A 57,671-nucleotide genomic window follows, 5' to 3' on the forward strand; every position below is an offset into this window, starting at 1 on the left:
AACCGATCCAGTAGGACCGGCCGGGGATGTCAACATATCTGGCGTTGACTTTTGGCACGCTGTTGAGTTCTCAAGGAACGGACACTTCCTTCAGGCGGCCTTCCGACCGGCCCTCCGGGCGCTTCGTTCTTTCGTGTTCTCAGCTTATCAGATGTTTTCCGCTCCGTTTTCCGGAGTTTCATTCATTCCGATTTGCTTTGGCCTTTCGGCGCTCCCGAACTCTATCAGAGTTTCTCGGCCTGTTTTCCCCGCCCCATTCGAACGAATTCGAATTCGGAGCGAAGCCGCACGACCGTGGGGCAACCCGGAGAACATTACGCACCGGGCTGCCCCAGGTCAAATCAGGTCGGTCAGACCTCGACGACGACCGGGAGGATCATCGGGCGGCGCCGGTAGTTGTCGGCGACCCACTTGCCGACGGTCCGGCGGACCAGCTGCTGAACCTGGCGGACCTCCAGGACGCCTTCCCCGGCGGAGCGGGTGAGGGCTTCCTCCAGCTTGCCGGCGATGGACGCGAATGCCGCGTCGTCGATGCCGGAGCCGCGGGCCTGGAAGGTCGGGCCGCTGACCATCTTGCCGTTGGTGGAGTCGACCACCACGAAGACGGAGATGAAGCCCTCTTCGCCGAGGATCCGGCGGTCCTTGAGCGAGGCCTCGGTGATGTCGCCGACCGAGGAGCCGTCCACGTAGACGTAGCCGGCCTGGACCTTGCCGGCGATCCGGGCGACGCCCTTCTCCAGGTCGACGCAGACGCCGTCCTCGGCGATGACCACGCGGTTGCGCGGGACGCCAGTGGCGATGCCGAGGTCGGCGGCGGCGCGCAGGTGGCGCCATTCGCCGTGGACCGGCATCAGGTTCTTCGGCTTGCAGATGTTGAAGAAGTACAGGAGCTCGCCGGCCGAGGCGTGGCCGGAGACGTGCACCTTGGCGTTGCCCTTGTGGACGACCTTGGCGCCCCAGCGGGTGAGGCCGTTGATGACCCGGTAGACGGCGTTCTCGTTGCCGGGGATCAGCGAGGAGGCGAGGACGACGGTGTCGCCCTCGACGATGCGGATCTGGTGGTCGCGGTTGGCCATCCGGGACAGCGCGGCCATCGGCTCGCCCTGGGAGCCGGTGCAGATCAGCACCACCTCCTTGTCGGGGAGGTCGTCGAGGGTCTTGACGTCGACGATCAGGTTGCCGGGGACCTTCAGGTAGCCGAGGTCGCGCGCGATGCCCATGTTGCGGACCATCGAGCGGCCGACGAAGGCGACCTTGCGCTTGTACTCGTGCGCGGCGTCCAGGACCTGCTGGATGCGGTGCACGTGGCTGGCGAACGACGCGACGATGATCCGGCGATCGGCGTTCGCGAAGACGTTGCGCAGCGCGGCGGAGATGTCGCGCTCGTGCGGGATGAAGCCGGGGACCTCGGCGTTGGTGGAGTCCACCAGCAGGAGGTCCATGCCCTCTTCGGCCAGCTTGGCGAAGGTCGGCAGGTCGGTGAGGCGGCCGTCCAGCGGGAGCTGGTCCATCTTGAAGTCACCGGTGGCAACGACCATGCCCGCGGGGGTGCGGACGGCGACGGCCAGGGCGTCGGGGATGGAGTGGTTGACCGCGATGAACTGGCAGTCGAAGGGGCCGATCCGCTCGCGGTCGCCCTCGGCGACCTCCAGGACGTAGGGGCGGATGCGGTGCTCGGCGAGCTTGGCCTCGATCAGGGCGAGGGTGAGCTTGGAGCCGATCAGCGGGATGTCCGGGTTCTCCCGGAGGAGGAAGGGGACGGCGCCGATGTGGTCCTCGTGGCCGTGGGTCAGGACGATGCCGTCGATCTTGTCGAGGCGGTCCCGGATGTAGCTGAAGTCGGGGAGGATCAGGTCGACGCCGGGCTGCTCGTCCTCGGGGAAGAGCACGCCGCAGTCGATGATCAGGATGCGGTCGCCGTACTCGAGGACCGTCATGTTGCGGCCGATCTCGCCGAGACCGCCCAGCGGGGTGATGCGGAGGGCGCCCTCCTTGAGTGCGGGGGGAGCGCCGAGTTCGGGGTGCGGGTGGCTCAAAAGACTCTCCTCACGACGCACGCCATATGCCCGGAGGGTTCTTCCCCCGGCGGCATATGGCGTGCGTCCATCGTGGTTACCTGACTGCCGATTTGCCGCGCGCCTTCGGTCCCGGTCCAGCGGCGGACCTGGTGGGGTCCGGCGAGCCGGGGACGCGCACGTCTGTTGTTGGTTACAGGTGTACCCCGCCGGCGGCGAGATCCTCCTTCAACCGGGCGATCTCCGCGTCCGTGGCGGAGACCAGGGGCAGCCGGAGCGGGCCGGCCGGGTGTCCCTGCAGGTTCAACGCCGCCTTGGAGAGAATCACTCCCTGGGTGCGGAAGATACCGGTATAGACCGGCAGCAGCGACTGGTGGATGGCGAGCGCCTTGGCGTGGTCGCCGGCGACGAACGCCTCGATCATGGCGCGCATCTCGGCGGCGACGACGTGGCCGACCACGCTGACCACGCCGACGGCTCCGACCGAAAGCAGCGGCAGGGTCAGGTTGTCGTCGCCGGAGTACCAGGCGAGGCCGGTGTCGGCGATGGCGCGGGCGGCCGCCGCGACGTCGCCCTTGGCGTCCTTGTTGGCGACGATCCGCGGGTGCTCGCCGAGGCGGACCAGGGTGTCGTGTTCGAGCGCGACGGCGGCGCGGCCGGGAATGTCGTACAGCATCACCGGCAGCTCGGTGGCGTCGGCGATCGCGACGGTGTGCCGGTACAGGCCCTCCTGCGGCGGCTTGCTGTAGTACGGGGTGACCGCGAGCAGGCCGTGGGCGCCGGCGGCCTGCGCCTGGCGGGCGAGTTCGACGCTGTGGTGGGTGTTGTTGGTGCCGACGCCGGTGATGACGTGGGCGCGGTCTCCGACCGCCTCGACCACGGCCCGGACCAGCTGGGCCTTCTCCGCGTCGGTGGTGGTGGGCGACTCGCCGGTGGTGCCGTTGAGCACCAGGCCGTCGTTGCCGGAGTCCACCAGGTGGGCGGCGAGGCGCTGGGCGCCGTCGAGGTCGAGCTCGCCGTCGGCGGTGAAGGGGGTGACCATCGCGGTCAGGACCCGGCCGAAGGGCGTCTGCGGTGTGGAGGTCGGAGCCATGGGTCCAAAGCTACTCGTAGGGCGGTGGTCGACAGCCACGCAGGTCCAGGGTTTGGACAGTCCTGGGGGTCGCGGGCCGGGCCCGACATGGGATTCCGGTGCTGCGCGCTCGGGGGTTCACGCAGCACCGGAATCCGTGCCCCGAGCGTATGGAGCGGCCGAGAACGCCGCAATCCGGGCATCTGGGACAAGTCCGTCCATCTGCCCGTCCGCGCAGGTCAGCGGCCGGTTCGCGGGCCGCCTGCGCAGGCCGCACGGGTGAGCACGGCCGGGCCGGGGTCCGACGGTCCGTCAGACCCCGGCCACGGGGTCGGACGTCAGACCTTGCGCCAGCCGGGGACCCAGGCGCCGTCCTCGACGGTGTAGTCGCCGAACAGCGAGGGCGCCTCCTTGACCATCAGCTCGCCGATCTTGCCGAACAGCAGCCGGATCTCCTCCTCGGCGCCCGGCGCGGTGCGGTTCTCGATGACGTGGCGCAGGGTGCGCACGTTCGCCGTCCAGACCAGGCCGGTGGCCAGGCCCTCGGGGGCGAAGCGGCGCATGAAGGAGGTCTTCTCCTTCTTCTCGTGGAACTTGACGCCCTCCTCGTCCAGCCCGAAGTGGTCGGCCATCCAGTGCTGGAACTCCTCGATCTGCTGCATCAGGCCGGTGGCGCGGCCCATCAGCTCCTCGTCCTGCTGCGCCCACTCGGGGAACCAGAACGGGATGTCGTCGAGGCGGACGAAGCGCAGCGACTCCTGGGAGACCGCGACGCCGGCCCGGTGGCGGACCAGCTCGTGGGTGACCACCCGGCTGACGTTGTGCAGCACGAAGGTGAAGGAGACGTGCTCCAGCACCGAGCCGTGGGCGCTGGCCAGGATGTTCTTCAGGTAGACGTCCTGGTCTGTGCGGACCTTGGTGACGTTCGGGTTGAGGCCCGGCTTCCACGAGCGGTAGCAGATCCGGCCGGCGAACTCGGCGAGGTTCTGGGCGTCGTCCAGGTCGCCGCGGTCGACCCGCTCCAGCCAGCTCTCGCCGCCGACGTCCTGCAGGTAGGCCGCGACCTCGTCGTAGTCGAGCTCGGGGCGGGCGATCAGGTGGACCTGGGGTTCGACTGCGCGCATGGGTGATGTCCTGGCTGTTCGGGGGCGGTACAGGTCAGTTTACGGCGGTGGCCGTGGAGTGCCGGTCGTGCAGCTTGATGGCGTGCTGCATGGCCTTGCGGGCGCGCGGTACGTCACCGGCGTCGGCGTAGGCGACGGCGAGCCGGAAGAAGTTCCGCCAGTCGGTGGGGGCGGCCTCGGCCTCGCGCTTGCGGCGGGCGAACACGGCATCGGCGGAGACCCGGTCGATCCGGCCGCCGCCGGTGCGCTTGAGCTCGTCCACGGGCAGGCCGCCCTCGGCCTCCAGCTCACGGGCGAGCCGCTCGCTGGCCCGGCCGAAGCGGACGGTCTGGCGGAGGAACCAGACCCCGATCACCGGGATGACGAAGGCGCACACGCCAATGCCGATGCCGAGCGGCTTGCCGGTGGCGACGAGCTGGACGCCCTCCCCCACGCAGACCACGCTGACCAGCAGCAGGACGCCGGAGAGGATGAAGAAGCCGGTACGAGAGGTCATGTCACAGGTCCAGGAAGTGTTCCAGGCCGAAGGTCAGGCCCGGGTGGTCGGCGATCTTCCGCACGCCGAGCAGGATGCCGGGCATGAAGCTGCTGTGGTGCATGGAGTCGTGCCGGATGGTCAGCGTCTCGCCGGTGTCGCCGAACATCACCTGCTGGTGGGCGAGCAGGCCGCGCAGCCGCACCGCGTGCACCGGGACGCCGTCCACGTCGGCACCGCGGGCGCCGGGCAGGCTGTGCGTGGTCGGGTCCTGCTGCGGGGGCAGGCCGGCCTCGGCGCGGGCGGCGGCGATCAGCTGCGCGGTGCGGGTGGCGGTGCCGGACGGGGCGTCGGCCTTGCGGTCGTGGTGGAGCTCGACCACCTCGACGGACTCGAAGTACTTGGCCGCCAGCTGGGAGAACTTCATGCCGAGGATCGCGCCGATGGAGAAGTTCGGGGCGATCAGCAGGCCGAGCTCCGGGGCGTCGGCGAGCAGGCCGCGGACGGTCTCCAGGCGCTCCTCGGTCCAGCCGGTGGTGCCGGTGACCACGTGGATGCCGTTGCGCAGGCAGTAGTCGAGGTTGCCCATCACCGAGTCGGGGTGGGTGAGTTCGACCGCGACGTCGACCCCGGCGTCGCCGAGTTCGGTGAGCTTCGAGCCACGGCCGAGGGCGGCCACCAGCTCCATGCCTTCGGCGGCCTCCACGGCCTTGACGGCCTCCGAGCCGATCCGGCCCTTGGCGCCGATCACGGCGACGCGCAGCGTCATGTCAGTTGTCCTTCCGGGCGAGCGGGCAAGCGGGCGAGCAGGCGAATCAGGCGAGCAGGTCGGCCAGCTTGGCGGCCCGCCGGTCGTTGATCGGGCCGATCAGCGCGAGCGAGGGCCGGTGCGCCCCCAGCACATCACGGGCGACGGCGTGCACGTCGTCCAGGGTGACCTCGGCCATCTTGCGCAGCATCTCGTCCACCGACAGGTGGTGGCCGTAGGAGAGTTCGGCCTTGCCGATGCGGTTCATCAGCGAGCCGGTGTCCTCCATGCCGAGCACGGTGGAGCCGGAGATCTGGCCGATCGCGCGGCGCAGTTCCTCCTCGGTGATGCCTTCCTCGACCACCCGGGCGAGTTCCTCGCGGCAGATCTTCAGCACTTCCTCGACCCGCTTGGGCTGGCAGCCGGCGTAGATGCCGAACAGGCCGGTGTCGGCGTACGAGGACGAGTAGGAGTACACGGAGTACGCCAGGCCGCGCTTCTCCCGGACCTCCTGGAACAGCCGGGAGCTCATGCCGCCGCCGAGGGCGGCGTTGAGCACGCCCAGCGCCCAGCGGCGCTCGTCGTGCCGCGGGATGCCGGGGACGCCGAGCACCAGGTGGGCCTGCTCGGTGGGGCGGTTGAGGACGGCGGCCTTGCCGGAGGTGCGGACCGGCTTGACGCCGCGCCGGACCTCCGCGGGGTGGCCCTTGGACTTGGCCAGCACCTGCGCGAACGCCTTCTCCACCAGCTTGACCACCTTGGCGTGGTCGAGGTTGCCGGCCGCCGCGACCACCAGGTTCTCCGGCTTGTAGCGGCGGTGGTAGAAGCCCGCGATCTGGTCCCGGCTCAGCCCGGACACGGTCTCCTGAGTGCCGAGGATCGGGCGGCCGAGCGGGCCGGTCCCGAAGATCACCTTGGCGAACAGGTCGTGCACCACGTCGCCCGGGTCGTCCTCCGCCATCGCCATCTCTTCCAGGATGACGCCGCGCTCGGACTCCACGTCCTCGGGCCGGATCAGCGAGCCGGTGAGCATGTCGCACACCACGTCGATGGCCAGCGGCAGGTCGGTGTCGAGCACCCGCGCGTAGTAGCAGGTGTTCTCCTTGGCGGTGAACGCGTTCATCTCGCCGCCGACCGCGTCCAGCGCGGCGGAGATCTCCAGCGCGTCGCGCCGGGCGGTGCCCTTGAAGAGCAGGTGCTCCAGGTAGTGCGTGGCGCCGTTCAGCACCGGGGTCTCGTCCCGGGAGCCGACGCCGACCCAGATGCCGAAGGTGGCGCTGCGCACCGTCGGGAGGGTCTCGGTGACGACCCGCAGGCCGCCGGGGAGCACGGTGCGGCGGACAGTGCCCGCGCCGCCTTCGGTGCCCTTGAGCAGGGTCCGGGTGGTGCCGGGGCGCTGCTTCGCCGCCGAGGCCTGGGCCACGGGTGTTCCTTCCAGCTACTGCTTCACGAGGAGAGCTTCACGAACTGCACGAACTGCATGAACTGCAGGTACTTCACGAACAGGGCGCGGCCCGCACGCGCCGGATGGGGCGTGCGGGCCGCAGGGTGTTACCGGGGTGTCACTCGGAGGCGGCCTCGCCGCTCTCCTCGCCCTCGATGACGGGGATCAGCGACAGCTTGCCGCGCGGGTCGATCTCGGCGATCTCGACCTGCACCTTGGCGCCGACGCCGAGCACGTCCTCGACGTTCTCGACGCGCTTGCCACCGGCCAGCTTGCGGATCTGCGAGATGTGCAGCAGACCGTCCTTGCCCGGCATGAGCGAGACGAAGGCGCCGAACGTGGTGGTCTTCACCACGGTGCCCAGGTAGCGCTCGCCGACCTCCGGCATGGTCGGGTTGGCGATCTGGTTGATCGTCGAGCGGGCGGCCTCGGCGGCCGGGCCGTCGGCGGCACCGATGTAGATGGTGCCGTCGTCCTCGATGGTGATCTCGGCGCCGGTGTCCTCCTGGATCTGGTTGATCATCTTGCCCTTGGGGCCGATGACCTCACCGATCTTGTCCACCGGGATCTTGATGGTGATGATCCGCGGCGCGTTCGGGGACATCTCGTCGGGCGAGTCGATGGCCTCGTTCATCACGTCGAGGATGTGCAGGCGGGCGTCCCGGGCCTGCTTCAGCGCGGCGGCCAGCACGGAGGCCGGGATGCCGTCGAGCTTGGTGTCCAGCTGCAGGGCGGTGATGAAGTTGCGGGTACCGGCGACCTTGAAGTCCATGTCGCCGTACGCGTCCTCGGCACCGAGGATGTCGGTGAGCGTCACGTAGTGGGTCTCACCGTCGATCTCCTGCGAGATCAGGCCCATGGCGATACCGGCGACGGCGGCCTTCAGCGGCACACCGGCGTTCAGCAGCGACATGGTGGACGCGCAGACCGAGCCCATCGAGGTGGAGCCGTTGGAGCCCAGCGCCTCGGAGACCTGGCGGATCGCGTAGGGGAACTCCTCGCGGGTCGGCAGGACCGGGAGGATCGCGCGCTCGGCGAGGGCGCCGTGGCCGATCTCGCGGCGCTTCGGCGAACCGACGCGGCCGGTCTCGCCGACCGAGTACGGCGGGAAGTTGTAGTTGTGCATGTAGCGGCGACGGGTCTCCGGGGAGAGCGTGTCGAGCTGCTGCTCCATGCGCAGCATGTTCAGCGTGGTGACGCCCAGGATCTGGGTCTCGCCGCGCTCGAACAGGGCCGAGCCGTGCACCCGCGGGATGGCCTCGACCTCGGCGGCCAGGGTGCGGATGTCGGTGACGCCGCGGCCGTCGATGCGGACCTTGTCCTTGATGACGCGCTCGCGGACGATCTTCTTGGTGAGCGCGTTGTAGGCGCCGCTGATCTCCTTCTCGCGGCCCTCGAACTCCGGGAGCAGCTTGTCGGCGGCGACGGCCTTGATGCGGTCCAGCTCGTTCTGGCGCTCCTGCTTGCCCGCGATGGTCAGCGCCTTGGACAGCTCGTCCTTGACGGCGGCGGTCAGCGCGGCCAGCACGTCGTCCTGGTACTCCAGGAAGCGCGGGAACTCGCCGGTCGGCTTGGCGGCCTGCTTGGCCAGCTGGGCCTGCGCGGCGCACAGCACCTTGATGAACGGCTTCGCGGCCTCCAGGCCGGCGGCGACGATCTCCTCGGTGGGGGCGTCGGCGCCGCCCTCGACCAGCTTGATGGTCTTGTCGGTGGCCTCGGCCTCGACCATCATGATCGCGACGTCGCCGTCCGGCAGGACGCGACCGGCGACGACCATGTCGAAGACGGCCGACTCCAGCTCGGAGTGGGTCGGGAAGGCCACCCACTGGCCGTTGATCAGCGCGACGCGGACGCCGCCGATCGGGCCGGAGAACGGCAGGCCGGCCAGCTGGGTGGAGGCGGAGGCCGCGTTGATGGCCACCACGTCGTACAGGTGGTCGGGGTTCAGCGCCATGACGGTGACGACGACCTGGACCTCGTTGCGCAGGCCCTTGACGAAGGACGGGCGCAGCGGGCGGTCGATCAGGCGGCAGGTGAGGATCGCGTCCTCGGACGGCCGGCCCTCACGGCGGAAGAACGAGCCGGGGATGCGGCCGGCGGCGTACATCCGCTCCTCGACGTCCACCGTCAGCGGGAAGAAGTCGAAGTGCTCCTTGGGCTGCTTCGAGGCGCTGGTGGCCGACAGCACCATGGTGTCGTCGTCCAGGTAGGCCACGGCGGAGCCGGCGGCCTGACGGGCCAGGCGGCCGGTCTCGAAGCGGATGGTGCGGGTACCGAAGCTGCCGTTGTCGATGACGGCCTCGGCGTAGAAAACGTTCTCTTCCACCTGGAAGATCTCCTCTTTTGTACGTCTCCCCAGGAGCGCCGCTGCGCTTGCCTGCCGTGGCCCGGGCAGTTGGGCCGGTCTTCGATCGAAGCCACCGGGTCCGTCCCCGCGTGTCGGGGGTTCCGGCGGCCACTACCGAGGACCGGCGCCTTTCGGCGTGCGGCGGCGTCTGCGTGTGGACGCTCCTGCGGTGCGGGCGGCTTCCGTTTGAAGCCTTGTCGGCCCGCAAGGGCGGGCATGCCCTTTACCTTACAAATTCACACCCTATCGAGCGCGGCTTTACGGCGAGCTGTTCGCGGGGTGCGGTCGCGAGGTGGCGCGGAAAGCGCCGAAGGGCGGCTCCCCGGTGAGGGGAGCCGCCCCTACGAGCGGTGTCAGCGGGCGCCGCCGGCGGCACCGCGGCGGATGCCGAGGCGGTCCACCAGGGTACGGAAGCGCTCGATGTCCTTCTTGGCCAGGTACTGCAGCAGGCGGCGACGCTGGCCGACCAGGATCAGCAGGCCACGACGCGAGTGGTGGTCGTGCTTGTGGAACTTGAGGTGCCCGGTCAGGTCCGAGATGCGGCGGGAGAGCATGGCCACCTGAACCTCGGGAGAGCCGGTGTCGCCCTCCTTCTGGCCGAACTCGGCGATGATCTGCTTCTTGACGTCAGCGGCGAGGGCCACGGGCATCTCCTTAGGTGTGTGCCGAGTGGCCCTGGTCGAAAGCACAGGGCCTGACAGAACTCGGACGGATCAACGATACCAGCGCGGCTCAGCCGGTCGCGCCGCGCACCACGTTGTAGATGTTGAGCACGGCCAGCGCCAGCGGCACCAGGGCGATCAGCATCAGGCTGTCGACCATGTCCAGGATGCGGCCCCAGAACGGGGACACACCGGAACGCGGGACGATCAGCGCGATCGCGATCATGATCGCGGCGCCGGCCGCGATGGACGCGGACAGCCACACCGTGCGCAGTTCGCCGGTGTCGCTGCCGCCGAGGGCCGCGGCCGCCGCCAGGTGCATCGGGGTGTGCAGGGCCAGGCCGAGGATCAGCAGCGACAGGCCGGCCAGGCCGGCGATGGTGAGCGCGAACACCTGGGCGGTGTAGCGGAACAGCCGGGCGCGCAGCATGGTCGTGACGCCGATGGCCAGGGCCAGCAGTTCGGCCCAGCTGCGGTCGCTGAAGCCGAGCACGGTGCAGGCGCCGACGATGGTGGTGGCGGCGCCGCCGACCAGGCCGACCAGCACCTCGTGGCCGCGGCGGGCCTGGGCGGCGATCCGCTCGTACTGGACGGTCTCGGCGCTGGCGGTCTCCTCGCCGTAGGCGGTGCCGCGGGTGCGGGCCTGGCCGGGGGCGCTGAAGCCGACGGGCAGGCGGGCGAACCGGGCGGACAGCGCGGGCAGGAAGCCGACCGCGGCGACCGCGGCGACGCCGGTGACGGCTGCGATGTCGGTGATCGCGGTGCCGGACATCAGCACCGCGGCGAAGGTGGCCAGGGTGCCGGCGGCGGCGACGAAGGCGGCGGCGACGAACACCGAGTCCTTCTCCGGCAGCAGGCCGACCAGCAGGACGGAGACCACCAGCACGGTGACGCAGCCGACCAGGAACTGGAGCCGGCCGGGGCCGTCGCCGGCGCCCGGGACGTCGATGATGCCGGAGCCGGCCAGCATGGCGTGCGGCAGCGCGCCGAGGCCGAGCGCGAGCGCGGCGATGTGGTCGTCGTAGACCCGGGCGCGGACGGCGGCGTAGGTCACCAGCACGACGGCGGTGACGCCGGCCAGGATGCCCGGCAGGCCGAACATGTTGTGCCGCAGGTCGGAGAACCACAGCGCGAACGCCAGCAGGGTGAGCAGCACCGTGCCGGAGATCAGGCCGAAGGCCCGCATCAGGTCGGGGCTCCAGAACCTGCGGTCGGCCTCGACCGCCGAGGCGATGGCGTCGGCAACGTCGTCGTAGACGGCCGGCGGCAGCGACTCGGAGAACGGGCGAAGGCTCAACAGGTCACCGTCGCGGACCTGTTGGGCCGCCAGCGGAAGTCCGCTGTCGAGCACGGTGCCATCCCGCCGCACCAAATGGAACCCGGTCGGTGTTCCGTCCACCTGGGTCTGCCCGGAGAGCCGCAGCACTTCCGGGTAGATGTCGGCGAGCGGGACGTCCTCCGGCAGGGCGACGTCGATCCGGCTGTCCGGTGCCACCACGGTGACCCGGCAGAAACCGGTCGTAGCGTTTGTGCTCACCGGCCCTCTCCCCCTCGTTGGCTGTGTCGGCAAGTCTGCTGACCACTCGTCGACCGGTTCCGGAACTGTCACGGCCCGAACGAGAGTTGGCGCGGCGTCACCTTACCCCCTCGGCGCAAGGACGCACTGCGTCGGGGGCGTGGACGGGGCGCGGGCGGCGCGTGCGGGTGGAGGCGGTGCGCAGGCGTGCCGGGGGTTGTGTGTTGACGCCCGGTCAGAACCCTGCCGGTGGCCGACCCCGTGGACGAACGGCTTGCCCAGCGCAGTAGGATCGGCCCCTGCGCACGGCGTACGGGGGCGGCGATCGAAGACGCGACAGCCCCGCACGCCTGCGGTTCGGCGGAGCGGGGGCGGCGTCATCACACGGGGCGCCCTCACCGTACGTATCCAGATGCGTGAGGGCGGATTGTGAGCGAGCGATGGGGGTGCCCCCGACTCTGTGCCCGGGGAGGGCGCACCGTTGACGACGGGGAGTCGCGCGCTGCGGCTGTCGCTGGGGGCGGGGTGATGGCGTGAGTACGGTGACGGTCAAGCGTCCGCCGCGGGCGTTCCCGCCTCCGGTGTCGGAGGAGCCGGTCGAGCTGGTTCCGCCGCCGGAGTTGCCGCGGGGCGGTGGCGAGGACTGGATGATGTCGCTGCTGCCGCTGCTCGGCATGGGCGGTTCGGCGGCGTTCTTCTTCTCTCCGGGCGCACAGGGCCCGATGAAGATGATGGGTGTCCTGATGGTCGCGTCGACCGCCGCGATGGCGGTGGCGCAGATCGTCAAGGCGCGCAAGGGCGGTAGCGCGGCCACCTCGGACGAGCGCCGCGACTACCTGAAGTACCTGCAGCAGAAGCGCCGCGAGGTGCGTCGCACGGCCGAACGGCAGCGCGGGGCGCTGCTGTTCACCCACCCGGAGCCCGACCAGCTGTGGTCGATCGTGGCCGAGGGCCGCCGGCTGTGGGAGCGCCGGCCGACGGATCCGGACTTCGCACAGATCCGGGTGGGCCTGGGCCCGTTGCAGCTGTCGACGCCGCTGGTGGCGCCGCAGACCGCGCCGATGGACGAGTTGGAGCCGCTCGCCGCGGAGGCGATGGGCACCTTCATCAAGACCCACGGCACGCTGCAGGACCTGCCGCTGGCGGTCTCGCTGCGCGCCTTCTACCACATCACGGTGTGCGGCGACCCGGACTCGGTGTACGGCAACGTCCGGGCGATGGTGGCCCAGTTGGCGACCCTGCACTCCCCCGAGGACCTGATGATCGGGGTGGCCGCCGCGCCCGGCGCGGTGGAGGAGTGGGAGTGGGCGAAGTGGCTGCCGCACACCCAGCACCGCAAGGACAGCGACGGCGCCGGTTCGCGGCGTCTGATCGCCTCCGGGCTGGGCGAGCTGGAGGAGCTGCTGGCCAACGAGCTGGCCGGCCGAAAGGGCTTCTCCCGTGACAGCACGCCGAGTTCGGACCAGCCGCACCTGGTGGTCATCATGGACGGCGCCTCGGTGCCGGTCGACTCGGTGATCGCCGGTCCGGAGGGCGTCCAGGGCGTCACCGTGATCGAGGTCGTCCCGGGTGACCTGGACGAGCCGAACGGCCACCTGGTGATCACCGTCGGCAAGCACGAGCTGCTGCTGGAGGCCGCCTCCGGTGCCAGCTACCCGGGCAAGCCGGACACCCTCTCGGGGTGGCAGGCCGAGGCGCTGTCGCGGCAGTTGGCGCCGTTCCGGGCGTCCGCGGGCGGCGACGACAGCGACCCGTCGCTGGTCTCGATGGACTTCACCGAGATGATGCACACCGGCGACCCGGGTTCCTTCGACCCGGCCCGGCACTGGCGCCCCAAGCCGATCCGCGAGAAGCTGCGCGTCCCGCTGGGCGTCGGCAGCAACGGCGAGTACGTCTGGCTGGACATCAAGGAAGCCTCGCTGGAGGGCATGGGCCCGCACGGCATGTGCGTCGGCGCGACCGGTTCCGGCAAGTCCGAGGTGCTCCGCACCATCGTGCTGGCGCTGGCGGTCACCCACTCGTCCGAGGTGCTGAACCTGGTCCTCGCGGACTTCAAGGGTGGTGCGACCTTCGCCGGTATGGCGGAGATGCCGCACACCGCGGCCGTGATCACCAACCTCGAGGGCGAAGCCACCCTGATCGACCGCATGCGCGACGCGATCGAGGGCGAGATGAACCGCCGCCAGGAGCTGCTGCGCGCGGCGGGCAACTACGCGAACATCAACGAGTACGAGCGGGCCCGCACCGCGGGTGCGCCGCTCGACCCGCTGCCCTCGCTGCTGATGATCATCGATGAGTTCTCCGAACTGCTCACCGCGAAGCCGGACTTCATCGACCTGTTCATCCAGATCGGCCGTATCGGCCGTTCGCTCGGTATGCACATGCTGCTGGCCTCGCAGCGACTGGAGGAGGGCAAGCTCCGCGGTCTGGACACCTTCCTGTCCTACCGACTGGGTCTGCGCACCTTCTCGGCCGCCGAGTCGCGGGCCGCGATCGGTGTCCCGGACGCCTACCACCTGCCGCCGATCCCCGGCGTGGGCTACCTCAAGTTCGGCTCCGACGTGATGGAGCGCTTCCGGGCCGCGTACGTGTCCGGCAAGTACCGTCCGCCGGGCCAGCAGCGCGCGGTCGGCGGCCGGGTGGTCACCGCCCAGCCGGTGCTGTTCACCGCCGCCGAGGTCGAGATCATCGAGCCCGAGGTGGAGGAGATCCTTCCCGACCCGTCGGAGGAGGAGGAGAAGGACGACGCGCTGCTGGACACCATGCTCGACGTGTTCGTCCAGCGCATGATCGGCCAGGGCCCGCCGGCCCACCAGGTGTGGCTGCCCCCGCTGGAGGCGCCGCCGTCGGTGGACAGCCTGCTGGAGCCGCTGCAGGTCAGCCCGGAACGCGGTCTGACCCCGGCGTCCATCACCCAGGGCAACCTGATCGTCCCGGTCGGCATCGTCGACAAGCCGCGCGACCAGCGCCGCGACGTGATGTACCTGAACTACTCGGGCGCGGCCGGCCACGGCATGATCGTCGGCGGTCCGCAGTCCGGCAAGTCCACCATGGTGCGCACCATCGTGACGGGCTTCTCGGTCACCCACACCCCGGTCGAGACGCAGTTCTACCTGCTCGACTTCGGCGGTGGCGGCTTTGGCTCGCTGGCCGACCTGCCGCACGTCGGCGGCGTGGCGGGCCGACTGGACGTCGAGAAGGTCCGCCGCATGATCAGCGAGGTGCACGGGGTGCTCAACCGCCGTGAGGAGCTGTTCCGCGCCCAGGGCATCGACACCATCGCGACCTACCGCGCCCGCCGTGCCAACGGGCAGCTGCCGGACGAGAACTTCGGCGACGTGTTCCTGTTCATCGACGGCTGGCTGATCTTCAAGCAGGAGTTCGAGGTCCTGGAGCCGGTCATCGGCGACATCGCGCAGCGAGGTCTCGGTTACGGCGTCCACGTGGTGATCACCGCGGCCCGCTACGCCGAGATCCGCCCGGCACTGAAGGACCAGTTGCAGAACCGCGTCGAGCTGAAGCTCGGTGACTCCATGGAGTCCGAGATCAACCGCAAGGTCGCGGTGAACGTGCCGGCGATCCCGGGTCGTGGTCTGACCCACGAGCAGCTGCACTTCCTGTCCGGTCTGCCGCGCATCGACGGCGCCGGCACCACCGAGGACCTGGTGGACGGCGTCGCCGACATGGTCAGCCAGATCAACGCGGCCTGGACCGGCCCGCGCGCCCCGCAGGTACGCATGCTGCCGGCCGTGCTCGACGGCAACTCGCTGCCCAAGGGCTTCGAGCACCCCGAGCTGGGTGTCGCGTTCGGTGTCGACGAGGTCGAGCTGGCGCCGGTGTTCGTCAACTTCGAGACCGACCCGATGTTCGTCATCTTCGGTGAGAGCGAGTCCGGCAAGTCGGCGATGCTGCGCATGCTGATCAAGCAGATCACCGAGCGGTACACCCCGGACCAGGCCGGCATCGTGATCGGCGACTTCCGCCGCTCGCTGCTGGGCGTGGTTCCGCCGGAGTACCTGGTGGAGTACGCGGCTGCCGCGCCCGCCATGTCGGCGATCGTGGAGATGCTGCGCGGCGCCTGCTCGCGTCGTCTGCCCGGTCCGGACGTCACCCCGGAGCAGCTGCGCAACCGCAGCTGGTACCAGGGCAAGGACATGTTCGTGATCGTGGACGACTACGAGCTGGTCGCCACCCAGTCGGGCAACCCGATGGCGCCGCTGGCGGAGTTCCTGCCGTTCGCGCGCGACATCGGTCTGCGTCTGATCGTCGCCCGCAACGCGGGTGGCGCCGGCCGCTCGCTGTTCGAGCCGGTGATGCAGCGCATGCGCGAGCTGGGCGGCCAGGGCCTGATCCTCTCCGGTGACAAGGGCGAGGGCGCGCTGCTGGGCACCGTCAAGCCGCAGCCGCAGCCGCAGGGCCGTGGTGTGTTCGTCTCCCGCCGCATGCAGGCAGGTCAGACGGTGCAGACCGGTTGGCTGCCGACCCTGCAGTAGCCCTCGGGCGAGAATCACGCAGTGTGACCAACAGGGCCGGGTTCCGGAAGGGATCCGGCCCTTTGGCATCCCAGGGGCCGGACGGTGCCATAACGTTATGTTCTGATTTTTAGGCTCTTCCTTCGGTTCCCGTACCCGTGTGACCGGTCGGCCTGGGTTTTCGGGCCCCCAGCCGTGTCGGCGCCATGCCTTTGAATCGGAGTTGCGCAGATCACTTCACCTTCGATTCAAGCGCAGTTCACCAGAGTTGCCTGGCGGGAATCAAGCACCCAGCCGGCCACTCGGCTGTGTTCCGTAGGAAAAACCGGCTTATGACAACGGATTCCGCAGCTCATTGCGCGTTGACGATGCCAATTCGCCCAGGCAACCTGGCGCATCGGGAGCGATACAGGACCACACCCGCGAGAACGTGTTTCGGAGGCGATACCGCTCCCTTCCCCTCACCGCCGCACAGCCGATCGGATGCCCCCATGACCGACACGCTCCCCCCGAAGGCAGCAGCCCCCGCTCCGGGTGCCGCCGCCGGCGCGGACGCACCGAAGAAGCTCGCCCGATCGCTCGGCGTCGTGGGTGGCACGCTGCTCACGCTCTCCTGCGTGACCCCGGCTTCCTCGCTCTTCGTGCTCGTGCCCGAGCTCTTCAAGGGCCTCGGCACCTACACAATGATGGCCATCGTCATTGGCACGATCATCTGTGTCGCGGTGGCGTTCTGTTACTCGGAGCTCGGCACCCTGGTGCCCTCCGCGGGCGGCGAGTACGCCATGGTCGGCACCCTGGCGGGCAAGTTCGCGGGCTGGCTGGTCTTCATCCAGTCGCTGATCGTGGTGATGATCGTCCCCTCGATCATCGCGATGGGCACCGCCGAGTACCTCGAACCGATCATCCACGTCGACCCGATGATCGCCGGCGCCGTGGTGATGATCGCGGCCACCGTCGCCGGTCTGCTCGACCTGCGCGCCAACGCCTGGATCACCGGCATCTTCCTGGTGCTGGAGGTCATCGCCTGCGCCGTGGTGTCCTTCCTCGGCTTCACCCACACCGAGCGCGGCGCGGACACCATGCTGCACGGCACCATGGTCGACGCGGCGGGCGCCACCTCCGGCGTGGGCCTGGGCACGATCCTGGCCATGATGGGCACCGCGCTGTTCGTCACCCAGGGCTTCTCCACCGCCATCTACCTCTCCGAGGAGCTGGAGAACCCGCGCAAGAACGTCGCCCGCACCGTGCTGTGGACGCTGGGCCTGTCGGTCGCCATCATCGTCATCCCGGTCGCCGCCATCACCATGGGCGCCCCCGACCTGGCCGCGCTGACCGACGGCAACATCTCGCAGCTGGTGATCGGCTGGAGCAACAGCGGCGTCGGCACCTTCATCAGCCTCTGCATCGCGCTGGCCATCATCAACGCCGGCATCGTGATGGTCATCCAGAACTCCCGGGTGCTGTTCGCCTCCGGCCGCGACAAGGCCTGGCCGGAGCCGGTGAACAACGCCTTCGGCACCCTCAACAAGTTCAGCGCCCCGTGGGTCTCCACCCTCGCGGTCGGCATCCCCGGCGCGGTGCTCTGCTTCGTGCCGCAGTCGCTGCTGATCGAGATCACCGGTGTCGCCGTCGCTGCGCTGTACCTGCTGGTCGCCGTCGGCGCGCTGTTCTCCCGCCGCGGCGAGCACAAGCACGCCCCCGCCTGGCGCCAGCCGCTGTGGCCCGCGCTGCCGGTCCTGGTGATCGTGGCGCTCAGCTTCACCCTCTACATGCTGCGCGGCCCCGGCCTGTGGTGGACCCTGGGCATCACCGCCGCCGCCAGCCTCTACTGGGCGTTCTACCTGCGGCCCCGTTCGGAGACCCGCTGGGTGATCACCCTCCCCGAGGACGAGCGGGCCTGACCCCCTGCACCCCGCTCCCTCTTCGGCCCCGCCGGTTCCCCCCGACCGGCGGGGCCGACCCCTTTCCGGGGCCGGCCCGCACACCGGTCCGAACGGTCAGTGGCGGCGGCGCCGGCCCATGTCACGGGCGACGATCGCACCGCCGGCCAGGCCCGCCACCAGCAGGCCACCGGCCCCGAGCACGAAGGTGCCGGTCCGCCGGTCCCGGTCCGCCTGTGTCTCCTCCAGGCCCGCCGGCTGCGCGACCAGCGGAACGGTGTCCAGCTTGGTCGGGACGTCCGGGGTCGGGGACGAGCTCGGCGTGTCGGTGTACGAGACCGCCTTGACCGGGTCGACCACGCCCCAGCCGATCCACTTGTTGTGGCCGTGCTCGGTGCGCTGGGCGGTCTGCTCGATCACGGTGCGGATCTGCTTGGGGGTCCAGTCCTTGTGCTGCCCCTTGAGGATCGCGGCCAGGCCGGACACGTAGGGCGCGGAGAAGCTGGTGCCGTTGTCGGTGCACTGGCCGCCCCCGGGGACGGTGGAGAGCATGTCGACGCCGGGCGCTACCACCTTGACGAAGTCGCCGTACTGCGAGAACGTGGCCCGCTCGTTGTTGCGGTCGGACGCGCCCACGGCCAGCACGGTGTCGTACTTGGCCGGGTAGGTGGGGCCTTCGGCGCCGTCGTTGCCGGAGGACGCGACCACCACGATCCCGTTGCTTTCGGCCTGCTTCAGCACCGCCTCCAACTGACCGTCCTCGGCGAACGCCGGTACGTCGGCGGGCTTGCTCGGGTCCACCTCGACCCGAACGTCCTGCGAGATGTTGATGACATCGGCGTCCAGCTGCATCGCCTTCTTGATGGCGTCGATCAGCGTGGACACACTGCCGTGGCCCTCGGCATCGTTCTGCCGGATCGAGATGATCTTCGCGTCCTTCGCCAGGCCGACGAAGCCGACCCCGGTCCTCGGACTGGCTGCGATGATGCCCGCGACCTTGGTGCCGTGCCCGACCTTGTCGGACAGGGCGTTGCCCTCCGGCTTCTGCTGACCGGCCCTCACCTGCGCGTCGCCGAGCAGGTCCCCGCCGTCGATCACCTTGCCGGGCCCGCCCAGCTGCGGGTTGCCGACGTCCACACCGGTGTCGATCACGGCGACCTTGACGCCGTCCCCGGTGTGATGGGCCTTGCCGTCCTTGTCGACACCCCACAGCTCGTCCAGGAAGACCCGCTGGAGCGACCAGGGCACGGCCTCGACGTCCTTCTGGGCACAGTCACCGGCCGCCGCGATCGCCACCGGCTGTCGGAACCCGGCTTCCCCGGAGGCTGAGGGCGAGGGCTCGGCGTAGGCGGGTCCGGCGGCCGTACTGCCGACCACCCCGAGCACCAGCAGCACCGCGCCGGCCCGGCGCAACGATCCTGACGACACCTGAAGTCCACCCCTCATTGCTTCCACCCGTGTTCGGCGCGTGCCCCGTGCAACGCGCGAAGGGCGGGCGCCCAGTAGGACGCCCGCCCTTGAGAAGAGCGCTAACCACGCAGAGTCCCCGAGAGGGAGACTCAGCCCCAGAGGCTCTTGTTCGAGTTCTCGGTCTGCTGGTAGCTCTGCGCCGCGTTGTCCAGCGCGCTGGAGATCTGGCCGAGCACCTGCTGCAGGTCGGCGGCCTTGCGGTCCCACTCAGCCTGGCGGGCCTGGTAGCCCTCCTGGGCCGAACCCTCCCAGGAGGTGGCGATGCGCTGAACGCCCGCCTTCAGGTCGTCAAGCTGCGTCTGGATGCGCGAAGCGGTCTGACGCACCTCGGAGCTGGCGTTCTGCAGAGTCTGGAAATTGACGAGAATGGACATGGTTGTCTCCTTGTCGATGGATGCACGGCGCGCCCCCGTGAGGGCGCGATGTGGCGGTTACCGGCTCGGCGTCAGCCGATGCCACCGACGGCAGCACGCTGCTCTTCTTCGGTCATCGAGTACGCCTTGGTGGTCGCCTCGATCGCCTGACGGATCTCGTCGAGCACCTTGTTGAGCGCGTTGGCGTCGTCGTTGGTCCGCTGCTGCATCTGCTGGTACGCGGACGCAGCCTGGCCCTTCCAGCCCGAAGAGATCTCGGAGACCAGGTTGTTCAGGCGGCTGATCTCGCCCTGCACCTGCTGGTTGACCTCGCCGATACGGTTCGCGAAGGAGGTCATTTCCTCCGCGGTCATCGTGAACTGACCTGCCATGATCCACCGTCCCCCATGAGACAGATTTCATCCGGGCGCCCCTGTGGCGAACGCCCGCACGGGCACCACGTGGCGTGGTGCTCTGAAGCACTGTAACGGCCAAGTGCGCTCCGCCCAACACCGGGTGGCAGGTAGTTACCAGACCATGACACTGAACTCCCGCACCGGCATTGACGATTCGTCAGGCGTTCTGCGGCTGAAGTGCGGTGTTGGTGTTGAGCACCGGACCGGCCGGCACCAGCTTCGACCAGAAGTCGGGCACGAACTGCGGGGAGACGGACTTGAAGCCCAGCCGCGCCTGCGCCTCGTTGGTGCCCTTCTTGTCGCCGCCCTGCGGGTTCGCACTCGGGGTCGCCGCCGCGCCGTTGCCGCCGTCGTTGTTGACGGGCAGCGTGTAACGCAGGCCGGAGTCGGTGATCAGGTAGCCGGTGCCGGTGCCGCCGTCGGCGGTGGGCTTGCTGTTGCCGTCCAGCGAGCGGTACAGCAGACCGTGACCGGGCGTCACGTGCGCGCTGGCCGCGTCCGAGCTGACGTCCGCCGGGTAGGCGGTGCTGGCCCACACGGAGCGCTTGATCTTGTCGCCGTCGTAGCCGTCGAAGGTCGAGCAGACCACCGTGCGGGGATCGTTGGCGCCGACGTTGACCGCCGGGGACTTGCGAGCGGGGAGGTTCTTGGCGTCGTCGAGCATGGCCCGGGAGATCGTCGCCTGAAGCTTGCTGTAGTCGCCGGCACCGAGCTCCGCGATGGTCGGCGTCGCGTCGCCGTACGCCGCAGCCTGCGTGTTCGGGTCGAGGCGCATCAGGTCCGCCTGGAACTCGCTGATCTGGAACAGGTTGTTCGGGCCGACCGCGTAGTAGTTGCCCTCGAACTTCAGCACCCGGCCGACCTTCTTCTCCGAGTCCTGCGAGAGGGCCACGGTGGAAGGCTGGGATTGCTTGGCAATGACGTTGGGGAAGCGGAAGAACTTCACCGGCTCGCCGTAGTCCAGGGTTGCCAGCCATTCCTTGGTGACGCGCTGGGGCTTCATGCCCGGGCCGAACAGTGCCGTCTCCATGGCATCCTTGTCGGTTTTGCTGGTGTCCTCCCGGCCGATCGCGTGCTTCAAGCCGTTGCTGTCAACCAGGAACCTCGACCCTGGAGCACCCTGCTCGTCCGGTCCCTGGACGAACAGTGACTGGTTGTCCTTGAGCTTCCGCTCCCCCTGAAGGGTCTTGGCGTCCGCCCCGGCCGCGATGAACATCGACTGGGCCACCTGGGACGACAGGTTCTCCTTGCCCTGCTTGTCGCACACCGACCACAGCTTCGAAATGCCCGCGTCATCGACCTTGGGCAACTTGTCCGGCGCGTACGGGATTCCGATGGCGGGACCGCGCCGCGGGTACTTGTCCAGCACCTCGTCGGCGACCGTCTGCACGGTGGCGTTCTCGGCCAGCACCAGGCGGGCCGAGGACATGTTCAGCACCTGGTGCAGCATCGGCTGGCCGGACTTCTGGTCGGTCAGGATCACGTACCGGGTGGTGGAGGTCTTGCCCTGCAGGATGTACTTGCCGTTGTCCCAGTTCGGCGGCGCGCTGGGCTTGATGACGCCCCACATGCCGAAGCCGGCGACGATCACGGCCCCGATCACGAAGCTCGGCAGCACCGCGCGGATCGGACGCGGCGCGTCCTCGTCGTTGCCGCCGCCCCCCGGCTGCAGGAAGGCCCCGACCATCCGCTTGCGGGCGAAGGTATAGGCGTTCAGCTCGTCCCGGCGTGATGCCATGCTCGTCCCCGTCTCCCCTGTGTGACCCGACCTGCGGGTGTCAACGCGCTTGTGCTGTGCGTGAGTCTGCCACCCGGCGGGCGTCCGGAACGGTCAACCCTCTACGATGCGACAGCAGACGGTGAGTACGGTAACGGGTAGGCTCCGACGGTCCGCCATCCGGGCTGTCGACCCGGCCCGCGACCCGGCCCTGAGGGCCGCAGCCGCACGGGGATCTGACGGCACATCTGAAGCAGAGAGGGCAATTCGGGGGATGCCAAGCCAGTCCGCTCCAGCACGACGACGCTCCAGCACGAACGGCCGGAGGCCGGACGCCCAGGGCGGCCGGCGGGCGCGTACCGCTCCGGCCGCGGCGCCCACCGGCCCGGTCGGCCTGCGGCTGCTGCCCAGGCCCGGGCTGCTCGCCCGCCGCCTGGAGCTCAAGCAAATCGTCCAACTCGAGGTCGCCGTCGCCCTGGTGGCGGTCGGCTGGTCGATCAACAAGCTGATGGCCGCGGTTCTCGCGGTGCCCGCGGTGATCCTCGTCGTGGTGGCGCTGCTGCGCCTCGGCGGCCGCACCATGGGCGAGGCGGTGGGGGTCCGCTCGGCGTTCAACTCCCGTCGCAAGGAAGCGAAGTACAACGTTCCGCCGCCCGGCACCGACCCGGCGCTGGCGCCGATGATGGAGCTGGACCCGGCGCTGCGCACCTGCACCCACGCGATCGAGACCGACCTCGGTGACGGGCGGCCGCTGCGCCGCGAGACCGGCATGATCGGCGACGGCACCTTCTTCACCTCGGTGCTGCTGGTGCAGTCGAAGGACCAGCCGCTGCGTCCGGGCCGGACCCCCGAGTCCTCGCTGCCGCTGGACCTGATCTGTTCGGTCCTGCAGGTCGACGACATTCCGCTGGAGTCGGTGCAGCTGATCCAGCACACCCAGCCGGCGCCCGCGCCGCATCTGCCGGAGCACTCGCTGGCCGCGCGCGCCTACCAGCAGGCACCCGGAGGAGTGAACACTCCTGCGCTTCGGTTGACGTGGATCGCCATCAAGCTCGACCCGGAGCACGCCTCCACCGCCGTACTGGCCCGCGGCGGCGGCGAGGAGGGCGCCCGCAAGGCGCTCCAGCGGGTCACCGACCAGCTCGCCGGGCGGCTGAACAGCGCCGGCTTCACCGCGACCGTCCTGGACGAGCGCGAGCTGATCGCGGCGCTGGCCATCTCGGTGTGCGCCAACCCGGTCGCGGTGGCGGGCCGTCAGGGCTCCGGCGGCGGCGGGGTCGGCGTGCGCCGGGCCCAGGAGTCCGCCAAGTTCTGCCGGATCGACGACCGCTGGCACGCCACCTACTGGATCTCCAAGTGGCCGGAGCTGTCCCGTCCGGGCGCCGGCGGCGGCCGGGTCGCCGCCCCCGACCTGGTCAACCAGCTGACCAGCACCCCGGCGTTCGCCTCCACCTTCTCGATCACCGCGACCCGCGCGATGGGCGGCTCGGTGGCGCTCAGCGGGCACGTCCGGCTGACCGGGCGCAGCGAGAGCGAGGTCGCCCAGGTGGGCCGCCTGGTGGAGTCCCGCGCCCAGCACGCCGGCACCGCGCTGACCCGTCTCGACCAGGAGCACGGCCCGGGCCTGCTCGCCACGCTGCCTCTGGGAGGGACTTCCTGATGGCCTATCAGACCTACGGCGGCCAGGCCCCGCAGCCCGCCGAGCAGAGCCGGGTGCGGGTCCGTCCCGGCTACGGCCTGCGCGGCCCCCGCCGGGAGAAGCACGTGCTGACCCTCGAGGACCTGTCGGCGCTGGCCTTCCCGGTCGGCGACGACGGCGTGGTGATCGGCCTGGACCAGCAGCAACGGCCCGCCGTGATCGGCCTGTTCCGTCCGACGCAGTACGACGTGGTGCTGGTCGGTGGCATGTGGACGGCGCAGCTGATCGCGCTGCGCGCCGCCGCCACCGGTGCCCGCGTCGCGGTGGAGACCGGCCGTCCGCAGGCGTGGGCGCCGATGGCGCAGGCCGCGGGTGGCGGTCAGCCGTGCGTGACGATCCACCAGGTGGGCCGCCTGGGCGCGCAGGGCGCGTCGGTGGCGTCACCCGTCCTGGTGGTTCGTGACCTGGGTGCGCGGCCCTCGCGCAGCCGGCTGTCGGCGTCGCCGTGGCAGACCACGCTGACGGTGCTGCCGTACCTGGGCCCGAACGCGAGCCGGGTGCTGAACGCCGCCGACCTGGTCGGTCTGCAGCGGATCTCGCCGCAGGAATCGGAGCTGGTGGGCCGTCTGTTGTCGCTGTCGCCGGGCGATGTGAACACGTTGCCGACGATGCCCGACCACATCACCCTGTGGGCGACCCGGATGCGCCGTCAGTACGTGATGACCAATCCGGGCGAGGCCGAGACCCAGGTGCTGGGCGGCCCGCGCCGCATGGACTGAAGCGGTGCGGCCGGGAGGGCCGTGTCGCACGGGCCGGCCGGCCGGTGCGCCTGACGGGGGTGGTGTTTCCCGAGGGACGGACCGGTCGGCCGACCCGCTCCGATCTGCCGTCAGGTCGGCCTCCGCCTTCAGCGGACCGGTCCGCACGGCCTAGTCTTGTTGCCCGAAGGCAACCGCCGAAGCAATGTCGGCGAGAACGAGGGAGCCCCAGTGAGCAGCGATCGGGACGGCGTCTATGTCGGCGACAACGCGGCCGAGGACGACGATGAGTGGCCCGATACCCCGGACTACACCGCTCCGTCCTGGTACACCCAGAGCGCCGCTCCCGGCCCGGCCCAGCCGCCTGTCCAGCAGCAGCCGGTGCAGCAACAACCGCCGGTCCATCAGCAGCCGGTCCAGCAGCCGGTGCAGCCGGAGGTCCAGCAGCAGCCCGCGCCGCAGCCTCCGGTAGCGCCCGAGCAGCCGCAGCCCGTCCAGCAGCAGCCCGTCCAGCCGCAGCCCGTGCAGGCGCAGGTGCCGCCGGCCGAGCCGGTGGCCGTTCAGCAGCCGCCGGTCCAGCACCAGCAGCCGCCCGCGCCGGGCCCCGAGCAGCACTCCGGGCCGGCCACCGACGGGCAGGGTGTGCCCGTCGCGCCGCCGGTGGAGCTCGCGGCCGCCGCAGCGCCGGTGCAGGAGGCCGCGCAGCAGCCCGTCCAGCAGCAGCCGCCGTACCCGCAGCAGGGTCAGCAGCAATGGGCCGGGCAGCCGCCGGTGCAGCAGCAGCCGCCGGTGCAGCAGCAGCCGCCGGTGCAGCAGCAGCCGCCGCCGCAGCAGTGGCCCAACCAACCGCAGCAGCAGCAGCCTTACCCGCAGCAGGCCCAGCAGCAGCCCGTCCAGCAGCCGCCGTACCCGCAGCAGGGTCAGCAGCAGTGGGCCGGGCAGCCGCCGGTGGATCCGCGGGCGGGCGGCTGGCCGCAGGCCGGACAGCAGCAGCAGGCCGGGCCGGGCCCGGCGTACCAGCAGCACTCGGGTCCGAACGCCCCGCAGGCGCCGGCGCAGTTCCAGCAGCCCGGTCCGCAGCAGGCGGCGCACGGTGCGGCGCTGGGGTACACGGCGGCGGTGGAGCTCTCCTCGGACCGGCTGCTGCGCGGTCAGCCGAAGGTGCAGAAGCAGTCGCGGTTCCAGTTCGGCGGCAAGTCGGCGCAGGCCGGCAAGCAGCAGAAGCTGGAGCTGATCCGGCACCCGGTGATGACCTGCTACCGGATCGCGGTGATCAGCCTCAAGGGCGGTGTCGGCAAGACCACGACCACCACCTCGCTGGGCGCGACGCTGGCCAGTGAGCGGCAGGACAAGGTCATCGCGATCGACGCGAACCCGGACGCGGGCACCCTGGGCCGCCGCATCAAGCGGCAGACCGGGGCGACCATCCGTGACCTGGTGACGGCGATCCCGCACGTGCGCAGCTACATGGACATCCGTCAGTTCACCTCGCAGGACCCGAACTCGGGCCTGGAGATCGTCGCCAACGACGTGGACCCGGCGGTCTCCACCACCTTCGACGACTCGGACTACCGCCAGGTCATCCAGGTGCTCGGGCAGCACTACCCGATCATCCTGACCGACTCGGGCACCGGTCTGCTGTACTCGGCGATGCGCGGTGTGCTGGACCTGGCGGACCAGCTGATCGTGGTGGCCACGCCCAGCGTGGACGGTGCGTCCAGCGCCTCCACCACGCTGGACTGGCTGTCCGCGCACGGCTACGCGGACCTGGTGCAGCGGTCGATCACGGTGGTCTCCGGGGTGCGCGAGACCAGCAAGATGATCAAGATCGAGGACATCGTGGCGCACTTCCAGACCCGCTGCCGCGGTGTCGTGGTGGTGCCGTTCGACGAGAGCCTCGCGGCCGGCGCCGAAGTCAACCTGGCGATGATGCGGCCCAAGGTCCGGGACGCCTACTTCGAGCTGGCCGCGCTGGTCGGCGAGGACATCGCCCGGGCGCAGCAGCAGGGCGGCTGGCAGCAGCAGCAACAGCAGCAGCAGGGCGGCTGGCAGGGCCAGCAGCAGGGCGTCCCGCCGCAGCAGCAGCCGTACCCGCAGCAGTACCAGCAGGCGCCGCAGCAGGGCGGCTACCCGGCGCCCGGGCAGCCGTGGCAGCAGCAGCCGCCGCAGCAGCCGTACCCGCAGCAGCAGCCCGGCGGTTACCCGCCGCAGGGCCCGCCGGTGCCCGGTTACGGCTACCCGCCGCAGGAGGGCCCGCCGCCCGGCTACGGGTACCCGCCGCAGCACGGCTGAGCGCACGTCAAAAAGCCCCCCGCGAATCGCGGGGGGCTTTCGTGTGGCGGCCGGTCAGGGGCGCTCGGTGAGTTCCCGGGCGCGCTTGACGTCCTCGGCCATCCGCTCGAGCAGGGCGTCGATGGAGTCGAACTTCTCCATGCCGCGCAGCCAGGCGAGGAAGTCGACGGCGACGTGCTTGCCGTACAGGTCGAGGCCGACCCGGTCGATGGCGTACGCCTCGACGGTGCGGGTGGTGCCGTCGAAGGTCGGGTTGGTGCCGACCGAGATGGCGGCGGGCATGCACTCGCCGTCGGCGGTGAGCCAGCCCGCGTACACGCCGTCGGTGGGGATCGCCGAGTAGGGGACGGTGTCCACGTTGGCGGTGGGGTAGCCGAGTTCGCGGCCGCGCTGGGCGCCCCGGACGACCACGCCCTCGACCCGGTGCGGGCGGCCGAGGACCTCGGCGACGCCCGCCATGTCGCCGGCCGCGACCAGGCGGCGGCACAGGCTGGACGAGAACGGTTCGCCGTCGCCGGCGGCGCCGCGCACCTGCAGGTCGAGCACCTCGACCGCGAAGTCGTCGGCCCGGCCGAGCTCGGCGAGCAGTTCCACGTTGCCCGCCGCGCGGTGGCCGAAGCGGAAGTTGGGGCCCTCGACCACGGCCTTCGCGCGCAGCGCGTCGACCAGCACCGAGCGCACGAAGTACTCCGGCGACTCCTTGGAGAACTCGGCGGTGAACGGCAGCACCAGGACGGCGTCCACGCCGAGCTGCTCGATCAGCTCGGCCCGCCGGGGCTGCGGGGCGAGCAGCGGCGGGTGGCTGCCCGGGCGGACCACTTCGCTGGGGTGCGGGTCGAAGGTGACGACGACCGACCTCGCCCCCAGCTCCCCGGCCAGCTCGACCACTCGCTTGATGATCAACTGGTGTCCGCGGTGGACCCCGTCGAACGATCCGATGGTGACGACGCTGCGCCCCCAGTCCCCGGGGATCTCCTCCAGGCCGTGCCAGCGCTGCACCTGACCGCTCCTTGTTCCTACGGTGTGCACACCCGGTGCACTCGAAAGACCGAAACCGAACCCCTATAGCGTGCCATGCGACCGACCCTGCCCAGGTACCGGAAGGCCCCCGGTGTGACCGGTCAGACGGCCGCCGGGGCGGTCCACCTGCCGTTCCGCCTCCGCGGCGGCGTGCTGCGGGTCCCGGCCGGCGGCGGTGAGAGTCCGCATCCTGGTCAGCCGGGGCCCCGCGGGCGGTGGCGCGGCGTCCGCGGGCCAGTCGGCCAGCAGCCGGGCGAAACCGGCCCAGCGGCGCGCGCAGCGCACCAGGACGGCGTCCGCCCCGGGCCAGCGGTCGGCGATCCGGTGCAGCAACTCGCGCACCCGCGACGGCGGGTGGGCGGCGTGCCGGGCCGCCAGCGCCTCCAGGACGGCGCCCAGGACGGCAGGGTGCCGCTCGGCGGCCAGCAGGGCGTCCAGCAGGCCCGCACGGCCCTTCCCGGGGGCGGCCAGCACCGGCGCGAAGCGGGCCCGCTCCGGGGGGCCGGCGGCGAGCAGGGCGGGCAGCAGCGGGCGGGCGTCCCGTCCGGCGTCCAGCAGCCGGTCCAGGTGGTCGGCGATCTGCCCGGCCCGCTCGGGCTGTTCGCGGAGCAGTTCGGCGGCGAGCAGCACCCCGGCGCGCACCACCGCCGGGTCCGCCGCCCGGTCGAGCACCCGCAGCCCGTCGCCGTCCCGCGCCCCGGGCAGCCGCAGCCGCTCGCGGACGGCGGACAGCACCTGGGCCGGGTACTCCTCGACGAGTTCGCCCAGCACCTCCTCGGTCAGGAACGGGTCGCCCGCCCGGTACGCGGCCAGCGCCGCCGGCAGGTGTTCGGCGCGGGCCTGCGGGTCGCGCACCAGCAGCGCCAGGGCCGCGCCGTGCAGCGCCGGTTCCTCCTCCCGGGCCAGCAGGGCGCGGGCGGCCAGCCGCAGCAGCTGGGCGCCCGAGCCGCCCGCGTGCGGGGCGGTGCGCAGCGCGTGCACGGCGGCCGCGACGTGCCGTTCGGGGCGCGGGTCGTGGCTCCACCGGTCGACCGCCCGGCACAGCGCGGACGGCTCCCGTTCGGCGAGCCGCCCGAGCAGCGCGTCGGCGCGCGGGTGTGCGGCGGCGACCAGTGCCTCCGTCAACTCGTCGAGGGCCAGCGCCCGGTGCTCGAACAGCAGCGCGTCGGCGAGGTCGGCGGCGCCGGGCCCGGCGTGCTCGTACCAGCCGCAGAGCAGCGGCAGCACGGTGTGCGGCTCGGCGGCGAGCAGCTCCGCGACGCTCTCCCGCACCGCCTGCGCCTCGCCGTCCGGGTCGGCGGCCAGTCGCCCGAGCAGCGCGACCCGGTCGGCGGCGGGCAGCGGCAGGCCGGCCCAGAACGCCGGGCCGAAGCGCTCGTCCCATCCGGCCCGCTCGACCAGCAGTTCCAGCAGCTCCCGGTGCGCGCCCGGCTCGGGGCTGGCGGCGATGCCGTCGGTCAGCAGCCGGCCCGCCCACCAGTCCGGGTCGCCGCCGGGCTCGGCGCGCTCCAGCGTCAGCCGGATCCGGTGCAGCCACCCGTCCAGCGCCCCCGCGCCGCGCGCCGCGCCCACCCGGCGCAGCGCCCCCACCACCACCCCGACCCGGGCCCGGCCAACGGCGCCCTGACGGCCCGTCACGCCGACGGTCGCTGCGGGCGGCAGAATCTTCCGGTCCGTCAACTCATCGGCGATGAAGTCGACTTCACCCGCCGAGCCCTCCGCCAGCAGCAGCCGCAGCGCCGCGTCCAGATCCAGGTGCAGGCTCTGCAGCCACTCCCCCCACTCCTCGTGGCCGGCCCGGCGCCCGGCGCCCGCCGGGACCAGCAGGCGCTCCTCGTGAACGGCCCGCGCCCAGCCGCCCGCGGCCGGGAACAGCCGCTCGAACTCCTCGGCGGGCAGTGCCCCGTCGCCCGCGCCGAGCATCAGCCGGGCGGCCTCGTGCAGCCGGCCGGCGGCGACGGCGGCCAGCCGCCGCACCTGGCGGGCGTCCTCGCCGGGCGGGACGGGGCCGCCGCGCCGGTGGCGGCGCTGCCCGCCGGGGGTGAGCGCGACCCGGCGGGCGACGGTCAGGCAGGCCAGGTCGAGCCAGCCGTCGAAGAGTTCGGTGCGGGTGGCGACCGGCCCGAGCGCGCCCGCGCCGCGCAGATCGCCGGCCAGCCGCAGTGCCAGCGGGTGGCCGCGGTCGGCGGGGCCGAGGAAGGTCTCGGGCAGGCCGTAGCGCCGCCCGGCCCGGGCTGCCGCGTCGTCGGTGAGCGGGCCCAGCCAGAGTGCCCGGGCGGCGGCCCGCCAGGGGCCGAGCTGCTCCCAGGCGTCGGGCCGGCAGGCGACCAGGGCCCGGGCGTGGTGGGTGCGCAGCCACTCCAGACCGGCGGCCAGCCAGGGCACGGTGAGCGCCCGCGGCGCCTCCTCGGGCCCGTCCAGCACCACCAGCAGCGGGCGGCCGCCGCCGGCGCACCGTTCGGCGAGTTCCGCCGGGCCGACCTCGGGGACGCCCAACTGCCGTGCGGCCGCAGCGAGTCGGCGGTGCAGGGTGTCGCCGAGGGTGCGGTCGCCGGGGGCCAGGTCGGCGCCGCGCAGCCACAGCGTGGGCAGGGGTTCGGCGGCGCCGGCCCGGCGGACGGCGAGCGCGGCGAGTTCGGTGGTGCGGCCGCTGCCGGCGCCGCCGAGCAGCACGGTCAGGGTGTCCTGCGGTTCCTCGCCGCTCAGGCCGTCGGGCCGGTCGACCCGGTCGGCGGCGAGTTCGGTGATCCGGCCGGGCCCGGCGGTGGCGGCGTCCAGCTGGGCGGCCGTCAGGCGCAGTCCGCCGGCCAGGTTGAGGGCGCGGCCGAACGCGGGCACGCCGGAGGCGTTGCGGGCCAGCAGCAGCCCGAGCGGGCCGCCGCCGGGCGGGCCCTCGACGGACAGCGGGACGGCGGCCACCCCGGCCCCGGCGGCGGTGCGCACCCGGGGCGCGACGACGCCCAGCACGGCACCGGTGCCGGGGTCGAGCACGGGCGCGCCGGCCACCGGCGCCACCGCGAGGTCGAGCAGCAGCACGCCCGGTACCGTCCGGGTCTGCGCGCCGTCCCCGCAGCGGCCGTTCTCCCGGCCGAGCAGGGTGCCGCGGGCCAGCGCGGGCACGCCGTCCTCCCGGCGCTGGTGCGGCACCACGACGGGGCCGCCGACGTCTCCCCGCCCGATCGGCAGGGCGCGGCCGGGCACTCCGCCGACGGCCGTGGTCCGCAGCAGGGCCAGTCCGTGCTCCGGCAGCAGGTCGACGCTGTCCGGCCCGAGCACCCGGGACTGCCCGCCCGGGGTGTGCAGCACCAGCCGGGGCAGGCCTGCCACCGCCTCGTGCGCGGTCACCACCGTGCCCTGCCGGTCGGCGACGAACCCGAGGCCGCACAGCCGGCCCTGCACGTCCCGGATCCGCAGCAGCCCGTGCGCCGGGTCGCCCACGAAACCGGCGCTCGCGCCCTCGCCCATCCCGCCAGTCCTCCTGCCGCCGTGCCAGCACCTCGGCCGCTCCGGCGGCCGCCGGTCAGCTTGCCCCCCACCAGCCCCACAGCACCCCGCGCGCCCCGCTCACCACGCCCGTTCACCTCGCGCGCCCCCGGCGACACGCCGCACAACGCCCCGGCCGCCCCGCTCCCGCCGGACGAAACGCCCCGTTCCCGCCCGCCGAAAACCCGTGGGCCGGGCCGCTCCGCGTCTGTCACCATCCCGGCATGGATGTCCGCCTCGCCCCCTGGACCGACTCCCATTTCGCCCTGCTGGAGCGCATCAACACCCCGGAGATGCGCCGGCACGTGGGCGGCCCGGAGACCGGCGCACAGCTGCTGCACCGCCACCGCCGCTACCTCGAACTCCCCACCCTGGGCGGCGTCATGTTCGCGGTCCTCGCCGACGGCGAACCCGCCGGTTCGATCGCCTACCACCGGCGCGGCTGGCAGGGCGCGGAGATCTACGAGACGGGCTGGAACGTCCTGCCCGGGTTCCAGGGCCGCGGCATCGCCCTCGCCGCCGGCCGCCTGATGCTGGCCGCGCTGCGCGAGGTGACGGCGGCGGACCTCACCACCCCCGGCACCCTGCACGCCTTCCCCGCCACCGACAACGCCCCCTCGAACGCCCTGTGCGCCCGCCTCGGCTTCACCGACGCCGGCCCGTGCGCCTTCGAGTACCCCCAGCGCTCGGGGCGCTTCCTGCACAGCAACGACTGGCACCTGGCGCTGCGCTGAGACGCCGAACGGCCCCGGCGGAGTGCTCTCCACCGGGGCCGCCCAAGGCAGTTGGCGTCAGCCGACGAACACCGCGACCGGCTTGGCCTTGCCGGCGTGCTCCTCGACCAGCGCCAGGAAGCGGCCGTCCGGGTCGAAGACCGCGATCGGGCCGTCCACACCGAGACCGGGCGCGGGCAGCCGCATGCCGTTGGAGAGCAGCTTGGCCTGCTCGGCGTCGATGTCCCAGCGCGGGAACGCGGCGGCGGCCGCGTCGGCGATCGGCAGGACCTCGAGCTTCTCCTCCAACTGCTCCAGCGTGTGCGCGGATTCGACCGAGTACGGGCCGACCTTGGTGCGGCGCAGCATGGTCAGGTGCCCGCCGACGCCGAGCGCGGCGCCCAGGTCGCGGGCCAGCGCGCGGATGTAGGTGCCGGAGGAGCACTCGACCGTCACGTCGAGGTCGAGCACCGGCGTGCCGTCCTCGGCGGCCGCGGGGCGCACCTCGTGCACCGTGAAGGAGTGCACGGTGGTCGGCCGGGCGGCGAGCTCGAAGTCCTCGCCCTCGCGGACCCGCGCGTACGAGCGCTTGCCGTCGATCTTGATGGCGCTGACCTTGGACGGCACCTGCATGATCTCGCCGGTGAGCTTGGCGATCTCGGCGTCGATCGCCTCCCGCGCCACCTGGTCCGCCGGGGCGGAGCCGGTGACCTCGCCCTCCCGGTCGTCGGTGACGGTGGTCTGCCCGAGCCGGATCGTGGCGTCGTAGGTCTTGGCGGTGAGCATCAGGTGCCCGAGCAGCCGGGTGGCCCGCTCGACGCCGATCACCAGGACGCCGGTGGCCATCGGGTCGAGGGTGCCGGCGTGCCCGACCTTGCGGGTGCCGGCCAGCCAGCGGAGCTTGGCGACCACGCCGTGCGAGGTGATGCCCTCCGGCTTGTCGACGATGACCAGCCCGTCGGGGCCCGTCCCTTTACGCTTCATCGCTTCATCATCGTTTCAAAATCTGGCGCGCATTCCTGCGCAACCGCCTTCGCGGCCGCCGTCGCGGCCGGTCGAAAGCCCGTCCACCGAACCGGACGAGCCTAGCGCGCGCTCTCTTCCGCCAACGCCACCCGGAACCGCTCCACGGTCTCCGGCACCCCCGCCCGGGCGGAGAACCCGGCCGCGAAGACGTGCCCGCCGCCGTCCAGCCGGGCGCACGCCGCGGCCACGTCGACCGCGCCCCGGGAGCGGCAGGAGCCGCGCAGCGTGCCGTCCGGGTCCTGCTTGAGCACCAGCGCGACGTCCGCCTCGGCGGGCTTGCGCAGCACGTCGATCAGGCCCTCGATCTCCTCGACGGTGACGCCGAACAGCGCCAGGTCCTGGTACGGCACCCAGGTCCACACCAGTCCGTGCCCGCCGGCCTGTTCGGGCTCGAACACGGCGCGCTCGAGCGCCCCGGCGAGCACCTTCAGGAAGCCGAAGGAGGTGGTGTCCCAGAGTTGACGGGAGATCAGGTCGTGCCGGATCCCGGTGGCGAGCATCCGCCCGGCCATCTCGTGGGTGGCGGGCGTGGTGGCCCGGTACTTGAACGAGCCGGTGTCGGTGGCGATGCCGGTGTACAGGCAGGTCGCGATCGGCTGGTCCAGCGGGACGCGCAGCCGGCGCAGCAGTTCGTCCGCCAGCACGGCGGTGGCGGGCGCGGACGGGTCGATCAGCCGGACGTCGCCGAAGCCCGGGTTGGAGGCGTGGTGGTCGAAGACCACCAGGTCGGCGGCGGCGAACGCCTTGTCGCGCAGCAGGCCGAGCCGGTCCTCGGAGGCGGCGTCGAAGGCCAGCACCAGCGCGGGCGCGTCGGGGATCGCGGCGGCCGGGACGATCAGTTCCTGCCCGGGCAGGAAGGACAGCGACTCGGGGATGATCTGCGGGTCGTCGCCGAACGACACCCGTACCCGCTTGCCGAGGCCGCGCAGGGCCAGTGCGGCGGCCAGCGCGGAGCCCAGCGCGTCGCCGTCGGGGCAGATGTGGCAGATCAGGTCGATCTCGTCGGCGTCCGCGATCAGTTCGAGGGCCCGCGCCCACTCGTGTGCGAACGGCCCGTCCGACGGCCCGGCGCCGGGTTCGGGCGACGACCCGTTGCGAGGGCCCGGAAGCACCGCGAGGGCGGTCTCCACCTCAACGGTGGAGACCGCCCCCGCGGCGCCGGACTCGGCCGGGTTCCCGGCCGTGGTCACTCGTCCTCGTCGTCGTCGCGGGCCGCCTTGTACGGGTCGGCCTCGCCGGCGAAGGTGGCCCCGGCGGCGGCGCTGCGGACGGCGGCGTCGGAGAGCCGGGCCTTGTCCAGCAGGTCGTCGATGTTCCGGGCGTTGTCCGGCAGGGCGTCGGCGACGAAGGTCAGGGTCGGCGTGAACCGCACCCCGGTCTGCTTGCCGACCTCGGAGCGCAGGATGCCCTTGGCGCTCTCCAGCGCGGCCGCGCTGGACTCCCGCTCGGTCTCGTCACCGTAGACGGTGTAGAAGACGGTGGCCTCGCGGAGGTCTCCCGTCACCCGGGCGTCCGTGATGGTGACGTACCCGAGTCGCGGGTCCTTGATCCGGCGTTGCAGGGTCTCCGCCACGACCACCTGAATGCGGTCGGCGAGCTTGCGCGCCCTTGCGGTGTCGGTCACGTTGCCTTGCCTCCTCGTGCAATAGGCGCGGTACCCGGGTCATGACCTAGACCCGGTGGGGCCCTCTCCCCAACGTACCCGCCCGCGCCCAGCCTTGTGGGCGCTCCGGTTCCGATGCGGGTGTGACGGTGGTGACGCCCGCAGGTCATTCGTCGTCGTCGTGGTGGTGCCGTCTCCTCGCGGAGAGCAGCATCACCTCGGGGCGGCCGGCGACGAGCCGCTCACAGCTGTCCAGGATCTCGTTGACGTACCCGGCGTCGCCGGACACCACCGCAACGCCGATCTCGGCCCTGCGGTGCAGATCCTGGTTCCCGACCTCTGCGGCGCACACGCTGTACTTGCGCTGCAGTTCGGCCACGATGGGCCGCACGATCGACCGTTTCTCCTTCAGCGAGTGCACGTCGCCGAGGAGCAGGTCGAAGGTGAGAGTACCTACATACATGTAGTGACAGGCCTGGCCGGCCTGGGGGCCTCGAAGGATTCCCGACAGCCAGGACCCTAACAGCGCGGCCGGGGCCGGTCGACGGGATAACTGCACCCCGTCGACCGACCCCGGTCAGCAGCCGTTACGCGCGCGGCTTCTCGCGCATCTCGTAGGTCTCGATGACATCGTCGATCTTGATGTCGTTGAACGAGCCCAGCGTGACACCGGCCTCGAAGCCCTCGCGGACCTCGGTCGCGTCGTCCTTGAAGCGGCGCAGACCCTCGATGTTGAGGTTCTCCGCCACGACCTTGCCGTCGCGCAGCAGGCGAGCCTTGGTGTTGCGGCGGATGATGCCCTCGCGAACGATGACACCGGCGATGTTGCCGAACTTGGAGGAACGGAACACCTCGCGGATCTCCGCGGAGCCGAGGCGCACCTCCTCGTACTCGGGCTTGAGCAGGCCCTTGAGCGCGGCCTCGATCTCCTCGATCGCCTGGTAGATGACCGAGTAGTACCGGATGTCGACGCCTTCGCGCTCGGCCGCGGTACGGGCACGCCCCTCGGCGCGCACATTGAAGCCGATGATGATGGCGTCCGAGCCCATCGCCAGGTCCACGTCGGACTCGGTGATGGCACCCACACCGCGGTGCAGGACCCGCAGCTCGACCTCTTCGCCCACGTCCAGCTTGACGAGGGCGTCTTCCAGGGCCTCGACCGAACCGGAGACGTCACCCTTGATGATGAGGTTGAGCTTCTCGATGTTGCCGGCGGCCAGCGCGGCCTCGAAGCCCTCCAGCGACACGCGGACGCGGCGCTGGGCCATCGAGGCGTTGCGGTCGCGGGCGGCGCGCTTCTCGGCGATCTGACGGGCGGTGCGGTCCTCGTCGACGACGATGAAGCTGTCGCCGGCGCGGGGCACCGAGGTCAGACCGAGCAGCAGCACCGGACGGGACGGGCCGGCCTCAGAGAGGCTGTTGCCGTTCTCGTCCAGCATCGCGCGGACGCGGCCGTAGGAGTCGCCGACGACGATCGAGTCGCCGACCCGCAGGGTGCCGCGCTGGACGAGCAGCGTCGCCATGGCGCCGCGGCCCTTGTCCAGGTGGGCTTCGATCGCGATGCCCTGGGCGTCCTGCTCGGGGTTGGCGCGCAGGTCGAGCGAGGCGTCCGCGGTCAGGACCACGGCCTCCAGCAGTTCCTCGATGTTGAGGCCCTGGCGGGCGGAGATGTCGACGAACATGGTGTCGCCGCCGTACTCCTCGGCCACCAGACCGAACTCGGTCAGCTGACCGCGGACCTTGGTCGGGTCGGCACCCTCGACGTCGATCTTGTTGACCGCGACCACGATCGGCACACCGGCGGCCTTGGCGTGGTTGAGCGCCTCGACCGTCTGCGGCATGACACCGTCGTTGGCCGCGACCACCAGGATCGCGATGTCGGTGGACTTGGCACCACGGGCACGCATGGCGGAGAACGCCTCGTGACCCGGGGTGTCGAGGAAGGTGATCGGGCGCTGCTCGCCGTTCACCTCGGTGACCACCTGGTACGCACCGATGTGCTGGGTGATGCCACCGGCCTCGCCTGCGACCACGTTGGTCTTGCGGATCGCGTCCAGCAGTCGGGTCTTACCGTGGTCGACGTGACCCATGACGGTCACGACCGGCGGACGCGGAGCCAGCTGCTCCTCGTCGCCCTCGTCGACACCGAAGTCGATGTCGAACGACTCCAGCAGCTCACGGTCCTCGTCGTCCCGGCTGACGATCTCCAGCACGAAGCCCATCTCGTCCGCCAGCAGCTGCAGCGTGGCGTCGGAGACCGACTGGGTGGCGGTGACCATCTCACCGAGGTTGAACATGACGGAGACGAGCGCGGCCGGGTTGGCGTTGATCTTCTCCGCGAAGTCCGTCAGCGACGCACCGCGCGACAGGCGAACGGTCGAACCGTTGCCACGCGGCAGCATCACACCGCCGACGGACGGGGCCTGCATGGCCTCGTATTCCTGACGCTTCGCGCGCTTCGACTTCCGGCCACGCGCCGGACGGCCACCGGGGCCGCGACCGAACGCACCCTGCGTGCCACCACGGGCACCCGGGCCACCGGGACGACCGCCGAAGCCACCGGGACGGGCACCGCCGCCACCGAAGCCGCCGCCGCCACCGGCACCGCCGGGACGGGGACCGCCGAAGCCGCCACCGGCCGGACGCGAGCCCGGACCGGCCGGACGGCCCTGGAAGCCCGGACGGGCGCCACCCGGGGCACCCGGACGCGCACCCGGACCACCCGGACGCGCACCGGCACCCGGACCCGGACGCGGGCCCGGACGCTGCGGCATCATGCCGGGGTTCGGACGGGGCATACCGGACGGGCTCGGCGCACCGGGGCGCGGACCGGCCGGACGCGGCATGCCGTCGGGACGCGGAGCGCCGGCACCCGGAGCACCCGGACGCGGGGCACCAGCGGGACGGGGACCGCGCTCGCCGGCCGGGGCACCCGGACGCGGAGCACCCGCACCCGGACCGCCGGGACGGGGACCACGGTCGCCGGGACGGGGACCGCGCTCGCCGGCCGGGGCACCCGGACGCGGAGCACCGGCACCCGGAGCACCCGGACGCTGGCCACGCTCGCCGCGCTCGCCGGCCGGACCGCCCGGACGGGGAGCGGACGGACGGGCCATGCCCGACGCGCCACCGGAGGTGAAGGGGTTGTTACCCGGACGCGGGCCGGCCGGACGCGGGCCCGGACGGGCCGCGGGGTTGGCCGGGGCCGGCCGCGGGGCGGCCGGACGCGCCGGAGCCTCACCGGCCGGAGCCGGGGAGGAGAACTCGGCCGCCGGGGCGGGCGCGGCGGGCGCGGCCGGCGAAGCCGGACGGGCAGCCGGGCGCGGGCCCGGGGTCGGCGCCCCGGCGGGCTTCGGCGCAGCCGAGCCCGCGGCGGGCGCGGGGGTAGGACGGGGGCCCGGCGTCACGGTCGGACGCGGGCCGGGGGTGGGGGCACCCGGCTTGGGTGCAGCCGCACCGGCACCGCCGGACGGCTGGGGCGCCGCGGGCTTCCGCGGGCCAGGCTTCGCGGAGGACGCGCCGCCGGACGGCGGGGTCGCTCCCAAAGCGTCAGTCAGCTTACGCACGACCGGCGCCTCGATCGTCGAGGACGCCGAACGCACGAACTCACCCAGCTCGGTCAGCTTGGCCATGACGGCCTTGCTCTCCAAACCAAGCTCCTTGGCGAGCTCGTATACCCGGACCTTAGCCACTTCGCTCCTGTCTATACGTCCGGGGTATTCGTCCGCCGGACTGTCGCTACTTCATGGGCGTACTCATCGCGTACTCATCGAGTGCTCATCGCAATCTCGACCTACTTCCATCTCGCGAGGTACCTGACTGGGCGCACGGCGATGTACCCACTGCCGTGCGCTGGTGCGTGTTGCCGGGCGCGAGGCCCGTCAGCGGGCCGACTGACCGTCGGCCGGACTTGCTCCTGCCCCGACGTACTCCCGCAGGGCGCCGGGTTCGAGCGTGCCCTGGACCCTGAGGGCCCTTGGGAACGCCCGGCGGCGGACCGCGAGGTCGAGGCAGTTCGGTTCGGGGTGCAGATACGCGCCCCGGCCCGGCAGTGTGCCGCGGGGATCGGGGACGCATTCGCCCTCGCCCGCCACGACACGCAGCAGCTCGTGCTTGGCCGCCCGCTTGCGGCAGCCCACGCAGGTGCGTTCAGGGCATGCGCGGACATGCGTCCGGCCAGACACGTTCAAGTCTACCCCTCCGAAGGGACTCGCCGCCGCCGAGTAGATCTCCGGAGGCTTCGAACAACGTTGTTACCGGTCCGAAGATTCCCCGGCGGGGACCTCGGTGTCCGGACGGATGTCGATCCGCCAGCCGGTGAGGCGGGCGGCCAGGCGGGCGTTCTGCCCCTCCTTGCCGATCGCCAGCGACAGCTGGTAGTCGGGCACGATCACCCGGGCGGAACGCTGGGCCAGGTCGACGATCTCCACCTTGGTCACCCGGGCGGGCGACAGGGCGGCGGCGACCATCTCGGCCGGGTCCTCCGACCAGTCGACGATGTCGATCTTCTCGCCGTGCAGCTCGGCCATCACGCCGCGCACCCGCATGCCGTTCGGGCCGATGCAGGCACCCTTGGCGTTCAGGCCCTGACGGCGCGACCACACCGCGATCTTGGTGCGGTGACCGGCCTCGCGGGCGATCGCCGCGATCTCCACCGAGCCGTCCGCGATCTCCGGGACCTCCAGCGCGAACAGCCGCTTCACCAGGTTCGGGTGGGTCCGCGACAGCGTGACCGACGGGCCGCGCACACCGCGCCGCACGCCCACCACGTAGCACTTCAGCCGGGTGCCGTGCCGGTAGTCCTCGCCCGGAACCTGCTCCTGCGGCGGCAGGATGGCCTCGAGCTTGCCGATGTCGACCAGGATGTTCTTCGGGTCGTTGCCCTGCTGGACGACACCGGTGACGATGTCGCCCTCCTTACCGGCGTACTCACCGAAGGTCTTGTCGTCCGCGGCGTCCCGCAGCCGCTGCAGGATGACCTGCTTGGCGGTGGACGCGGCGATCCGGCCGAACCCGCTCGGGGTGTCGTCGAACTCTTTGGGCTCCACGCCCTCGTCCAGCTCGGCGGCGTCCTCCAGGGCCCATACCGTCACGTGGCCGGTCTTGCGGTTCAGCTCCACCCGCGCCCGGCGGCGGGAGCCCTCGGTGCGGTGGTACGCGATGAGGAGGGCCGACTCGATCGACTCGACCAGCAGGTCGAACGGCACGCCCTTCTCGGTGACCAGCCCGCGCAGGGCACTCATGTCGATGTCCACGATTACGCCTCCTCTTCCTCTTCGTCCGTGTCCGCGATGTCGGCGGCGGCGTCGAGCAGTTCCTCGTCCTTGCGGTTGAACTCGACCTGCACCCGGGCCCGCGCGATCTCCGCGAACTCCAGTCGGCGCTCCTTGGGGCGGCCGCGCCCCTTCACCGGCTGCACCTCGACCAGTGCGCCGTCCTCGTCGCTCTCCAGCACCCGCGCGGTCAGTTCCGCGCCGTCCACCAGCTTGATCGCCGCCAGCCGGCCGGTCGCCCGGCGCCAGTGCCGCGGCTCGTTCAGCGGGCGCTCCGCGCCCGGCGAGCCGACCTCCAGCAGGTACGGGGCGTCACCCATCAGGTCCGACTCGTCCAGCGCCTGGCCGACCAGGCGGGAGAACTCGGCGATCGCGTCCAGGTCGACGCCGCCGTCGGCGTCCACGTCGATCTGCACCTGGCGGCGGCTGCCGGCCTGGGTCACCTTGACCTCTTCGAGGTCCAGCCCTGACTCGGCGGCCAGCGGCTCCAGCAATGTGCGCAGCCGGTCAGTGGGGGTGGTGCTCATCCGGGTGACTCCTCGGCCGCGTCTGCTGTTGTCGGAGGTGCTAACTCACCGCGAAGCCTATCCGGTCAACCCCCGAACCGCCGATTCCGACCCGGGCCGTGGCCGCCCCCCTGCGAGCAACGTCACAGCCACCCGTTACGGTCGAAGCCCTCGCCGGAAGTGCCAGGCTCGGGGATGATCCCTCCCGACGGGTCGTCAAGGCCCCACGACCCACGCTGGAGTGCCGATGCCCGCGCCCACACGGCGGTCCTTCCTCGCGCTCGGGGCGCTCGGCGGGCTCCACCTCCTCTGCGGCTGCACCGGTGAGCACGACCACACCCCGGGCAAGGCCGCCGAGGACGCCGACCGGCCGGTGCGGCTGCGCCAGGTCGCCGCCACCGACGCCCTGCTCGCCGACTACGCCGCCGTGCTCGCGGCGAGCCCCGCCGACGCCGACCGGCTCGGCGACCTGCGCGACGACGTGCTCCAGCACCGCGAGGCCCTCGCCCGGTCACTGCCCTCCTCCTCCCCCACCGCGGGTGCCGGCACGGCCCGCAGCGTCGCCGACCTGGCCGCGGCCGAACGCCGCACCGCGGGCCTGCGGCTGGCCGACCTGACCGCCGCCTCCCCCGCGCTGGCCAAGGCCCTCGCCTCGGTGGCCGCCTCCGGCGCCGCGCACGCCGCCGCCCTCGGAGACACCGGCCCGCTCACCGACGACGGCGCGTCCCCGTCCCCGTCGCCCGCACCGGTCCCCCTCCCCACGGCGGACGCGGACGCCCTCCAGTCCGCGCTCGCCGCCGAACACGCCGCCGTGTACGGGTACGGCGTGGTGGGCGCCTTCCTGCCGGTCGGCCCGCAGCGCGAGGACGGCCGCGCCGCCTACGCCGCCCACCAGGCCCGCCGGGACGCCTGGCAGCGGCTGCTCGGCACCGGCGGCGTCTCGCCCACCGCCGCCGCACCCGGCTACCGGCTCCCGTTCCAGGTCAAGGACGCAGCCACCGCCGCCCAACTCGCGGCCCACCTGGAGACCCAGCTCACCGCCGCCTACGCCGACCTGTGCGCCACCACCGCCCTCCGCCCCCAGGCCGCCGCCGCCCTGCGCGAGTCCGCCCTGCGAGCCGTCCACTGGGGCGCCGATCTCCCCGCCCTCCCGGGCCTCGCCCCCACCGACCCCACTCCCGCCGCGAGTTAGCAGCCCCCGGCTGCTGCGCGATGATGGACGGTATGTCCGCACAACCTGCGCAGTTCACCGTCCCCGAGCGTCTGGCCGAGTCGGTCCGGGCCGGGGGTGATCCGGGCGAGGCGCAGTGGCTGGCCGCGCTGCCCTCCCTGTTCGCGGGGCGGCTGGCCGACTGGGGGCTGGTGCTGGAACGCATGGCCGAGCCCGGCGGGCGGAGCAGCGTGGTCGGGTACGCGTACCGCGCCGAGGACCGGACGCCGGTGGCGGTGAAGGCGCTGCGGCCGGGCGCCGACGCGGCGGCCGAGGCGGCGGCGCTGCGGGTCTGGGCCGGGCGCGGGGCGGTACTGCTGCTGGCCGAGGCGGAGCGGACGCTGCTGCTGGAGCGGCTGCACGGCGAGATCCCGCTGCGCTCGCTCGCGGAGACGAAGGCCACCCTGGAGGCCACCAGCCTGCTGCGGCGCCTGTGGGTGGAGCCGCCCGCCGGGCACTCCTTCACCACCCTCGCCTCGCACGCCGGCCTTGTGGAGCGACGGATCGCCGAGCGGCGGGCCCTGCCGGGTGCGGCGGACGCGGCTCCGCTGGTGGACGAGGCGCTGGAGGCGGTGGCGCTGGCCGCGGACGGCGGCGGGTGGCTGCTGCACGGGGACTTCCACCACGGGCGGGTGCTGGCCGCCGACCGCTCGCCGTGGCTGGCCGTCGGACCGCGGCCGGTGGTGGGCGACCGGGCGTACGACCTGGCCCGGCTGGTGCTGGACCGGCTGGAGACCCTGGCGGCCGCGCCAGGCCCGCGCGGTGCGGCCCGGAGGCGCCTGGCGCAGCTGTCGGAGGCGGTGGAGCTGCCCGCCGACCGGGTGCGGGCCTGGGCGCTGCTGCGGGCCGTGGACACCGCGCTGGCGGCGCTGGCCCGGGGCGACGTGGCAGGTGCGGAGCTCCATCTGGAGTTCGCGGCCTGGCTGTGAGGACGGGGCGGTCCGCCGCCCGAGACGGCAGGTAGTAACGTCCCGCTTCATGGAGCAGCTCACCGGGGTGACGATCGAGGCCATCGACCTGGCGGCGTGGGCGCCTGCCGTGCTGGAGGTCCAGGCGGTCGCGTTCGGGCTGGGTCCGCAGGAGGTGGCGGTGCGGCTGCCGATCGTCGGCCGGCACGCACTGCAGCCGGGGGTGATCGCGCTGGGGGCGATGGCGCAGGGCCGGCTGGTCGGTTTCGGCTACGGGATGCCCAACCAGCGCACCCACTGGTGGTCGACGGTGATCGAGCCGTACTTGGCGGCGCGCGGCCTCGCGGACTGGCTGGACGGGGTGTTCGCGGTGACCGAGCTGCATGTGCTGCCGGAGTGCCAGGGCCTGGGGGTGGGCACCCGGCTGATCCGGACGCTGTGCGAGCGCTCCGGCCTGGACCGTTCGATCCTGTCGGCGATCGACGCGGAGACTCCGGCGCGCCGGCTCTACCGTTCGCTCGGCTACCGGGACTTGGCGCCGGCGGTGCGCTTCCCGAACACGGCCAGGCCGTACGCGGTGATGGGTGCGCACCTGCCGCTGCGCGACCCCTCGCGCCCGTGACGCACCGTCAGAACAACACGCTCATGAACGCGCCGACCTCGCGGAACCCGACCCGGCGGTAGGCGGCGCGGGCCCGCAGGTTGAAGTCGTTGACGTACAGCGACACCACGGGGGCGACCTCGGCGAGGGCGGTGTTGACGACCGCGGCCATGCCGGTCTCGGACAGCCCCTTGCCGCGGTGCTCGGGGGCCACCCAGACGCCCTGGATCTGGCAGGCGCCGGCCGTGACGGCGCCGATCTCGGCCTTGAAGACGACCTGGCCGTCCTCGCCGAAGCGGGCGAACGACCGTCCGGAGGAGACCAGTTCGGCGACCCGGGCCTGGTAGAGCAGGCCGCCGTCGCCGGCCAGCGGGGAGATCCCCACCTCCTCGGTGAACATCGCGACGCAGGCGGGGATCAGCGCCTCGATCTCGCCGCGGTGCACCCGGCGCACCAGCGGGTCGGGTTCGACCTCGGTGACGGGCGTGGAGGTGGCCATCAGCGGCTGGTGGCCGCGCACGTCGCGGGCCGGGCCCCAGGAGCGTTCCAGCAGGGCCCACAGGGCGGCGACGGCGTCGCCCGGGCCGACGATCGAGGAGCAGCGGCGGCCCTGTCGGCGGGCCCGCTCGGCGAACGCGCGGACGGCCTCCGGGCCGGCGTTGACCGGGACCAGGTTGGCGCCGGCGTAGCAGAGCGCGTCGAGCCGTCCGTCGGCGTCGTGCCAGCCCCACATCTCGCCGCCGAGCCGCCACGGGTCGAGGCCGACGGCCTCCACCCGGGTGGCGACGAAGGCGTTGGCGACCGGGTCGCGGTGCAGGATCTCCAGCGCCGCGTCGAGGTCGGGCGTCTCCAGTACGCGGGTTGCGGCCAGCGCCCGGGCGACCTGGAACGGGCCGGGCAGCATCACACCTCGGTCGAGCACGGGAGGCACCTCTCGCAGCGGGCGGGACCGCCAAGTCGGCGGCCCCGCCGGGGACTTCAGGCCGTCACTCGCCGGCCACGACGACGGGGGCGCCGGATTCGACACCCTCCGCCTGCATCTGCTCGGCCAGCTTCATGGCCTCTTCGATCAGGGTCTCGACGATCTTCGACTCGGGCACGGTCTTGATCACCTCGCCCTTGACGAAGATCTGGCCCTTGCCGTTGCCGGAGGCGACGCCCAGGTCGGCCTCGCGGGCCTCGCCGGGGCCGTTGACGACGCAGCCCATGACGGCCACCCGCAGCGGCACCTCCATGCCCTCCAGGCCGGCGGTGACCTCCTCGGCGAGCTTGTAGACGTCCACCTGGGCGCGGCCGCAGGACGGGCAGGAGACGATCTCCAGGCCGCGCTCGCGCAGGCCCAGCGACTCCAGGATCTGGTTGCCGACCTTGATCTCCTCGGCCGGCGGGGCGGACAGCGAGACCCGGATGGTGTCGCCGATGCCCTCGGCGAGCAGCGCGCCGAACGCCACCGCGGACTTGATGGTGCCCTGGAAGGCCGGGCCGGCCTCGGTGACGCCCAGGTGCAGCGGGTAGTCGCAGGCCGCGGCGAGCTGCCGGTAGGCGTTGATCATCACGACCGGGTCGTTGTGCTTGACCGAGATCTTGATGTCGCGGAAGTCGTGCTCCTCGAACAGCGAGCACTCCCACAACGCGGACTCCACCAGCGCCTCGGGGGTCGCCCGGCCGTACTTCTCCAGCAGGCGCTTGTCCAGCGAACCGGCGTTGACGCCGATCCGGATCGGCACGCCCGCGTCCTTGGCGGCCTTGGCGATCTCGCCGACCTTGTCGTCGAACGCCTTGATGTTGCCCGGGTTGACGCGCACCGCGGCGCAGCCGGCGTCGATCGCGGCAAACACGTACTTGGGCTGGAAGTGGATGTCGGCGATCACCGGGATCTGCGACTTCCTGGCGATGATCGGCAGCGCGTCGGCGTCGTCCTGCGAGGGGACCGCGACCCGGACGATCTGGCAGCCCGAGGCGGTCAGCTGGGCGATCTGCTGGAGCGTCGCGTTGACGTCGGAGGTCAGCGTGGTGGTCATCGACTGCACCGAGACCGGCGCGTCGCCGCCCACCGGAACGTTGCCGACCATGATCTGCCGCGAGTACCGGCGCTTGGCCAGCGGCTTGAGCGGCAGGGAGGGGATACCGAGCGAGATCGCGGTCATGTGCGCAGTGTTTCCTCTGCAGAAATTCGATGAGCCGACGCGCACTGCAACCGGCGCGCCCGGCGTCCAACGGTACGGCACGGCCGGGTGGCGAAGCACACTCGGCCGTGGTGGCGCGTGCCAGGGCCTGTCCGGCCGATCTTGTCGGATCAGCGCGCGGCGTCGGGCGCCCGGCTGGGAGTGCCGGCGAACCGTCCTCGTACTGGGTGTACTTGGATGGTTTGCCGGTGCTTCCAGGCGGGATGATCCGGCGTCGCGCGCCCGGCAAGATCGGCCGGACAGGCCCTAGTTCAGGCGCACCGGGTTGATGATGTCGGCGGCCATCACCAGGGCCGTGAAGCAGATGAACACCCCGGCGACCACGTAGGCCAGCGGCATCAGCCGGGCCACGTCGAACGGTCCGGGGTCGGGGCGGCGCAGCACCCGGGCGAGGCCGCGGCGCAGCGACTCCCACAGGGCGCCGGCGATGTGGCCGCCGTCCAGCGGGAGCAGCGGCAGCATGTTGAACAGGAACAGCATCAGGTTGATGCCGGCCAGCAGCTGGACGAAGAACGCCAGCTGCTGGGTGGCGGGCAGGTCCATCGCGAACACGTCGCCACCGAGCCGGGCGGCGCCGACCATGCCGATCGGCGAGTCGGTGTCGCGCGGGGTGCCGTCGACCACGGCGTGCCACAGGCCGGGGATCTTGCCGGGCAGCTGGGCCAGCGACCCGACACTGTGCCGGGCCATCGAGTCCATCTGGTCGACGCTCTCGCCGAGCGACATGTGGTGCACGCCGGTAGCGGGGGTGATGCCGAGGAAGCCGGCGGTGACGGTCTGCCCCTTGATCGGGTTGTTGTCCTTGTCCAGCGCCTGCAGCGTGTTGGTGGTGATGTCGGCGGTCAGCGTGCCGGGGCTGCCGTCCTTGTGCCGGACCTCGATGGCGACCTGCTTGCCCGCCGAGTCCCGGATCAGGCCGGACAGCTGCGGGTAGTCGTGGATCGGCACCCCGCCGAAGGTCAGCACGGTGTCACCGGCCCGCAGACCCGCCTGGTTGGCCGGGGACTTCGGGTCCTCCGGCTTGCAGGTGTCGGTCTTCGCGCTCACCGGCACCACGCACTCGCTGACCGACCGCACGGTCGGCACCGACTGCTGGACGCCGATCCCCATGAAGAGCGTCAGGAACAGGCCGATCGACAGGATCAGGTTCATGCCCGGGCCGGCGAACATCACGATGACGCGCTTCCACGGCTTGCGGGTGTAGAACAGCCGGGTCTCGTCGCCGTCCTGGATCTCCTCGTACGAGGCGGACCGGGCGTCCTCGATCATCGACCGCCAGGGCGAGCTGGAACGCTTCGTTATCCGGCCGTCCGCGCCGGGCGGGAACATGCCGATCATCCGGATGTAGCCGCCGAACGGGATCGCCTTCAGGCCGTACTCGGTCTCGCCCCGCTTGGTCGACCAGATGGTCTTGCCGAAGCCGACCATGTACTGCGGCACCCGGATGCCGAACAGCTTCGCGGTGGAGAGGTGGCCGAGCTCGTGCCAGGCGATCGAGAACAACAACCCGACCACGAAGATCAGGACGCCCAGCACCCACATCAGCTTGTCCACCGCGTCGCCTCCGTCGTCCTACCGCTTAGCCGGCCGCCAGTTCGCGGGCCCGGGCACGGGCCCAGCTCTCCGCGTGGAGTACGTCCTCCACCGTGAGCGAAGTTCCCGACTGGGGGGTGCCGTGTTCGGCGACCACCTTCGCCACAGTGTCCACGATTCCGGTGAAGGGCAGCGCGCCCTTCAGGAAAGCATCCACACATTCCTCATTGGCGGCGTTGAAGACCGCCGGGGCGGTCCCGCCGAGCGTACCCACCTCGCGGGCCAGCTCGACGGCCGGGAATGCCTGGTTGTCCAGCGGGAAGAACTCCCAGGTCGCGGCCTTGGTCCAGTCGCAGCCGGGGGCGGCGTCCGGCACCCGCTCGGGCCAGCCGAGGCCCAGCGCGATCGGCATCCGCATGTCCGGCGGGCTGGCCTGGGCCAGCGTCGAGCCGTCGGTGAATTCCACCATCGAATGAACGACCGACTGCGGGTGGACCACCACCTCGATCCGGTCGAACGGAATGTCGTACAGCAGGTGCGCCTCGATCACCTCGAGACCCTTGTTCACCAGGGTCGCCGAGTTGATCGTCACCACCGGGCCCATCGCCCAGGTCGGGTGCGCCAGCGCGTCGGACGGCGTCACGCCGGCCAGCTGCTCACGGGTGCGGTTGCGGAACGGGCCACCGCTGGCGGTCACCACCAGCTTGCGGACCTCCGCGCGGGTGCCGCCGGCCAGCGCCTGGAACAGCGCGGCGTGCTCGGAGTCCACCGGCACGATCTGGCCGGGCTGCGCCACCGCCTTCACCAACGGGCCGCCGACGATCAGCGACTCCTTGTTCGCCAGCACCAGCACCCGGCCGGCCCGCAGCGCGGCCAGCGTCGGCGCCAGGCCGATCGAGCCGGTGATGCCGTTCAGCACCGAGTGGCACTCCATCGCGGCCAGCTCGGTCGCCGCGTCCGGGCCCGCCAGCACCCGCGGCAGCGGGGCGCCCTGCCCCTTGGCCGCCAGAGCCTCGCGCAGCGGCCGCTCGGCGGCCGGGTCGGCCACCGCGACGGTGTGCACGCCCAGCGCGACGGCCTGCTCGGCGAGCAGCTCCACCCGGCCGCCGGCCGCGGACAGCGCGACCACCTTGAACCGGCCGGGGTTGCGGAGCACCACGTCGATGGCCTGCGTGCCGATCGAGCCGGTCGAGCCGAGAATGACCAACTCCCGCGGCCCGTCCGGGTCGGCGACGGTCGGGGTGAAGCGCAGCTGCGGATGGGCGAGCGAATTCATGCCCCCCATTGTGGCCTGTGCTACGCGGTGGTCACCGCCATGCCCAGAACTTCCCGACCGCCTCGCCGTCCGCCGTGTTCTCCCACTCGAACACGCCTACGGCACCGCGCAGCGCTGCGGCGAACTCCGGCGAATCGGTCTCGTAGACGATCGAGCCGCGGAAGCTGTTGCCGCCGCTCTCGGTGAACGTGCCCACGCCCTGGCCGTGCCAGCTCGCGTGCGCGCCGCCCGGGCCCATCAGCACGCCCTGGCCGCCGCCCACCAGGGTGCCGTCGGCACGCATCCGCGCCGTGTAGGTGCCCATGTCCTGGACCGGGACGCCCAGCAGGGTGCCGCTCGCCACGAACGAGGACTCCACCGTCGGCGGCAGCCCGTGCTCCCCCGGCAGCACCCGTCGAACGGTGATCCGGCCCTGTTCCTCACCAATGAGGTCGCCCAGCATGGCGGGACCTCCTTCCTTCCTGCCTCCCTCCCGGACTACGCCCGGCCCGTGGGGGTGTCAAGGCAGGCCGACGCCCCGCCGCCGCAGCTGCGGTGACGGGGCGCCAGGTCGGGTCGGGCTCGATCAGAGGTCGAGGCCGGTCAGCACCATGACCTTCTCGAAGGTGTAGTCGTCCATCGCGTAGCGGACGCCCTCGCGGCCCACGCCGGAGTCCTTCACGCCGCCGTACGGCATCTGGTCGGCACGGTAGGACGGCGCGTCGCCGATGACCACGCCGCCGACCTCCAGTTCGCGGTGGGCGCGGAAGGCGGTCTGCACGTCGTGCGTGAAGACGCCGGCCTGCAGGCCGTAGTTGGAGTCGTTGACCATCGCGAAGGCCTCCTCGGTGGAGGAAGCCTTCTGCACCGACAGCACCGGGCCGAACACCTCGGCCTTCGCCAGGATGGCGTCCGCCGGCATCTCGGCGAGCACGGTCGGCTCGACGGCCGCGCCGTCCCGCTTGCCGCCGGTGAGCAGCTTGGCGCCCTTGGTGACGGCGTCCTCGACCCAGGACTCGACGCGCTTGGCGGCGTTCTCGTCGACCAGCGGGCCGACGTCGGTGGCGTCGTCGTGCGGGTCACCCGTGACCTGGGCCTGCACCTTGGCGACGATCTTCTCGACCAGGCGGTCGTAGACGGTCGCGTCGGCGATCACCCGCTGCACCGAGATGCAGGACTGGCCGCCCTGGTAGTTCGCGAACAGCGCGATCCGGCTCGCGGCCCAGTCCAGGTCCGCCTCGGAGTTCCAGTCCGCCAGCACCACGGCCGCGGCGTTGCCGCCGAGCTCGAGGGTGACGTGCTTGCGCGGCACCGAGTCCATGATCTGGTAGCCGACCTTTTCCGAACCGGTGAACGAGATCACCGGCAGGCGCTTGTCCTGCACCAGCTCGGGCATCTTGGCGTTCTCGACCGGCAGGATGCTCCAGGAGCCCACCGGCAGGTCCGTCTCGGCCAGGATCTCGCCCAGCACCATGGCGGACAGCGGGGTCGCCGGGGCCGGCTTGAGGATGATCGGCGCGCCGACCGCGATCGCCGGGGCCAGCTTGTGGGCCACCAGGTTCAACGGGAAGTTGAACGGCGCGATGCCCAGCACCACACCGCGCGGGAAGCGGCGCACCAGCGCGTAGCGGCCGGTGCCGCCCAGGTCGGTGTCCAGACGCATGGTCTCGCCGTTGGTGCGGCGGGCTTCTTCGGCGGCCCAGCGGAACACCGACACGGCACGGCCCATCTCGCCGCGCGCCCACTTGATCGGCTTGCCGTTCTCGGCGGTGATCAGCTGGGCGATCTCCTCGGTGCGCTCCGTCAGCCGCTTGGCGACGTGGTCCAGCGCGGCCGCGCGGACGTGCGCGGGGGTCGCGGCGAACACCGGAACGGCGGCGGCGGCGGCCGCGACGGCCTCCTCCACCTGCGCGTCGGTCGGCACACTGACCTTCGCCACCAGGCTGTTGTCGTGCGGGTGACGGACCTCCAGGTCCGTCTCGCCGCTCGCGCGCTGCCCGGCCAACCAGAACTCGTACGTGGTGGTCACGGTCGCACCGGCCCCTTCCCTCGAATACTTCGCTTTCCCATTCACGGTAGGCGGGGGGAGACGGCTTTCCGATTGGACGGACGGGAGGAAAGCACCTGTTCGATTTCGACGGACAGGACAGGCCCGTCCGGGGCGGGACTCAGTCCTCGCCCGCCCGCAGCGCCAGCCACAGCTCCATCCGGACGTCCGTGTCGTCCAGCGAGCGGCCCAGCAGCTCCTCGACCCGGCGCATCCGGTAACGCAGCGTGTGCCGGTGCACGCCGAGGTCGGCGGCCGCCGCGTCCCACTGGCCGTGCCGGGACAGCCAGGCCCGCAGCGAGGCGACCAGGTCGCCCCGGGCGGTGCGGTCGTGCTCGCGCAGCGGGCGCAGCAGGCCCTCGGCGAACGCGGTGACGGCCTCCTCGCCGAGCAGCGGGAGCAGCGAGCCGGCGCCGACCTCCTCGTGGTCGACGGTGCGGCGGCCGCCGCGCTGGGCGACCGCCAGGGCGCGCTCGGCCTGGGCGTGCGCGGTGCCGGCGTCCTCCAGCGCGGCCGGGGCGGAGACGCCGAGCGCCAGGCCCTCGTGCTCCTCGACGGCACCCAGGCAGGCCCGGTGGACCGAGCCGTTGTCCAGCGCGAGCACCATCAGCCGCGGCCCGTGGGCGCCGTCCTCGCGGGCCACCAGCAGCTTCTCGCCGACCTTGCCGCCGGCCTGCTCGGCGCGGTCGGCGAGCTCGCCGAGCGCCTCCGCGGCCTCCGGGCCGGGCCCGGCGGCTGCCACCAGCACCCGGACGGTGCCCTCGGGCAGGCCGCCGAACAGCCCCGAAGCGACCTGCCGGGCGGTGCCGACCTCGCCGGCCAGCACCATCCGCAGCAGCGCCGCGCCCATCTTCTCCTCGGCCTGCCGCAGCTCCCGGGAGCGCTCCAGGGTCAGGGTGAGCAGCGCGACGGCGGCGTTCAGCACGTACCGCTCGGTCGGGGTGATGCGGTCCTCGGTACCGACCGCGAGGAAGCCGCGCGGGCGGCGGTCCGCACCCAGCGACTGGACCACCACGTAGTCCTCGTCGGCGGTGTCGATGGTCCCGGCCCGGCCCTGCAGCGCGGCGCTTGACGGCGCGGGGCGGCGGCGCAACCGGTCCACCTCGGCGGCCAGCCGGCCGGCCCGGCGGGCGGCCCAGTCCGGGGCGACCGCGGACAGCGCGCCGGAGCCGTCGTACAGCGCGGCCCAGCCACCCAGCCGGGCCGCCAGCCGGCGCACGATCGCGGTGGTGCCGTCCTTGCCGAGCGCGGCCCGGGTCAGCTCCTCCTGCGCCTCGAAACTGGTGGTGACGGCCTCGTACTGCTCGGCGGCCAGCGCGGCGGAGACCGCCTTGGAGATCGCGATGAACGGCGTCGCCTCGGGCACCCGCAGCAGCGGCAGCCCGCGCTGCGCGGCCGCGTCCACCAGCGCCTGCGGCACCTCGGTGTGCGACAGGCCGACCCCCAGCCCGAGCCCCACCACGCCGGCATCCGCCAGCCGGTGCACGTAGGCCTGCAGCCCGGCGGAGCTCTTGCCGAGCTTGATGCCGGTGGTGAGGAGCAGCTCGCCGCCCTCGAGGAACGGGGTGGGGTCGTCCAGCTCGCTGGTGTGCACCCAGCGGACCGGGCGTTCCAGGTGGTCCGCGCCGGCCAGGACCGTCAGGTGGAGCGTGCTCGTACGGACGACGGAGGCGAGTGTGGGGGGCATGGCACCTTCGGTGGTTCGACCTGGTCGCGCCGTTGCGACCGGGCGAGTGAGGGTTCTCCCCCCATTATGGACGCTCCGGACAAGCCGGAGTGCCGAAATCCGCCGGTCCGTACCTTCCGTAACCCAATGCTGACCACCCCGCGACCGCCCCCTGGAGATCGTCAGTGCCGAAGGTCGACCAGCAGCGGCGGCACCTGCTCCCCCGTCACCGAGGTCAGCGAGATCACCGCATGCCCGGACGGCAGCGCGTGCGCCAGGTCGGACGGCGACCAGCGGTGCCGCTCGACGTCCCGGGTGGTGACCGACTCGGTCTGCGCGGTCGTCCCCGACAGCGCCTTGCGCACCAGCCGGCCGGCCCGGCGCATCGTGCCGCCGGACGTGTCCGGCGTATGGGTGACGGCCGTCTCCCGGACCAGGTGGGTGCCCCAGGCCTCGGAGAACAGCCGGCCGTCCCAGGGCGCGATGCCCGGGAAGGCCATCCGGTTGCCGACCGCGCCGAACAGCGGCGCCCGCAGCGCCTCCGGCAGGTCCGACAGCGTGCGCAGCAGCAGCACCACACCGGCGTTCGCGCCGCGCAGCCGCTGAATGCCGCGGATCGTCTGCGCGTCCACGGCGGCGGTGGCGTCGTCCAGCACCAGCCCGGCGAACAGCTCACGGTCGCCCCGGTCGGCCGCGGCCTGGGTGAACTGGCCGAGCAGCAGCCGCGACAGCATCCGGGCGGCCTCGGGGTGACTGCGCTCCGGCAGCTTCACCCGCACCCGCAACGGGTGCTCCAGGGCGCGCATCGCGAACGCCGGCTTGGCGTCCGGACCGCCGGAGAAACCGGCAGCCAGCGCGGGGCGGTCCAGCAGCGCCAGCCGGTCCGCGAGCAGCGCGCCCGGGTCGTCCACCCGGCCGTGCATCCGCTCCCGCTGCTGCAGGTCCGCCTCGAACTCCGCCCGCCGGCCCGACTTCTGCAATTGCTCCGCGAGCTCCGCCCAGCCCTCCCGGTCACCGGCCAGCAGCCCACGCAGCTCCCGCACCCCGGGATAACGGCCGTACGCCGCCCGGAACGGCCCGACCACCTGCTGCATCGACGTGCGGGCACTCTCCGCACGGGAAGCCAGCTCGTCCGGCAGCAACGCATCGGCCAGCCGCGCCGCCGCCTCGTCCGGATTCGGCGCGGCACCGTACAGATCCAGGCCGTACGGGGCGGACGGGTCGCCGGGGGCGATCACCACGTCGTACCAGTCGTCCGGGCCGAGGTCCGCGTCCGCCGCGCCGACCACCACCGCACAGGCCGCCCCCGCCAGCGCCTGCAGACACAGCGCCTCCGCCACCGGCCGGGCCAGCGCCGCCGTCTTGCCCGTACCGGCCGGACCGACCGCAAGCAGCGAGGTACCGAGCAGCGCCGGATCCAGCGCGAAGCCCGCATTACGATGCGTCGCCGGGTTCTTCGGCACGTCCTGCGCGGTACCCAGCCGCACCTGCCGCACCAACAGATCGTGCCGCGCGGCCCGCCCGCCGGGCAGATCCCGCTGCTCGGACGGGTGCGCGCAGGCGGCCGCGCCACGGCTGCCCACCTGCGCCGCGAACTCCTGTCGGCCGACCGCATCGGCGCCGACACTCCGCCACGCCTGGTGCAGCCGCACGTAATCCACATCCCCCACCGGCTCGCTCTCCAGCCGCCGCACCACCTCCCCGGCCGGCCGCAACTCGGCCCACACATCCACCACGGGCGCCGCCTCGGGCTCGGGCGGGGCGTCGGTGACGGTGCGGGAGAGGACCGGGGCGACCCAGCGCCGCCACACCTCGGCCCAGCGCCCCATCCGGCCGAAGACCATCAGCACCAGAATGATCACCGCCACGTTCACGGCGGCAGCGACCAACAGGGAGATGACGAAGGAGCTCGTGTTGGTGAGGCCGAGGGTGGTCAGCAGTCCCTGGATCAGGGAAACGCCTTCGAGGTAGACGAAGAGCCCGACGGCAAGGTTCAGCGCCGCCCGCAGCAGCAGCGGCCCCACCGGGGTCTCGTTCTCGGCGGCGGTCCTGGGGTCGTACGGCGTGTGGTGCTGCCGGTAGATGCCGGGCGGGGCCTGGGGGCGGGGGGCGGTGGCCCAGGTGGGGAGGTGGAAGGGGGCGCGGGGTGGTGGGAGGTGGGGGTGGGTGTGCTGGGTTCGCGCGTCGTTCTGTTCCACTTCGGGGCCCCTCCTACGTTGCCGGCGGTGCCATACCCGCTCCGCCGTCCCACCGACACACCCGGGGCCAATGTAGTGGAGGAGTGAGGGCGAGAGCCGATCTTCGGCCACTGGCCGCCTAGGACAATTCGTAAAGCGCAGCAGTACCGAGTGGCGCATGCCCGACAAACGGGGCCCGCCGTAGCCTGCGATTACCGCGCCTTGAGAACTTGGAGAACACAGATGAGCGCTGCAACGCCGCTCCCGCAGGAGCGCCGCCTGGTCACCGCGATCCCCGGCCCGAAGTCGCAGGAGCTGCAGTCGCGCAAGCTCGGCGCGGTGGCCGCTGGTGTGGGCACCACGCTGCCGGTTTACGTGTCGCGTGCCGGTGGTGGCGTGCTGGAGGACGTGGACGGCAACAGCCTGATCGACTTCGGTTCGGGCATCGCCGTCACCAACGTGGGCAACAGCGCCGAGGCTGTGGTGGCGAAGACCACCGAGCAGCTGGCCGCGTTCACCCACACCTGCTTCATGGTGACCCCGTACGAGGGTTATGTGGCCGTGGCGGAGCAGCTGAACGAGCTGACCCCGGGCGACCACGCGAAGAAGACCGCGCTGTTCAACTCGGGCTCCGAGGCCGTCGAGAACGCCGTGAAGATCGCCCGCGCCTACACCAAGCGCCAGGCTGTCGTGGTGTTCGACCACGGCTACCACGGCCGCACCAACCTGACCCTGGCGCTGACGGCGAAGAACATGCCGTACAAGCAGGGCTTCGGTCCGTTCGCCCCCGAGGTCTACCGCGTGCCGGTGGCCTACCCGTACCGCTGGCTGACGGGTGCGGAGAACGCCGCGACCGAGGCTGCCAAGCAGGTCATCGACCAGATCAACAAGCAGATCGGTGCGGAGAACGTCGCCGCGATCATCATCGAGCCGATCCAGGGCGAGGGCGGCTTCATCGAGCCGGCCAAGGGCTTCCTGCCGGCGATCGTGGAGTTCGCGAAGGCAAACGGCATCGTGTTCGTCGCGGACGAGATCCAGACCGGCTTCTGCCGCACCGGCCAGTGGTTCGCGTGTGAGGACGAGGGCATCGTCCCGGACCTGATCACCACCGCCAAGGGCATCGCCGGTGGTCTGCCGCTGTCGGCGCTGACCGGCCGCGCCGAGATGATGGACGCCGCGCAGACCGGTGGTCTGGGTGGCACCTACGGTGGCAACCCGGTGGCCTGTGCGGCCGCGCTGGGTGCCATCGAGACCATGAAGGAGCAGGACCTCAACGGCAAGGCGCAGCGGATCGGCGAGATCATGCTGGGCCGCCTGCGGGCGATGCAGGAGAAGTTCGACATCATCGGTGAGGTCCGCGGCCGCGGCGCGATGATCGCTGTCGAGCTGGTGAAGCCGGGCGGCAAGGAGCCGAACGCGGAGGCCACCGCGGCCATCGCGAAGGCCTGCCACGCCGAGGGCCTGGTCGTGCTGACCGCCGGCACCTACGGCAACGTGCTGCGCTTCCTGCCGCCGCTGGTGATGCCGGAGCACCTGCTGAACGAGGGCCTGGACATCCTGGAGTCGGCCTTCGCGGGCGTCTGAACCCCAGGTAGTACCCCCTGAGCGGCGCGAGGGCCGGACGGAAGCGGATCCCGTCCGGCCCTCGCGCGTTCTGCTGCCCTGCCCCACACGGCCGGCCCCGCGCACCCGGGCCGCCCAGCCCCGTGCGTCCCCGCCGTTCCGCTCCGCGCGTCCCCGCCGTTCCGCTCCGCGCATCCCCTTGTTCGACGCCGCGCTTGCTGCCGTTCCGCGGCGCGCGTTCGACTGTTCGACCCTCGGGTGGAGGTTGCCCCGCCGGTGGTGAAGATGCTGTGCACGAAACCCCTTCGGCCGTTGGTGCGCCCCGGCTTTGACGTACTGTCATCACAGATGGACAGCGAACCTCAACCACTGCCCACACCCCCGTCCGCCGTCGAGGCGGGCGAAATGGACCGATCGACCGGCCGTCCCGCCCACACCCCCCGGGCCGCACGGCGCGGCGATCGCCTTGGCCGCCCCGGAGCTCTCCCCCCTGCTCCGGGGCGGCCTATTTTTGCTGTCCTGCCCATGACACTCGCCGTGCTGCTGGCGGTGATCTCCTGGCAAGTGGCGGTGGACGGCCCGCTGCTGGGGATCGATCCGGCGGTGCGCGACGCGGTGCGGCACCTTCGCCGTTCGCTGCACTCCGCGCTGCTGAACCACCTGGGCGTGGCGCTGGCCGACCTGGGCGGCGGGGTGCCGGCCGTCCCGGTGCTGCTGGGCTGTGCGGGTCTGGCGGCCTGGCTGGCCCGGCGCGGCGGCCGGCCGCGCTGGTGGACGCCGGTGCCGGTGGCCGCCGTGGCGGCGGTGCTGATCCCGCTGCTGGTGGTGCCGGCCAAGGCCTGGTTCGCCCGGCCCGGCCCGTTCGGTGTGGCGCTCGCTCCGGGCCAGTGGGGCTGGTACCCGTCGGGGCACACCGCGACCTCGGCGATCGCGTACGGGACGGCGGCGCTGCTGCTGGCCCGGGTGCTGCCGGCGTGGCGGGCCCGGCAGGTCGGGTGGGTCACCGCCGCGGTCTGCCTGGGGGTGGGTGTGGGGCTGGTGTGGAGCGACTTCCACTGGCTGCTGGACGTGGTCGCCAGCTGGTGCCTCTCGGGCCTGCTGCTGCTCGCCCTGCACCGGATGCTGCCGCGCCTGCTGCCGGAGACCGACGCCTGACGCTGCGCCGGCTCGCAGTTCGGTCCGGACCATTGACGCCCTTCCGGCTCGCGCGCACCCTGTTCCCCACCCATCAGCACGCGATCGCCGGGAGGCGAATGTGCGTTCCCCAGTCATGCCCATGACGCGTTTCTCGGTGGCGGCCTCGCTGCTGGCCCTCGCAGTGACGGCGCTGCCGGCGCAGAGCGCGACGGCGGCGGCCGCCCCGATGCAGGTCTACGGCGCCTGGCACTGCAGCAACGACGCGTGCACCTGGGCGAAGGTCCGGGACATGGCGGAGTTCGACGCCGCCAACCACTGGCTGATCGACCGCGGCGACGGCCGGCCCTCGGTGAACGTGGTGGTGCTGAGCTTCGTCAATCCGCTGCGGCTGCTGAACGGCACCACCGACGCGGGGGACGCCGCGGGCGTGCCGGTGGGCATGAACCAGCAGGTGGTGGACTACTTCACGGCCCGCGGGATCCGGGTGATGCTCTCCATCGGCGGCATCACCTACACCGGCGACTGGGACTCCGCGCTGGCCCAGAACGGCACGCTGCTCGGCCAGAAGGCGGCGGCGCTGGCGGGCAGGCTGGGGGTGGGCATCGAGATCGACTACGAGAACAGCAGCAGCCCGAACCTGACGGGCCTGCAGGCCTTCGTGGACGCCTACCGGTCCGCCCACCCGTACGACGCCTCGGGCGCCGATCCGACCGCCCGGCTGACCATCGACGTCGCGGCCGGCGACCGCTGGCTGAGCGGCATCGACCAGTACGCCACCGCGCACTGGCTGACCACGGGCAGTCCGGTGCTGGACTACGCCAACGCGATGGTGCCGAACAAGCAGCCCTCGGCGTCCACGGCGACCGCCAACTGGCAGGAGCACCTGGACGGCAAGCCGACGTACAGCCCGCCGATCCCGCCGCTGGCGCCGGCCAAGTTCACCGGCAGCCTGTACATCGCGGAGGGCTCGCAGATCCGTCCGGAGTGCACCGACTTCGCCAACTCGGCGCAGAAGGCCACCGGCAGCTGGGTGCAGAACGCCGCCCCGAACGGGGCGGGCACCAGCACGGGCCTGCTGGGCTTCATGTTCTGGGCGGCCGAGAAGCCGTCCACCCGGGGCGTGACCACGGCGCCGCCGAACAGTTGCGAGGGCGGCGTCGGGGCGGGCGCGACGGCGTTCGCCGTGCCGGTGCCGATGCCGGCGCTGCGGCAGAGCTGAGCGGGCAGCGGGCAAGTGGGCAGCGGGCAGCGGCCAGCGGGCAGCGAGCAAGTGGGGCCGGTCAGCCCTCCTCGCCGGTCAGGCGCTGGACGGTGCCGGCCTCGCCGCCCTCCCGCTGCCAGGCGACCACCAGCTCGTCACGGGT

Annotated in this window: 44 protein-coding genes (1 of these 44 running past the window's edge); 12 read left to right on the forward strand and 32 right to left on the reverse strand. The window is 72.1% G+C overall.

Translation table 11 applies throughout. The features are described 5' to 3' along the window. Positions 1-350: 350 nt before the first annotated feature. The 9 genes from ACFYS8_RS35750 to eccD form a co-directional block, all read right to left on the reverse strand. A complete protein-coding gene (locus ACFYS8_RS35750; protein ID WP_387649637.1) occupies positions 351-2,036 on the reverse strand; it encodes a ribonuclease J in 1,686 nt (561 codons plus the stop codon). A 172-nt stretch (positions 2,037-2,208) separates the two neighbouring features. Then, positions 2,209-3,108 carry a 4-hydroxy-tetrahydrodipicolinate synthase gene (gene dapA / locus ACFYS8_RS35755; protein WP_387649640.1) on the reverse strand — a complete coding sequence of 300 codons (900 nt, stop codon included), beginning with the start codon at positions 3,106-3,108 and terminating at the stop codon, positions 2,209-2,211. A gap of 317 nt (positions 3,109-3,425) precedes the next feature. After that, complete coding sequence (gene thyX, locus ACFYS8_RS35760) at positions 3,426-4,211, reverse strand: FAD-dependent thymidylate synthase (protein WP_035866708.1); 786 nt, start codon at positions 4,209-4,211, stop codon at positions 3,426-3,428. A gap of 34 nt (positions 4,212-4,245) precedes the next feature. Continuing rightward, a complete protein-coding gene (locus ACFYS8_RS35765; RefSeq protein ID WP_387649643.1) occupies positions 4,246-4,707 on the reverse strand; it encodes a hypothetical protein in 462 nt (153 codons plus the stop codon). A gap of 1 nt (position 4,708) precedes the next feature. After that, positions 4,709-5,455: a 4-hydroxy-tetrahydrodipicolinate reductase gene (gene dapB, locus ACFYS8_RS35770; protein WP_387649646.1), complete on the reverse strand. Its 747-nt coding sequence runs from the start codon at positions 5,453-5,455 to the stop codon at positions 4,709-4,711. Positions 5,456-5,501: 46 nt separating this feature from the next. Further along, positions 5,502-6,857, reverse strand: coding sequence for a M16 family metallopeptidase (locus tag ACFYS8_RS35775; protein ID WP_387649649.1), 1,356 nt, complete (start codon positions 6,855-6,857; stop codon positions 5,502-5,504). A 139-nt stretch (positions 6,858-6,996) separates the two neighbouring features. Further along, a complete protein-coding gene (locus tag ACFYS8_RS35780; RefSeq protein WP_387649651.1) occupies positions 6,997-9,204 on the reverse strand; it encodes a polyribonucleotide nucleotidyltransferase in 2,208 nt (735 codons plus the stop codon). 374 nt (positions 9,205-9,578) lie between these two features. Beyond that, the gene (gene rpsO, locus ACFYS8_RS35785) at positions 9,579-9,869 is read right to left on the reverse strand and encodes a 30S ribosomal protein S15 (RefSeq protein WP_387649654.1); all 291 of its coding nucleotides are present in this window, start codon (positions 9,867-9,869) and stop codon (positions 9,579-9,581) included. Between the two features lie 88 nt (positions 9,870-9,957). Beyond that, positions 9,958-11,424, reverse strand: coding sequence for a type VII secretion integral membrane protein EccD (gene eccD / locus ACFYS8_RS35790; protein ID WP_387649657.1), 1,467 nt, complete (start codon positions 11,422-11,424; stop codon positions 9,958-9,960). Positions 11,425-11,936: 512 nt separating this feature from the next. Between eccD and eccCa the strand changes: the two genes are divergently transcribed. After that, complete coding sequence (gene eccCa / locus ACFYS8_RS35795) at positions 11,937-15,896, forward strand: type VII secretion protein EccCa (protein WP_387649659.1); 3,960 nt, start codon at positions 11,937-11,939, stop codon at positions 15,894-15,896. Positions 15,897-16,366: 470 nt separating this feature from the next. Next, entirely contained in the window at positions 16,367-17,776 is a 1,410-nt protein-coding gene (locus tag ACFYS8_RS35800) for an APC family permease (RefSeq protein WP_387649662.1), read from the forward strand. 96 nt (positions 17,777-17,872) lie between these two features. On the opposite strand, the gene mycP is transcribed toward ACFYS8_RS35800, so the two are convergent. The 4 genes from mycP to ACFYS8_RS35820 form a co-directional block, all read right to left on the reverse strand. Continuing rightward, a complete protein-coding gene (mycP, locus tag ACFYS8_RS35805) occupies positions 17,873-19,183 on the reverse strand; it encodes a type VII secretion-associated serine protease mycosin (protein WP_387649665.1) in 1,311 nt (436 codons plus the stop codon). Positions 19,184-19,314: 131 nt separating this feature from the next. Then, the gene (locus ACFYS8_RS35810) at positions 19,315-19,599 is read right to left on the reverse strand and encodes a WXG100 family type VII secretion target (RefSeq protein WP_387649667.1); all 285 of its coding nucleotides are present in this window, start codon (positions 19,597-19,599) and stop codon (positions 19,315-19,317) included. 71 nt (positions 19,600-19,670) lie between these two features. Further along, positions 19,671-19,970 (reverse strand): WXG100 family type VII secretion target, encoded by a 300-nt coding sequence (locus ACFYS8_RS35815; RefSeq protein WP_387649670.1) that lies wholly within the window; start codon positions 19,968-19,970, stop codon positions 19,671-19,673. Between the two features lie 181 nt (positions 19,971-20,151). Continuing rightward, the gene (locus ACFYS8_RS35820; RefSeq protein WP_387649673.1) at positions 20,152-21,732 is read right to left on the reverse strand and encodes a type VII secretion protein EccB; all 1,581 of its coding nucleotides are present in this window, start codon (positions 21,730-21,732) and stop codon (positions 20,152-20,154) included. 253 nt (positions 21,733-21,985) lie between these two features. Between ACFYS8_RS35820 and eccE the strand changes: the two genes are divergently transcribed. From eccE to ACFYS8_RS35835, 3 genes are all read left to right on the forward strand, one after another. Then, positions 21,986-23,371 (forward strand): type VII secretion protein EccE, encoded by a 1,386-nt coding sequence (gene eccE, locus ACFYS8_RS35825; RefSeq protein WP_387649676.1) that lies wholly within the window; start codon positions 21,986-21,988, stop codon positions 23,369-23,371. Next, complete coding sequence (locus ACFYS8_RS35830; RefSeq protein ID WP_387649679.1) at positions 23,371-24,129, forward strand: hypothetical protein; 759 nt, start codon at positions 23,371-23,373, stop codon at positions 24,127-24,129. The genes eccE and ACFYS8_RS35830 overlap by 1 nt, the downstream gene beginning before the upstream one ends. Positions 24,130-24,339: 210 nt before the next feature. Next, positions 24,340-26,400 carry an AAA family ATPase gene (locus ACFYS8_RS35835; RefSeq protein ID WP_387649682.1) on the forward strand — a complete coding sequence of 687 codons (2,061 nt, stop codon included), beginning with the start codon at positions 24,340-24,342 and terminating at the stop codon, positions 26,398-26,400. A gap of 54 nt (positions 26,401-26,454) precedes the next feature. Here the strand turns inward: ACFYS8_RS35835 and ACFYS8_RS35840 are convergent, their stop codons facing one another. Continuing rightward, positions 26,455-27,399 carry a bifunctional riboflavin kinase/FAD synthetase gene (locus ACFYS8_RS35840; RefSeq protein WP_387649684.1) on the reverse strand — a complete coding sequence of 315 codons (945 nt, stop codon included), beginning with the start codon at positions 27,397-27,399 and terminating at the stop codon, positions 26,455-26,457. A 63-nt stretch (positions 27,400-27,462) separates the two neighbouring features. Then, positions 27,463-30,885: a serine protease gene (locus ACFYS8_RS35845; protein WP_387649687.1), complete on the reverse strand. Its 3,423-nt coding sequence runs from the start codon at positions 30,883-30,885 to the stop codon at positions 27,463-27,465. A gap of 242 nt (positions 30,886-31,127) precedes the next feature. Between ACFYS8_RS35845 and ACFYS8_RS35850 the strand changes: the two genes are divergently transcribed. Then, positions 31,128-31,637 carry a GNAT family N-acetyltransferase gene (locus ACFYS8_RS35850; protein ID WP_387649690.1) on the forward strand — a complete coding sequence of 170 codons (510 nt, stop codon included), beginning with the start codon at positions 31,128-31,130 and terminating at the stop codon, positions 31,635-31,637. A 57-nt stretch (positions 31,638-31,694) separates the two neighbouring features. Here the strand turns inward: ACFYS8_RS35850 and truB are convergent, their stop codons facing one another. The 8 genes from truB to rimP all read right to left on the reverse strand — a co-directional run bounded on the left by truB (position 31,695) and on the right by rimP (position 40,045). Continuing rightward, positions 31,695-32,600: a tRNA pseudouridine(55) synthase TruB gene (gene truB / locus ACFYS8_RS35855; RefSeq protein ID WP_387649693.1), complete on the reverse strand. Its 906-nt coding sequence runs from the start codon at positions 32,598-32,600 to the stop codon at positions 31,695-31,697. 101 nt (positions 32,601-32,701) lie between these two features. Next, on the reverse strand, positions 32,702-33,832 hold the full coding sequence (locus ACFYS8_RS35860; protein WP_387649695.1) for a bifunctional oligoribonuclease/PAP phosphatase NrnA: 1,131 nt from the start codon (positions 33,830-33,832) through the stop codon (positions 32,702-32,704). Beyond that, positions 33,829-34,266, reverse strand: a complete 438-nt coding sequence (rbfA, locus tag ACFYS8_RS35865; RefSeq protein WP_387649698.1) for a 30S ribosome-binding factor RbfA — start codon at positions 34,264-34,266, stop codon at positions 33,829-33,831. Before rbfA ends, ACFYS8_RS35860 begins: the two co-directional genes overlap by 4 nt. A gap of 145 nt (positions 34,267-34,411) precedes the next feature. Then, positions 34,412-34,708, reverse strand: a complete 297-nt coding sequence (locus ACFYS8_RS35870) for a DUF503 domain-containing protein (RefSeq protein ID WP_073818821.1) — start codon at positions 34,706-34,708, stop codon at positions 34,412-34,414. A 124-nt stretch (positions 34,709-34,832) separates the two neighbouring features. Further along, complete coding sequence (infB, locus tag ACFYS8_RS35875; RefSeq protein ID WP_387649702.1) at positions 34,833-37,937, reverse strand: translation initiation factor IF-2; 3,105 nt, start codon at positions 37,935-37,937, stop codon at positions 34,833-34,835. Positions 37,938-38,126: 189 nt separating this feature from the next. Further along, positions 38,127-38,429 carry a YlxR family protein gene (locus tag ACFYS8_RS35880; protein ID WP_387649775.1) on the reverse strand — a complete coding sequence of 101 codons (303 nt, stop codon included), beginning with the start codon at positions 38,427-38,429 and terminating at the stop codon, positions 38,127-38,129. 69 nt (positions 38,430-38,498) lie between these two features. Continuing rightward, positions 38,499-39,500 (reverse strand): transcription termination factor NusA, encoded by a 1,002-nt coding sequence (gene nusA, locus ACFYS8_RS35885; RefSeq protein ID WP_387649705.1) that lies wholly within the window; start codon positions 39,498-39,500, stop codon positions 38,499-38,501. A 2-nt stretch (positions 39,501-39,502) separates the two neighbouring features. Then, positions 39,503-40,045: a ribosome maturation factor RimP gene (gene rimP, locus ACFYS8_RS35890; RefSeq protein WP_387649708.1), complete on the reverse strand. Its 543-nt coding sequence runs from the start codon at positions 40,043-40,045 to the stop codon at positions 39,503-39,505. A 226-nt stretch (positions 40,046-40,271) separates the two neighbouring features. Here rimP and ACFYS8_RS35895 point away from each other — a divergent pair, with 226 nt between their 5' ends. Genes ACFYS8_RS35895 through ACFYS8_RS35905 form a run of 3 tightly spaced genes read left to right on the forward strand, consistent with a single transcriptional unit; the run spans position 40,272 to position 42,764 of the window. Then, positions 40,272-41,216 carry a ferritin-like domain-containing protein gene (locus tag ACFYS8_RS35895; RefSeq protein ID WP_387649710.1) on the forward strand — a complete coding sequence of 315 codons (945 nt, stop codon included), beginning with the start codon at positions 40,272-40,274 and terminating at the stop codon, positions 41,214-41,216. Positions 41,217-41,248: 32 nt separating this feature from the next. After that, positions 41,249-42,163, forward strand: a complete 915-nt coding sequence (locus tag ACFYS8_RS35900) for an aminoglycoside phosphotransferase family protein (protein ID WP_387649713.1) — start codon at positions 41,249-41,251, stop codon at positions 42,161-42,163. 49 nt (positions 42,164-42,212) lie between these two features. Beyond that, positions 42,213-42,764, forward strand: coding sequence for a GNAT family N-acetyltransferase (locus tag ACFYS8_RS35905; RefSeq protein ID WP_387649715.1), 552 nt, complete (start codon positions 42,213-42,215; stop codon positions 42,762-42,764). Between the two features lie 7 nt (positions 42,765-42,771). Here the strand turns inward: ACFYS8_RS35905 and ACFYS8_RS35910 are convergent, their stop codons facing one another. The 8 genes from ACFYS8_RS35910 to ACFYS8_RS35945 form a co-directional block, all read right to left on the reverse strand. Continuing rightward, positions 42,772-43,647 (reverse strand): GNAT family N-acetyltransferase, encoded by an 876-nt coding sequence (locus ACFYS8_RS35910; protein WP_387649778.1) that lies wholly within the window; start codon positions 43,645-43,647, stop codon positions 42,772-42,774. Between the two features lie 82 nt (positions 43,648-43,729). Next, entirely contained in the window at positions 43,730-44,890 is a 1,161-nt protein-coding gene (gene ispG / locus ACFYS8_RS35915) for a flavodoxin-dependent (E)-4-hydroxy-3-methylbut-2-enyl-diphosphate synthase (RefSeq protein WP_387649717.1), read from the reverse strand. A 285-nt stretch (positions 44,891-45,175) separates the two neighbouring features. After that, positions 45,176-46,483 (reverse strand): M50 family metallopeptidase, encoded by a 1,308-nt coding sequence (locus ACFYS8_RS35920; RefSeq protein ID WP_387649720.1) that lies wholly within the window; start codon positions 46,481-46,483, stop codon positions 45,176-45,178. Positions 46,484-46,508: 25 nt separating this feature from the next. After that, the gene (gene dxr / locus ACFYS8_RS35925; protein WP_387649723.1) at positions 46,509-47,738 is read right to left on the reverse strand and encodes a 1-deoxy-D-xylulose-5-phosphate reductoisomerase; all 1,230 of its coding nucleotides are present in this window, start codon (positions 47,736-47,738) and stop codon (positions 46,509-46,511) included. A 31-nt stretch (positions 47,739-47,769) separates the two neighbouring features. Continuing rightward, complete coding sequence (locus ACFYS8_RS35930; protein ID WP_387649726.1) at positions 47,770-48,180, reverse strand: hypothetical protein; 411 nt, start codon at positions 48,178-48,180, stop codon at positions 47,770-47,772. A 123-nt stretch (positions 48,181-48,303) separates the two neighbouring features. Next, a complete protein-coding gene (locus ACFYS8_RS35935) occupies positions 48,304-49,746 on the reverse strand; it encodes an aldehyde dehydrogenase family protein (protein ID WP_387649729.1) in 1,443 nt (480 codons plus the stop codon). Between the two features lie 139 nt (positions 49,747-49,885). After that, positions 49,886-51,451, reverse strand: a complete 1,566-nt coding sequence (locus ACFYS8_RS35940) for a PucR family transcriptional regulator (protein WP_387649732.1) — start codon at positions 51,449-51,451, stop codon at positions 49,886-49,888. Positions 51,452-51,612: 161 nt separating this feature from the next. Next, positions 51,613-53,628 (reverse strand): ATP-binding protein, encoded by a 2,016-nt coding sequence (locus ACFYS8_RS35945; protein WP_387649735.1) that lies wholly within the window; start codon positions 53,626-53,628, stop codon positions 51,613-51,615. A gap of 222 nt (positions 53,629-53,850) precedes the next feature. Between ACFYS8_RS35945 and gabT the strand changes: the two genes are divergently transcribed. From gabT to ACFYS8_RS35960, 3 genes are all read left to right on the forward strand, one after another. After that, positions 53,851-55,191, forward strand: coding sequence for a 4-aminobutyrate--2-oxoglutarate transaminase (gabT, locus tag ACFYS8_RS35950; protein ID WP_387649738.1), 1,341 nt, complete (start codon positions 53,851-53,853; stop codon positions 55,189-55,191). Between the two features lie 504 nt (positions 55,192-55,695). Continuing rightward, positions 55,696-56,325, forward strand: a complete 630-nt coding sequence (locus ACFYS8_RS35955) for a phosphatase PAP2 family protein (RefSeq protein ID WP_387649740.1) — start codon at positions 55,696-55,698, stop codon at positions 56,323-56,325. Between the two features lie 121 nt (positions 56,326-56,446). Beyond that, on the forward strand, positions 56,447-57,526 hold the full coding sequence (locus ACFYS8_RS35960) for a glycoside hydrolase family 18 protein (RefSeq protein ID WP_387649743.1): 1,080 nt from the start codon (positions 56,447-56,449) through the stop codon (positions 57,524-57,526). 61 nt (positions 57,527-57,587) lie between these two features. Here ACFYS8_RS35960 and ACFYS8_RS35965 read toward each other — a convergent pair whose 3' ends face one another. Next, positions 57,588-57,671: the end of a DUF2218 domain-containing protein gene (locus tag ACFYS8_RS35965; protein ID WP_387649746.1), read on the reverse strand. Its footprint extends 249 nt past the window's final position; only the last 84 of its 333 coding nucleotides appear in the window; its start codon lies off the right edge, out of view; its stop codon occupies positions 57,588-57,590.

This window comes from Kitasatospora sp. NPDC004615, assembly GCF_042873545.1.
Lineage (GTDB): Bacteria > Actinomycetota > Actinomycetes > Streptomycetales > Streptomycetaceae > Kitasatospora.

What these genes read in the sequence shown, in the direction of transcription:
- rimP (WP_387649708.1), bottom strand. Translation starts at nt 40,045, where the DNA reads ATGAGCACCACCCCCACTGACCGGCTGCGCACATTGCTGGAGCCGCTG.
- ACFYS8_RS35765 (WP_387649643.1), bottom strand. Translation starts at nt 4,707, where the DNA reads ATGACCTCTCGTACCGGCTTCTTCATCCTCTCCGGCGTCCTGCTGCTG.
- ACFYS8_RS35820 (WP_387649673.1), bottom strand. Translation starts at nt 21,732, where the DNA reads ATGGCATCACGCCGGGACGAGCTGAACGCCTATACCTTCGCCCGCAAG.
- ACFYS8_RS35800 (WP_387649662.1), top strand. Translation starts at nt 16,367, where the DNA reads ATGACCGACACGCTCCCCCCGAAGGCAGCAGCCCCCGCTCCGGGTGCC.
- ACFYS8_RS35905 (WP_387649715.1), top strand. Translation starts at nt 42,213, where the DNA reads ATGGAGCAGCTCACCGGGGTGACGATCGAGGCCATCGACCTGGCGGCG.
- ACFYS8_RS35810 (WP_387649667.1), bottom strand. Translation starts at nt 19,599, where the DNA reads ATGTCCATTCTCGTCAATTTCCAGACTCTGCAGAACGCCAGCTCCGAG.
- gabT (WP_387649738.1), top strand. Translation starts at nt 53,851, where the DNA reads ATGAGCGCTGCAACGCCGCTCCCGCAGGAGCGCCGCCTGGTCACCGCG.
- ACFYS8_RS35960 (WP_387649743.1), top strand. Translation starts at nt 56,447, where the DNA reads ATGACGCGTTTCTCGGTGGCGGCCTCGCTGCTGGCCCTCGCAGTGACG.
- ACFYS8_RS35895 (WP_387649710.1), top strand. Translation starts at nt 40,272, where the DNA reads ATGCCCGCGCCCACACGGCGGTCCTTCCTCGCGCTCGGGGCGCTCGGC.
- ACFYS8_RS35870 (WP_073818821.1), bottom strand. Translation starts at nt 34,708, where the DNA reads ATGTATGTAGGTACTCTCACCTTCGACCTGCTCCTCGGCGACGTGCAC.
- ACFYS8_RS35930 (WP_387649726.1), bottom strand. Translation starts at nt 48,180, where the DNA reads ATGCTGGGCGACCTCATTGGTGAGGAACAGGGCCGGATCACCGTTCGA.
- ACFYS8_RS35830 (WP_387649679.1), top strand. Translation starts at nt 23,371, where the DNA reads ATGGCCTATCAGACCTACGGCGGCCAGGCCCCGCAGCCCGCCGAGCAG.
- ACFYS8_RS35955 (WP_387649740.1), top strand. Translation starts at nt 55,696, where the DNA reads ATGACACTCGCCGTGCTGCTGGCGGTGATCTCCTGGCAAGTGGCGGTG.
- ACFYS8_RS35940 (WP_387649732.1), bottom strand. Translation starts at nt 51,451, where the DNA reads ATGCCCCCCACACTCGCCTCCGTCGTCCGTACGAGCACGCTCCACCTG.
- truB (WP_387649693.1), bottom strand. Translation starts at nt 32,600, where the DNA reads ATGAAGCGTAAAGGGACGGGCCCCGACGGGCTGGTCATCGTCGACAAG.
- ACFYS8_RS35910 (WP_387649778.1), bottom strand. Translation starts at nt 43,647, where the DNA reads ATGCTGCCCGGCCCGTTCCAGGTCGCCCGGGCGCTGGCCGCAACCCGC.
- ACFYS8_RS35900 (WP_387649713.1), top strand. Translation starts at nt 41,249, where the DNA reads ATGTCCGCACAACCTGCGCAGTTCACCGTCCCCGAGCGTCTGGCCGAG.
- thyX (WP_035866708.1), bottom strand. Translation starts at nt 4,211, where the DNA reads ATGCGCGCAGTCGAACCCCAGGTCCACCTGATCGCCCGCCCCGAGCTC.
- dapB (WP_387649646.1), bottom strand. Translation starts at nt 5,455, where the DNA reads ATGACGCTGCGCGTCGCCGTGATCGGCGCCAAGGGCCGGATCGGCTCG.
- eccE (WP_387649676.1), top strand. Translation starts at nt 21,986, where the DNA reads ATGCCAAGCCAGTCCGCTCCAGCACGACGACGCTCCAGCACGAACGGC.
- ACFYS8_RS35845 (WP_387649687.1), bottom strand. Translation starts at nt 30,885, where the DNA reads ATGGGCGAGGGCGCGAGCGCCGGTTTCGTGGGCGACCCGGCGCACGGG.
- ACFYS8_RS35850 (WP_387649690.1), top strand. Translation starts at nt 31,128, where the DNA reads ATGGATGTCCGCCTCGCCCCCTGGACCGACTCCCATTTCGCCCTGCTG.
- dapA (WP_387649640.1), bottom strand. Translation starts at nt 3,108, where the DNA reads ATGGCTCCGACCTCCACACCGCAGACGCCCTTCGGCCGGGTCCTGACC.
- ispG (WP_387649717.1), bottom strand. Translation starts at nt 44,890, where the DNA reads ATGACCGCGATCTCGCTCGGTATCCCCTCCCTGCCGCTCAAGCCGCTG.
- dxr (WP_387649723.1), bottom strand. Translation starts at nt 47,738, where the DNA reads ATGAATTCGCTCGCCCATCCGCAGCTGCGCTTCACCCCGACCGTCGCC.
- ACFYS8_RS35815 (WP_387649670.1), bottom strand. Translation starts at nt 19,970, where the DNA reads ATGGCAGGTCAGTTCACGATGACCGCGGAGGAAATGACCTCCTTCGCG.